The sequence below is a fragment of the Deinococcus peraridilitoris DSM 19664 genome (genome assembly GCF_000317835.1).
GTDB lineage: Bacteria > Deinococcota > Deinococci > Deinococcales > Deinococcaceae > Deinococcus_A > Deinococcus_A peraridilitoris.
The window spans coordinates 455,786-508,986 of record NC_019793.1 but is presented as its reverse complement, the minus strand read 5'-3'; the positions used below and the strand labels follow the sequence as shown (position 1 = coordinate 508,986).

The window sequence follows — 53,201 nt, the reverse complement described above, 5'->3', positions numbered from 1 at the left end:
GATCCGCACGTCGTGGCACTCCTCCGCGGCCGTAAGGTTCAACCCAGCCGCCCCAGCACCGAGTACTTCACCAAGCTGACGTACGCCGATCTCGGCAGGAGCGTCAAGAAAGCCACCGAGTTCGCCGGGCACCGCTACGACCAGAACAAGGAGAATATCGGCGCGGCGATTCTGGAGCACGGCACCACCATGGTGCTGCGTCTCGCCCAGATGATCCACGAAGGCAAACCCGTCAGGGAACTCGAAGCGACCTACGAAGAAGCCCGCTCAGTCGCGCAGGGTAACTACGAAGCCAGCGTCCTCGAGGAGACCACCGTGCGTGTGCCGGCGTACGTGGAGCAGGAAACGCTGGAACTGCGCACCGCCATGGACATGGCCCTAGCTGGAGTGGAGGCCGTGCAGGCAGAAGCAAGGGAACTCGAACGGCAGTTGCAGGCCGCCAGTGCCCAGCTGGTCCGGGAACGGGAAGCGCACGAACAGGAACTCGCCCGGTTGCGCGACACGCTTGCCCGGGAGCGCCAGACGTTCATCGCCCGGGAACGCTCCTTCAACGAAGAACGACGTCAGATGCAGCACGACCTCGGCACCCTGCGCGGGGTCGTGGCCAGCCTGAATCAGGAACTCGAAACGCTCACCGCGCCCACGGAGGCCAGCATGTCCGAACAGCCCAAGTCTTCCGATAGCAACCTCGCTCCTCAGACGGCCCTGGAGCGCATGAGCTGGCACGCCTATCAACAGCGTGAGCGCGGCATGAGCCCCAGCCTCTGGGAGTGGCGTCAGTTCGTCTCGGACCACGCGGCGTACTGCCGACTGCACCTGCAGGAACAAGCCAGCAGCCGCGCCGCTTGAGTCTTCGCTTCCCTTTATGGGTGCGTTTTTGAAAGGAGCACTATGCGGAACTCTTTCTGGCAACGCATCGACCGAACCGAAGCGCGTGCCTTCCGTCAAGCGATAAACGGCCAGAGGACCTGGCGCAGCTACTCCCTGGTATTGACAACGATTCGCGTTCTGCTCAAGGACCGATAAGAAGGCCACTCGGGGCAGCCTGACCCGCTGCCCCTGCTTTCCACTCCAAACATGAGTTTCTTCACACAAGGAGCTGAACGAAATGGAACTCCTCTTCATCCTGGCCCTGCTGTTCATCGTCCTCCTCAGCCTCGCCGTCAGCGCCGACACACGCGCCCGCAAAGCCGAACGCCTCGCCCAGCAGCACGCCGCGCGCCTCAGCCACCTCGAACGCCACATCCTGCCCAAGGGTGACCACTGGAGGAACGGCCGATGACCACCCAAACTGTGCCGCCTTACGTCCGTGCTGCCACCCGGGAATTCTGCGCCGGCACGAACCACACCACCCCGCACGCCGTCATCGACCACGGACACAAAACCCTGCGTGAGTGGTGCGAACTGCTCGACCGCCACCGCAACGCTCCCCGTCCATCTTCCCGTCCGGAGAGCCCCGAGGAACGCGTCACCCGGCAGATTCGCGCAATCCTCGAAGACGGATTCCCGCACAGCCGCACGGCGATGGCGGAACGCCTGAAGATCAACCGGACCAGCCAGTTGTTCCGTGCGGTGCTGGAACAACTGGTGAATGACGGCAGCGTCATCATGACCCGCGCAGGCGGCATGTACTTCTACACGAGGGCCTGCTGATGCCCGTCAACGGCTGCCTGAAAGGCAAGGAAGGCGAACGCGAAGTGGCGCGCGCCCTCACAGCCCTGGGTCATCCTGCCGAGCGCGGCCAGCAGCACGCCGGAGGTCAGGACAGCCCCGACGTGAAGTGCCCGAGCCTCAACCGCTTCCACCTCGAGGTGAAGTTCACCAAGACCTGCCAGCTGTTCAGCACCAAGCGCCTGGCGGAGTGGGACGCGCAGGCCAAGCGGGACGCCGGGCCGCAACAGGTGCCGGTCGTGGTGCACCGCTGGAATGGCCAGACGACCTGGTGGTGCCGTGTGCTCCGGCCGGGCCGGGAGCCAGTGCTCCTGTCGCTCGAGAGCTTTGTGCGTGAAGCCGATCAGTGGGGGAGAGCATGACAACAGGAGATCTCGCTTTTCAGAACAGCACCCTGGAGTTTCAGCTCCAGCGGATGCTGGGCAGCCCAGATACTCGCCCCTTCGAGAGGTATGGCGACGTCACGCTGAGCGTCCAGGCGCACAGCAGGGCTTACTGTCAGCCTCAGCAGTCCGGTCTGCCGCTGGAGGAATACGAGAGCGTCGAGGTCGTCATCATGATCGCTGACATCTGGTCGAAGCCTCGGCACCTGGGACTGCCTGAGCTTGACGATCTCTGGGAATCCAGCGCATTCCCGGTCGGCCCGTTCATCTCATTTGAGGTGGTCGAGCGACTGCGTGCAGCGGCGCGAGCTTGGGAAGGGCAGCCGTGACGGCCGTGAACCTGGTGCTGCCCCTCGAAGCGAGAGACCCGCGTGAGTTGGAGCGGCAGCTGGAGGCGATCTTCCTGCCTCGCCCTCAGTCCACCTGCCGGCATTGCGGCGGTGTGCTGAGCGAGGAGCAGTTCGGGCACTTCAAGTGCCATCCGTGCGCGGCGCGGAGGGGCCGGTGACGCCCGAACCGTGGGAGCTGCCCGAGGAGCAGTTCTGGGCGGAGCTCGATGGTGCAGTGCTCGCTGATGAGATGAAGCCGCGCACCATCGGCGAGGAGTGGCGTTTGTTCCTGAGGCTCTGGGGTGACGCTCAAGCCGAAACGATACGGCACATGGCCGAGGCGTTCGCGTCGATGGGTAAGATCGCACGCGCAGCCAGCGCCTGCCTTGACCGCCTTCGTGTTCTCGCCGACGAAGAACCACCCGCTCCTCGCGCCGGCTACGTCCACCCGAAGGCGGCGATGCTGGCCCGGCCTGCTCACCTCTCCCTGCGTCAGCAGCAGCGCACCCTCTCCCGCCGTCCCATCTACATTCCTCGGAGGCTGATGTAATGACCCTCACCCTGCCAGAACGCCTTTCCGCTCGCCTATACGCTGAGTTCTGGTACCGGGCCCTGCGCACCTGGGACGTGCGTGAAGTGAAGACACCCAGCGCCTACTCTCTCAGCACGAGCTACCACTACGAGCGCGAATTCGACACGCTCGGCCAGTGCGGCCCGGAGCGCGTCACGTACCTCAGGACGCCGATCGGGGAGTATACCGAGCGGGAGGTGGGGCGTCAGATCAGCTTGATGGTGCGGTACGGCACCCCGGAGACAGTGCAGCTGGGGCGCATGCTCGAGCGAATTCGGGGGGACGTCGCGCCGCAATCCCTCGTGCGTGAGGGTGGACGGTGGATCACGCCGACCGAGCGCGCAGTGCGGTACGGCGTGGCGGTGCTGACGCTGGCCGTGCGGCTGCGCGACGGCAGTGCGGAGAGCGCGTTGAACATCTTACAAAATGAGCTTGCAGTAAAGGCGGGATGAAGCTACCATTTAACTAGAGTTCAGAATTGTCCCGATCGAAACAACAAGGCACCCGCGCGGGTGCCTTTCGCTTTGGAGGTCCCGTGAGCAAACGCAAAGACAAAAAGCGCGCTGCACGGGCCCGCCTCCACGGCCCCCGCAAAGCCCGCCCCGCCAGCGAGACTGCCAGCCGCACCAAAGCCAAGCTCTCCCTCGAGCAGGAAGCCCACCATCTCGGCTTCCACCCGATCACCGACGACACCCCGCATTACCTGCCCTGGCGACCCGTGCGCCCCTGAAGGAGGTGACCATGACCAACACGCCGAAACTCGACGCACTCAACCCCCGACACAAGAAGTTCGTCCTCGCCTACTGCGAGACCCTCAACGACAGCGAAGCGGCCCGCGCGGCCGGCTACGCCGATCGGCGTGAAGGCTGGCGCCTCCGCCAACGCGAAGACATCGGCGCGGCCATCAGCGAGATCCTCGAAGACTTCGTGATGGGCAAAACCGAACTGCTCGCCCGCCTCAGCCGCGACGCGCGCGCCGACATGCGTGACTTCACCCACGTCAGCCCCGTCAGCCGGGAATTCTGGACGCCCGCCCGCACCCACCCCGAGGTGCGCGAACTGGCCGCCAGCAGGAAGCTCCACGTCGACGATCTCGACGATTACGACCTCGAAGGGCACTTCGGGGCCGAACGCGTCGCGCACACGGCAGACGGCGTGCGCCTGATTCGGGAGCACGTCATCGAAAGCGAAGTCGTCATCGACTGGCAGAAAATCGAGGAGCGCGGGCAGCTCAGCGTCATCAAGAAGCTCAAGAAAGCCAAGGACGGCAGCGTCGAATTCGAGCTGGTCGACGCCGTGCGCGCCAAGGAACTGATCGGCCGTCACCACAAGCTCTTCACTGACAAAGTCGAGCACTCCGGTGATGTCGGCCTGGTCATCGGCATCGACGTGATTCCCCCGGAAGGCGTGAGGGATGACGCATGACCTCACCAGCGTCAGGAACGGCCGACTGCAGATCAACCTCCACACCGGCCAATGGAAAGCCTGGCAGTCGCAGCGCCGGTTCATCCTGGTCCTCGCCGGCACGCAGGGCGGCAAGACCAGCTTCGGACCACTCTGGCTCTACCGGGAAGTGCAGCGGCGCGGCCCCGGTGACTACCTGGTGGTCGCGCCGTCCTTCCCGCTTCTCGAGCTCAAGCTCAGGCCGGAATTCATGCGTCTCTTCGATCGGCAGCTGCGCCTCGGGGCGTACACCGGCAGCCCCACCAAAAAGTTCGTCTTCAGCGAAAGCGGCGCGCGCAAGACCTTCGGGGACCGCTACGACCCGGACATCCCCACCCAGATCTTCTTCGGGCACGCGCAAGACCCCGACAGCCTGGAGTCCGCCACGGCCAAAGCCGCCTGGCTCGACGAAGCCGGGCAGAAGAAGTTCAAGCGCGGGTCGTGGGAAGCCATCTTGCGCCGACTCTCCATTCACATGGGCCGGGTGCTCGTCACGACCACCCCGTACGGTGCGTTCGGCTGGCTGAAGACCGAACTGCACGACCGCGCCAAGCACGGCGACCCCACCGTGGAACTCGTGAACTTCGAGAGCCGCATGAACCCCAGCTTCCCGATGGCCGAATGGGAACGGGCGAAGGCCACGCTGCCCGAGTGGAAGTTCAACCTGATGTACCGCGGGCTCCTCTCCCGCCCGGCCGGGATGATCTACGACGTCTTCGACGAAGAGAAGCACGTCGTGGAACCCTTCGAGATTCCCCGCGACTGGCCGCGCTACCTCGGGCTCGATTTCGGGGGGGTCAACACGGCCGGCACCAAATGGGCGAAAGACCCCAAGAGTGGCCTGCTGTACTGCTACGCCGAGTACCTCGCCGGAGGCCGCACCGCCCAAGAGCACGCCACCGAACTGAAGAAAGGCGAACCGGTCTTCGCGAAGGTCGCCGGGGGCAGCAAGAGCGAAGGCCAGTGGCGCCAGGAATTCACCAGCGCGGGCCTGCGGGTCCTCGAGCCTGCCGTGCCTGAGGTTGAGGTGGGCATCGACCGGGTGTACGGCGGCCTCAAGCAGGACCTCATTCGGGTGTTCGACACCTGCACCGGCACGATCGAGCAGCTGAACAGTTACGCCCGCGTGACCGGCGAGGACGGCGAACCCACCGAAGAAATCGAAGATAAAAGCGCCTACCACTACCTGGACAGCTGGCGTTACATCCTCAGCTTGCTGCTCGGCAAGCAACGCGGCGGCGTCATCACGCTCTGAAGGGAGGTGAGCACATGGACCCAAGCATCCTCGCACAGCTGATCAAGAACGAAATCGAGCAGATCGCCAGCGTCCGCGCCAGTGAGCAGCAGACTCGGGACGCCATCAGCAGTCGTGGCCTCGACGTGATCATCACGGAACTCTTCCCGGGTGTCGACAGTGAATTCGTGAAGAGCAACGCGGACCTCAGCAACGAGCTTCGCGCCGGCGTCGGCCGCTACGGTACCGCGCTCGCACGAGGAGAGTGGAGCTGGGAGTGGAGCGGCGAAGGCGACGCGCCGGAAGAAGGCACCCCGCAGGCCTTGCTGGCCCCCATCGCCCGGGACTTGATTCGTGATGGCTGCACGGACAGCCTGAGCAGCGGCAAGTTCGCTTTCTTCACCTACCGGGACGATCGTGGCGTGATCAGCATCAGCGCCCTCACCGGGTTCCTATGGCCGATCTTCAAGGACGGCGACAGCAACATCGTCGAAGCGCTCGTGCAAGTCATCACCCTGAAGCGCGCGAGTGGCGTGAAGTTCGAAGTGCGCCGCTACACCCCCGGGCTGCTTGAGGTGTTCACCGAACTGGATGACTGGACGAAGTTCGCCACGGCAGCCAAGACGGACTACCCGCAGCCGCACGCGCGGGACCACCTCCCGGTGGCCTTCCGGATCGTCGCGCGGGACGCGAACCGGCAGCCTGAAGGACTCGCGCAGGTTGCCATGAGCGCCTTCCGGGCGTACGTCAAAGCGACAGTGATGAAGAACTTCATCGCCGAGACTGGTGGATTCGAGGAGCGTGTCGTGAAGAGCAACCAGCTCTTTGACCTCGCTCAAAACAACCCGAAGCACCCGATGCTCGCCAACCTCAAGAAGGTCGGGCCGCGCCAGTTGCGCCTGGTTGAGACGGATGGCACGTACGAACGCCTTGACCCGGTGCCCCTCTCTGATTACCGGGAGAATGCCCGGGACGCCAAGGAGGGCGTGCTGAGCGCGCTGAACATCCCCAGTACGGACGGCGCGAATCTCACGGGCATCGCTTTGCAGGAGAAGCGCGAAGCGTACACCGAGACTGTCTCCGCGTTGGCTGCCTCGATCGCTGACGCGCTGACTGAAGCGGTCACGCTCGCCGCGGCGCTCGATCCTCGCCTTGTGCGGCCCGGCTGGCGCGTCACCCTCATGCCCCGCTTCACGCAAGACGTGCAGACGGAGCGCACCTTCGTTGTGGAGGCCTACAGCAAGGGCGCCCTGCCCAAGAGCGCGGCCCTCTCCGGCCTGCAGTCCCTTGGCGTGACGTACATCACGGACGACATGATTCAGCGCGCCAAGGACGCCGAGGAGAGCGACACGCTGCCCGACCTCACGCTGCCAGCAGGCGTACCCCCACCGGCGGGTGACGCGTGACGCCGGACGAGTTCATCCGGTCCGTCCGGCAGGCCTACCAACGGCTCGACTGGACCCAGCTCGAAGCGCTGCTGCAGATGGCCCTGGAGTCCGGTGATCCGGCTGTGCGCGCCGCGTACTACGAGACGCTCCGGACCACGCTGGAAGCGATGATCGTCGCCGCGCTCACTCCACCCGAGAGCAGTCCGTACTTTCGCGCACGGGTAGCGCTCGCCGTGAAGCAATTCAACGACGCCACCGCGTTCGCCGTGCTGCCCGAAGACGCCCTCGACGTCGCGCGGGTGAGTGACGTGCGCTTCCAGGCGTTCTGGCAGAACGAAACCCTCCGCTTCCGGCAGGAAGCCCAGAGCGTACTGATCCAGGTGCTCGAGCGCGGCACGCCCCACCGGCAGGCCGTGAAGCTCCTCAAGGACCGCGCGAGCGTCAGCACCAGCCGCGCCAAAGCAATCGTCCGCACCGAACTCGCGCACGCGTACAACGCCGGCGCGGCCCGCAGTGCTGACAAGGCCCTGGCAGACGGCGCGGACCTCGTGAAAATCTGGCGCGCCACCCTCAGCAACCCGCAACGACGCCGGGAAAATCACCAGCGCCTCAACGGCCAGACGCGTGAGATCCGCGAACCCTTCAGCAATGGCTTGATGTTCCCACACGGGCCCATGCGGGACGGGAGCCTCGCGCCCGCCTCGGAAGTCATCAACTGCACCTGCCTGGTGACGTACAGGCGAAGGGAGAACGCATGAGCAACGAAGCCACCGCCCGCTTCCTCGAGGCCATCGCGCAGCGCATCCGCGCGGGCGACATCCAGGTGGACGGCATGCACATCATCCGTGGCGGTACGGCCGAAGTCGACGTGCGCACTGGCTGGCCGATTACCCTGCCGGACGGGACTACGACCCTGACCCTGCGCACCAGCCCGAAAGAGTAACCCCATCTCAACGACAGACCGCACGCCACTCCGGGTGCGGTTTCTTCGTGGCCGTACGGGCGGGCCCTAAACGCCTGGCTACGGGGCACGCGACCCCACAACGCGGAGGAGACCCATGTTCAAAGACGCATTGACCGCCCGCCTGATGAAGCTCCACTTCAACGCGCCCCCCGAAGACGGGACGCCAGGTGAGGGAGGCGGGACAACGCCCGCCACAGAAACCGGCACGCCCCCGGCAGAGGGTGGAAAGACGTTTACCCAGGAGGAACTGGACCGCATCATCAACCAGCGCCTCGGACGGGAACGCAAGACGTGGGAAACGCAGGTCGAAGAGGAACGCAAAAAGGCCACCATGACCGCCGAGGAGAAGCTCAAGGCTGACCTCGAAGCCGAACGGCTGAAAACCAAAGCCGCAGAGGACCGCGTCACGGCCGCCGAACGACGCGCCGCTTTGACGGGCAAGGTCGTGAATGCCGACGCCGCGCTGAAACTCATGGATCCCGACAAGCACCTCGATGCCGAAGGGAACCTCAACGTCGACGCGCTGCTCAAAGACCACCCGTACCTCGCGCCTACCACGCAATCCGCCGGTGCGACCGCCCCGAATGGTGGCGGCGGCACCCAACAGACCGGCAAGGTCGACTTCTCCACCATGAGCGACAAGGAATTCGCCGAGTACCAGGCCCGCGTCGCGCGTGGTGAACGCATCATCGTCCCCTAAGGAGGGATAACGCATGACCCAGAGCACCAACACCGCCGGCCTCTCCGTCCAGATGAAGACCTACTACGACCGCACGCTGCTCGTACGTGCCCTGCCGCTGCTGGTGCACGCGCAGTTCGGTCAGACCCGCCCGCTCAGCAAGCGCAACGGTAAAACCATCGAATTCCGCCGTTTCGCCAGTCTGGCGGCCAACGTCACCCCCCTCACCGAAGGTGCCACGCCCGCCGGTGGCAACCTCACCAGCAGCGCCATCACCGCCACGGTGAATCAGTACGGTGACTTCATCGAAGGCAGCGACCTACTCGACCTGACCGCCATCGATCCGATCCTCACCGAAACCGCGCAGCTGCTCGGTGAGCAGGCGGGCCTCAGCACCGACCAGGTCGTGCGTGAAATCCTGCATGCCGGCACCACCGTGCAGTACGCCAACGGCCGCACCAGCCGTGGCACCATCACCACCGGTGACAACCTGACCGTCACCGAAGTGCGCAAGGCCGTGCGGACCCTCAAGAACAACAAGGCCCGCACCCTGCCGGACGGCACGTACGTCGCGATCGTCGCGCCGAACACCACCTACACCCTGCAGAGTGACCCCGAATGGCGCGAAGCCGCCAAGTACGCGGGCAGCACCCAGCTGTTCAACGGCGAGATCGGGCAGATTTACGGTGTGCGCTTCGTGGAAACCACCGAAGCGAAAGTCTTCGCGGCTGAAGGTGCAGACCCCGACGGCACGGGCGCCCTGGGCCCCATCGACGTGTACAGCACCCTGGTGCTGGGTGCCGACGCGTACGGCATCATCCCCCTCGAAGGGCAGAACCTGGAGTTTATCTTCAAGCCCGTTGGCAGCGCCGGCAGTGCCGATCCGCTCAACCAGCGCTGGACGAGCGGCTGGAAGCTGGCCTTCACCGCCAAGATCCTGAATGACCTGTTCATGCTCCGCATCGAACACGCCGTCGCGAACTGATCGCCGTAACCACCCTTGAGCCTCAGCACGACGCCTGAGGCTCGACCTTTTGCCCACAGGAGGGCCCCATGGCTGAGAAGAAAACCCAACCCGCCACCGACGCGCAGATGAGGGAAGTCACCCTGACCACCGCGCAAGTGCTCGCCAAGCAGGAGAAGCGCAAGGTCAAGTTGCACCAGACGACCGGCGCTGAACCTCGCCTGCCGGACGAGACGGTGTGCATCAACGGCCACATCTACCAGATCAAGCGTGGCGAGAGCGTCGAAGTGCCCGAGAGCGTTTACGAAGTCCTCGAGCAGGCCGGGCGAGTCTGAAGTGAAGCAGAACCTCAAGCGCTTCGATTACGCGCACTTCAGCGTCGCGACCCTCAAGGACGGCGTGCAGTTCAACGGCGAGGGCGCCACGCCCGAAGAAGCCGTGGCGCGCGCAACCGAACGTCTCGACGCGCACGAAGCCCAGCAGCGTGAAGCACAACAGCGTGAAGCCCAGCGTGCAGCTGCAGCGCAGGAGGAGGTGACCGATGGCAACAACCCTGACGAAGCAACCGAGTAGCGTGACCGGCCTCAACCCCGCGTACACCGCGGCGGACGCCACGGGCGTGAACATCCCCAACGATGGCCGCACTGCCCTGCACGTGAAGAACGCCAGCGCGGGCGCGATTACCGTCACGATGCGCGCCACGACCAATTACTTCGACGGCGTGAAGCGTGACATTCAGATCGCCATTCCTGCCGGCGGGGAACGCCTCATCAAGCCAGCCGAGGCGAATTACTTCGCGGACGGCAGTGGCCTGACGTTGTTCGACTTCTCCGCCGTGGCCAGCGTGACCGTCGCGGCACTCAGCTTGTGAGGTGAGGCATGGCAACCAACCCGAAGGACCGGGCAGCCTGCCTGAAGCTCACGCAGCGCGTTGTCGGGGATTCTGCGGGCTGGGACGCTTCACAATGGGGCGATCAGCTGGACGAGGACGCCGTCACGCGTGGCAGTGACACCTACTGGCGACCGTACGCGACAGCCCTCGCTTACCTGAGCCGCCCGGACCGTCTGAAGAGCCGCAGTGAAGGAGAGGTCAGCGAGACCTTCGTGGATCCTGCTGCTTCCCTGGCTTTCCTGGAAGGCAAGAGCGGCGAATGGGACGCGGGTCTGCCCGACGATCCGAACACCGCCGAAGTCGAGAACGAGCTGGATTTGCGTGTCACCTTTACCGGGTATCGCTGATGTTCAGTGCGTTTCGCAAGACGGAGCGGCACGTCAGCGTGCAGGAACTGCAGGTCACGCGTGACGCGGTGTCTCAAGAGGAAGTCGAGACGTACGTCACGACCGATTCTTTCAAGGCGCGCGTGCAGCCCCTCTCCATCGAAACCGCCGAGAAAGCGGGCCTGACGGGCACGGTGGGTCGCTGGGTCGTGTTCCATCCGCCTGGCCGCATCATCCCCATGGGTGCGCGCCTCCGGTGGGACGGGGAGGACTTCAGAACGCTGAAGTTCGAACCCTGGCCGACCTTCCCTCTGGTCATCGTCGAGGAGTTGCCGTGAGCGTCAACAGCAGCATGCGCCACCTCACCGTCATGGTCGAAGCGCGCATCGCGGGCATCGCGCAGGAACTGCGGGATGACGTGGTCGTGCAGCTCAGCAGCCCCGGCAGTGGCCGCAGGTACGGCACGCACCAGGCCAGCGCCCCCGGCGAGAGCCCCGCTGCGGACCAGAACCGCCTGCGTGGCAGCTTCGCGGCCGTGCGGTACGGCCCGGCCTTCTGGCGGGTCGGCACGAACTACGACCAGGCGAACGGCAACAAAGCCATTCCCGTGGCGCTCGAGTTCGGGACGCGCAACATGGCCCCTCGTCCGTACTTCCGACCCGCCGTCGAGAAGCTCAAACGGAGGCGCAGACGATGACCGTCCCGATCATCCTTGCTCGGGCGGCACTGTTCGCCCACCTCGCGCCGCTGAACGTCCCCGTGAAGTTCGCCGGTGAAACCCTCCCCACCTCAGGCGCGCACGTGGTGATCACGATCATCGCTGATACGCCCGAAGAGACCCTGGACGCCGAGGAGCACAGCAGCACTTTGCGTGTGCAGCTCGACTTCTGGACCACCGAGAGCAGCCTCAAGGCCGCGCAGCTCGCCCAAATGGCGAAGGGCATCCTTCACCAGCATGGCTGGGAGCGCACCGGGGCAAGCGTCCCCCTCGGGAAAGATGGCGACTGGCATCGCGTCAGTCATGACTACCGCACCCTCATCCAAGGAGAATAACCATGGCCAGCAAAGCACGCAAAAGCCGCGGCAACAGCCACCTGTACACCAACTTCACCGGCGCGAGCGCCATCGTCGAGGGCGACCGCATCTCTGAAGTCAAAACCAGCGGGCTGGACACCAGCACTGGTACCATCGACGCCACCAACTGGGACTCGGGCGATTGGCAGGAAGTCATCCCCGACATCAACAGCGGCACGATCCCCATGACCGGCAACCTGGTGCTCGACAACGCCAAGGTGCCGCTGATCATCGCTGCGAACGGCAAGGAGCCCGTCAAGTACTTCCTGGTGTTCGGTGACAAGCCCGCTGCCGGTGCGAAGAACCTGGTCGTGAGTGGCCTCGCGCGCATCATGAACCTCAAGCTTACGCCGGGCGACATGCACGAGATTAGCTACGACTACGTGCTCGACGGCACCCCCACCTTCGAGTACAACGTCACGGCCTTCCCGGTCTAAAGCTGATGCTCCTGACGCCCAAAACGAGAGGGGAGGGCAACAAGCCTTCCTTTCTCGCTTTCGGCGTGACGCTCACCCCAGAAGGCGTGGAGTGCCCCGTGCTGCTCGTGCAGGGCAAAATCCGCGCGGGACGGGTGCGCGTGCGCCTTTTTGAAGACGAGAACGATAAAGGGACAGCCCTCACCGTGGTATTGCCGAGCAACCTCGGCGAAGGCCTCCACGAGAACATCATTTTGGAGCTGGCATGAAAAAGACCACCGCTCAATCCGCCGTGACAGGCCTCAGCGCCGCCCTTGGCCGTCAACGCGACACCCTCACCCTGCTGAACTGGAAAGGCGAGGAACTGAACGTCATCGTCGCCAAAGCGTCCCTCAACGAACTGGTTGACTTCCAGGAACGCATGGGTGGCCTCACCGGTGAAGTCAGCAAGGAGCAGGCGCTCGAGCTGCAGACCCTGCTGGTGAACGTCCTGGCGGACCGCACGGTTGGCGTGACCCGTGAGCACGTGCAGGAATGGGCGCGCTTCCTGGAGGTGGACGAAATGACGACGGTCCTCACGACCATCGTCACTGGCCAGGTGCCGGACCCAAACGCCCACCGGCCCCAGCTGAACCCGACTGGGGTCTGATTTTCGCCCTGCTGGGGCATTACTACGGCTGGGCCAGTCCGCGCGAGATTGGACGCTTGAACCTCGACCAGGTGCGCATGTACCTCGCGCCCCTACCGATCTTCGAACGGCGGCGGCACGCGAGTAACGCGACCATCGCGTGGATCCTCTCGAACCAGTGGGCGAAAGAAGTCAAGGGCACTCCTGAGGACTTCATGCCCGCCTTCGCGCAGCTCGAAGACGCCATTGGCGGGCACTATCCCCCGGACGTGGCGCGCGCCATCCAGATTGCCCTCAGGCGCAAGCTGATCACGCAAGACGGCCTTGATCATCTCGACAGTGACGCCGTGAAGGCTTCACTGAATGCCCTCAGAAAGGAGGCCCTATGACCACAGGTGGTGGAACAGGCGGGAGTGCTGGCAGCGGAACGCTGCTGGAAACCCTCTACGTGAACGTGCAGGCAAACCTCGGGCAGCTCCGCTCGCAACTGCAGCTGGCCGTGAGCAGCTCCGTGGACGCCTCCCGTCAGATCGCCGGCGCCATGGCGGGCATCAGCGCCGCCTTCGTGGGGGTCGGCGCGTACGCCGTGAAGCTCGCCGCTGACCTGGAGCAGGCGGAGATCGCCTTCACCACCCTGCTCGGTTCAGGCGAGAAGGCGAAGGCCTTCCTCAAAGAACTCAGCGACTTCGCGGCGCGCACTCCCTTCGAGCTGCCCGGCCTGCAAGCTGCCGCGCGGAAACTTCTCGCCTTCGGTTTCGAAGCGAAGCAGGTCATCCCGATGCTCACCGCCATCGGTGACGCCGTCGGTGCTCTCGGTGGCGGTGAAGCGGAGATCAGCCGCGTCACCATGGCCCTCGGGCAGATGATGGCCAAAGGCAAAGTCAGCGCTGAGGAAATGATGCAGCTGGCCGAGCTGGGCATTCCCGCGTGGGACATGCTCGCCAAAGCCATCGGCAAGAGCGTGCCTGAGGCGATGAAGCTGGCGGAGAAGGGCGCCATCTCCGCCAGCCAAGCGATTCCAGGCATCCTTGAGCAGATGAATACCCGCTTCGCCGGGTCGATGGAGAAGCAAAGCAAGACCCTCAACGGTTTGTGGAGCACCCTCAAGGACAACCTCACTCAAACCCTCACGAGCATCGGCACCAAGATCGTTGAGACCTTTGACCTGCACGCCGTCATCACTGGAATGACGAACGGCATGCAGCGCATCAAAGAAGCCATTGAAGGCGCGGACCTGCGCCGGCTGTTCGACGAGCACAAGGAGAAGATCGAAGCGGTCGCGTGGGCGGTGGGTGGCGTACTGCTCCCCGCCGTGCTGTCGCTCGCTGCCGGGTTCGCCGCCACGCTGGTGACGATCCTGCCGTGGATTGCGGCAGGCCTGGCGCTCAAGGTCGCCTTCGAGGAAGCCCAGAAACAGACTGAGGGCCTCCAGATCGCAACCAAGGACACGGGGCCGACCTTCGTCAACATGGGCACGGTGCTCAAAGGCTTCGTGCAGCTCATCCAGGGCGTCATTCAGAGTTTCGTGGCGATGGCCGCGCACATCGGGAAGTCCCTCGGGTACATGTCCGTCATCGCTCAGGATTACCTGGGAGGACTGGCGAGGGGTCTCAAAGCCCTCGCGCGCGGTGACTTTCAGGGCATGGTGGACGCCTCGAAGGACATGCGCGACTCCGTCTCCCGAAATATGAACCTGCTTCAGGATGACCTGGTCGGGGTGTGGGAGAACCCGAACAAGAATGTCGTGGGTGGTTTCAAAACCATGATGGCTGGCATCAAGGGTGAGGCCGACACGGGTGTCCAGAACGTGGTGTCGTCTGTCTCCAACGGTGCCGAGACCTTCAAAAAGATCATGGCCGACCTGACCGCCAGCCTTCCGGCAGGATCGTTCAAGCCTGCCAGCATCTCCACCGTGTTCCCCAAAGGCGGGGCGGCAGCAGCAACTTCGCAGGCCGACAAGCCCGAGACGACCGCGCAGCGCACCAAGAAGATCAAGGACGTGCTGGGCGACCTCAGGCGCGAGTACGAAGCAGGTCGCCTGACGGCTGCGCAGTACGCGACTGCCCTGCATCTGGTCGAAAGCCAGAACCAGAAGGCCGCGAACAGCGTCAAGAGAGGCACCGATGCCTGGCGGGCCTACATGGACGTCGTGGGCGGAGCACGCCGTGAGCTCGAGCAACTGGCTGGGCAGGCAAAGGCGACCTCTGATCGAGCCAAGGCTGAAGCTGCCCGGCGCAAGCGCGAAGCAGAGCAAGCGGCGCGTGAAGCCGCCCAGGCAGCAGAGCAAGCGGCCCGTGAAGCGGAGCAGCGCCGCCGGGGCGTGCGGGACGGTACGGAAGCCTACGAGGAACTCGGCCGTGCCATCAACAGGACCGCGAAGGCTGGTGAGTTCTCCGGCGACAAGCGCGACGGCTTTCTGAAGCAGCTGCGCGAGTTGCGCGAAAGCATGGGCGACAAGGGCCTCAACACCGACCCTTCCATCAAGGCGCTGGACGCATTGATCGGCAGGCTGGTGCACACAGCAGCGGCCACCAGCCGTCTGGTGGTCAAGCAACGCGAAGCGCGTGAATTCCAGGAGCAGCTGCGTGAGGGTTACGACGCCGGGCAGACTGCCCTGGGTGAAGTGGAACGTGGTGCGATCGACGTCGCGGATGCCTTCGGACGCCTGCCGACCGCACAGCGCCCCGTCAAGCTGGAGTTCGAAGAGCTGATCGGCCTGATGCCCGACACGAACGAAGGCCTCGATGCCTTCGTGCAGGCCATGATGGACCTCGAACGCGCTGGGAACATCACCAAGGGCACCCTGGACCGCCTGATCGGCAGTGTTGGGGAACTCAAGACGCTGCTGGACGGCTCGATCGACCGGAGTCTCGCCGAGTTCGGTGGGATGGCGACGGACGTGAACACCGGCCAGGGTGTTTTCCAGAGTGAGAACGAGATCCGTGGCATCGGCGTGAAAGGCACGGGTGGAGCGGCAGACGCCGCCAAGGGGGCCATCGCGGCGGGTGCGGCCGAGCTCTTGCGGGCCGGTTTCGCCAAACTGGAGCAGAGCGACCTGTTCGACCAGCTGGCGCGACTCACCGCGGATGGCCTGGCGGACAGTCCGCTGGCCGTGCTGATTGGCGACGTACTGGCTGACAAGATCAAAGCGGCGAGTGCTGCTTCGAAGGCTGAGGCGAAGCTCGCCGGTGAGCAGGCCGCGCAGGTGTACGGGGAAGGCTGGACCGCTTACAGCAGCGAGCTCGCCGCCGCCGTCGAAGACACCCTGGCGGAGGTCTTCAGCGGCACGGATGACGAACAACTCACCAAGGCGCTCGAACTGCTACTCGACCCGGGAGCCTTCGCGAAGCTCGGGGACGATGGCCGTGCGGCGTTCATGGACGCGTTCAACAAGCTCGCCACCGAAGACGCCCTGGTGTTGCTTCCTGAGGAAACGATTGCCGCCTTCATCAACCGCCTGGTCGAAGGTGGGGATCAGGGCAGCGACGTGCTCGTGAAGTTGCGTGGAGCCCTGTTGGCCATTGGTGAAGCTCTGCAAGGCACGGCCCAGGACGTCGAAACTGTCTCGGACGCCTCGAGCGACTGGGACGCCAACCTGCGCCGCATCGACTTCCAGGAATGGGCGGATGGGCTGCACAAGCTCTCGGACGAACACCTGCAACTGCAGCTCGAAGGTGCGAAGAGCGCCAAGAACGTCGACCGCTTCAATGCCCTGCTGGCTGAAATGAAACGCCGGGCAGAGGAAGCGAAAGGTGCCCTCGGGCGCCTGTTCGAGAAGTTCTCACCGCTGATCGGAGCGGTCGGGGCATTCGCCGGCGCTTTGGGCGCGACGGACCTGCAGGCCAACGTCGATGGCTTCGTGACGCTCCTCGGGAAGGGCCTCGACATCGCCAAGGACTTCGCGAGTGGCAACATCATCGGGGGCATCACCAAGATCATCAGCGGCCTGGCCGACGCCATCATGGGATTCCGCAAAGCCTACGCTGAAGCCGCCCGCCTGCAAGAGCAATTCCGGGAGTCCCTCTCGGGATCGTTCCTCAACGCGGACGATTACGGCAAGACCAGCGTCCGTTCGCGGGGCTTCTTCGCCGATTTCTTCGGTGGCGGTCCTGAAGTGGTGCAGGAAATCAACAAGGTCGGCCTGGCCTTCGCGAAGACCATCAGTGATGGCTTCACCAAAGGCATCAAGGAAGGCCTCAAGGAAGCCATCGTGAAGAATGACGTGAGTCTCTTCGCGAGCACCCTCAAGCTCAGCGTGGGAGACGCCGTCCTGAACGGCATCATTGACGCTTTCATGCAGGGTGAGCTGCTGAAGAACATCATCGGCCCGGCCATCAAGAAGTACACCGACGCCTTGCAGACGCCCGACCCGAATGATGACGTGGCTGCCCTGAACGGCGTGCTGAGCGCGGCAGATACCGCAGCGGCGTTGGGCGAGAAGTTCGTGACAGGTCTCGCCCCTGTCCGTCAGATGCTGGTCGATAAGGGATTCATCAAACCACCTGAAGGGACCGAGAGCATCACGGGCAACCGGGAGTTGTTCGGGAGGGTGCCGGACCTGGGGCTTGGCAGCATCAGCACGCCCACTCTCGAGGCGTTCGACACCCTGGGGAACCAGATCGTGCCGGCCTTTGGCCGGCACGTCGATCGCTTCGGGGAAATCATCAATACCCCAATCCGTGTGGTTCTGGATGGGGGAGCCCAAGGCAGCATCACTGGAGCATTCCGGTGAGGTTGCTTCTGCTCCTCCTCGTTCTCGTGGGGTGCGGCATTCACGCCGCACCTCCTTCATTTGACGCGCGGGCGTGGCTCCTCACGCCCAGAAAGGAGGCTGACGTGCGCTGGAGACTCCGAATTTACAGTCCGAGCGGAGCGTATCGGTACGACCGCACCCTCGACACCGCTCAGGTCACGCAGGCCGGGCTCACCATGACCCTCGAACCGTACGGGAACTGCCTGGAAGCGACCTTCAGCGCCAAGGCGGCCTCGCTGGGCATCGGGGACCGGGACATCGTGCAGATCCAGACGCGCCCAAGTGACCCGAACGTTACGGATGACACCGTGCTGTGGACCTCACGTTTCGCGGGCATCGCGGTGCTGACCGGCGCGAAGAACTCGCCCGAAGCGACCGGCTTCAAGCTCGTCGGCATGAAAAAACGCCTGGAGGAAGTCGACGTGCAGACTGCGCAGTACCCGCAGCAGAGCGTCCACACGACCATCAGCCAGGTCATCGCGCACCTCACGAACGGACGCCTGCCCGCGCAGATGAACAACCTCACCCAAGTGCCCGACCCAGCCATCACCGCTGGCGTGCTCCACCCGAACTACCAGACTGGCCGGGAAGTGCTCGACAAGCTCGTGAGCCTCGTGCCCGGCTGGAAAGGCTGGGGATACAACGCGGACTTCCAGCTGGTCGTGGACACCGGAAGCGGCACCATCAACATCGACGAAGCCGTCGTGGGTACGCGCGTCAAATGGACCGAAAGCGGCAGTGAGGAACTCATCACCGCCGTGCGGTGGCTGATCGGGAACCGCCCGAAGGTGCTGTACGCCTACACCGGCATGGGCGCCTATGATGTCCTGCCTGCAGGGATCGTCAGCAGCAGTACCACACTGAGCAGCGCGTACGGGTACGCCGTGAAAGTCCTCGCGCTCACCACCCCGCGTGATTACCTCAAGCCGATCGGGACGCCCGTGCATGCTTCTGCCGCCAATCCGGGAGGCAGCGTCAGCAGCATCGAGAACCTCGCGGATGACAACCCCAGCACGGTCGCTGGAATCAACTTCGGTGACTATTCCGTCGGCAGCACGCAGACCGTCGAAATCCGCTGGGACATCAGCAAGTCGAGTGCACTCGACTTGCTGGGCTTCGAACTGCAGAACGTGCAAGGCGCGACGTACGTGAATGTCGGCGTGATCATGTACCAGGCAAGCGACACCACGCAATTCCTGGACTTCTACCCCAGTCCGACCGAATTCAAGAATGGTCTCTTGCTGTTTGGCGGGCCCGACATTCGCGCGCTGATGGAAGCCAATTCGCTGTACGACAGTTGCCGCATCACCCTCAGTGTCACGGGCCCCACGAACGGCAGTGCGTCAATCGGAACTGCCCGGCCCCTGCTGGTGGACCGCGTGACGCTCGAACGCCTCGCCAGCCTGTATTACCGCGAACCAAGCATGGACCCCGCAGTTATCCGGACCACTGGATTTGGTCCGCTTGGTGCGACAGCGATCATTCAACGCCGCGCCCTTGACGGCAGCTTGATCGAAACCATCGAACGACCGGTGGAGAAAATCGAGTACCGTATCACCGCACAGGAATACGGTGACACCTACACGCACACCGGCCAGCGTGACTCGCCCGAAGCCAGTGCGCTGCGCGCGGTCATCGAGCAGCGCGACAACGCAGCAACATTGACCGCCGTGAGGTACGGGCCATGAGCGGACTCTACGCCGGATTCGAATTCGAGCTTCCAGGAGTCACTGAACGTTACCCCTTACCGCTCACCTTCCAACCTACCGGAGGTGTCGGGTACAACCTCAGTTCGCAACTCGAACGGGCGCCAGGCAGCACCAGGTGGTTCTCGACCGGGGATGGCCTGCCGATTCCGGAGCCCTTCGTGTTAAGCGGCATCATTTCAGCGGCCAGCGAGTACCACGCCACCCTCGTGCTGAGGGAGTTGCTGGACGCGCAGAAGCGCGCGGTGAAGCTCTGGCGCGGCGGGATTCGTTACCGCGAACTGATCGCGCAAACCTACCCTTACGGTCAGCTCACTCCCGCATCGAAAAATTCCCGGCATTGGAACGTCACCCTGACGCTCCTGCCGACCGGGCCGGACTGGATTCCTGGCGCGACCCAAGCCCTCGGTGACGCTCCTCTCGGCGCGTTCCCGCTCGGTGAAGGCTACGACGGCACTGAGAAACTCCCCATCTAAGGAGGCCTTATGGCAGAAACGAATTTCAAAGACGTGGCCCTCGCGATACGGGACGCCATCATGCAGGTGCTCAACCTGCCCACCCGGGGCAACAAGACCGACTGGCCCGAGCGGTACGAAGCCGCCTTCACCGCGCTCGGTGAAGGCGTCGTCACCCTCGCAGAAGTCAAAGCCGACCTCGACCCCGTGACGGGCCTCGTGAAAGACGAACTGCTGCCCGCCCAACTGACGAAAGAAGAAGTGTGGGACGCCAGCGTGTTCTACAAAGCCGGACGGCGCGTGTTCCTCAACAACGCCATCTTCGAAGCCCTGCAGGACAACCAGGGACAAAGCCCCAGCGTGGCCGTGCCACCCGTCGCCACCATCAACTGGAAAGTCGTGTGGTACGTGGAAGGCGGCGGTGGGCTCGACAGCACCGGCACCACCGAAACCGTCGTTGCCACCGCGCACCGCACCACCGCCTTCGCGGCGTACAGCTCGTACGATGACATCACGTACGACGTGATCGACACCGGCGGCACCCTGCTGGTGAACAACAGCACCGGCAGCGTCTTCACTGCCGACGTGACCAGCCAGTTCAAATTCGAAGTCAGCGTGCCCTGGGAAGCGCTCCAAGTCGGTGATGTGATCAAAGCAGCGTTGTTCGTGCAAGGCAGCGCGGACCCGAACCCAGTGCTGCGCAGCGAAATTGAGAACATCACCGTGCAGGCCGCTGGGAATTACACGAGCGCCAAGACCGTCATCGCGCAACTCACGGCCGGTGACAAAGCCTTGATTTACGTGTCGAGCAACCCTGGCCGGAACATCACGGGCGGCGCGAACTTCAATTTGAAGATCACGAAGATCACGCCGACCGGGCAGACGCTCGAAGAACGCGTGGACGCGGCGGTCACCAACGCGAACACGGCGGCTGACCAGGCGTACAGTGCAGCGGCGGATACCGCGCAGTATGTGTCGGAAACCACCGCTGACCCACCCTTAGGGCCGGAAGGTGCGATTGGCAGTAAACGCCTGGTGGATGGGAGCCTGCAACGCCTGGTGGTCGTGGGCGGAGTGTGGGTCAACTCCGGCCCGGCGTTGCTCAGCACGCAATCCCAGCATGTCATTACCGCCGCACGGTTCGGATTCGCTTCGACCGGCACCGCCGCGCAGAACGACAGCGCCATCACGAACGCGCTGGCCGCTGTCGCCAGTGGAGGCGTGGTGGATTTCCCCCCTGGGGTCTTCACGGTGAGTGCGGTGCAGACCATCACGAAACCCGTCACGCTGCGCGGGAACGGCACGCGCCTGGTCGCAGACAGTGAAGCCAACCATAAGCGCTTCGACGTTCAGACGAATGACGTGACCATCGAAGGATTCACGCTCGACGGTGCGTACGTCAGCGCGACACGCGGATTCGTGGGCGGTGTGATTACCGTGCAGGGCACGTCATCCAGAACGGTCATTCGCGGCAACCGCATCCGCAATGCACGCGGGATAGGGGTGTACGTACTGGCCGGTGTGCGTGACACCAAAATCACGCACAACACCATCGAAGGCACCTACCACGGTGTTTTTCAGGAACCGACCGCCGTGGACGCGGTGCCCATCGGCACTTTGATTCAGGGAAACACCATTCGGGACGTGCGCGGGCTTGACGTGTGCGGTATCAAACTGAAGGGTGGACTGGCGAAAGGTGGGCGTCACCGCATCATCGGGAATGACGTGCGCGGCGTGACAGCCCTCGGGGATAGCGGCGGGGGCTTGCAGCTCGGCATCGAGCTGCAGGGCGGGGCCGCTACCGCCGTGGGGCAGGATGAGTGCGCGATTTCCAGCAACACCGTAGAGGGATTCGGGTGGGGCATCAGCGTGGACGGTTCGCATGGTGCGAGCGTCAGCGGGAACACCGTGCGCGGCTGTCTGCTGCTGGGGCTGGAAGTCGCGGGGGCGATGCGGGTCAGCGTGACGGGGAACAGCGTGAACGGGCGGGACGCCTCCGGAACCCTCGTGATGGATGTGGGCATCAGCATGTCCAACCTCTACAACGGAGCGCGCACCCAGGGGCACAGCGTGACCGGCAACACCGTGGACGGGTTCACTGAAGCCGGAATCAAGATGCAGCAAAGCGAACACTGGGTCGTGGCAGGGAATACCATCAAGCACGGCCCAGTCGGGGGGAACGGCATCAACCCCATCAAGTCGGATTACTTCACCATTCTCGGGAACACCATCGAAGGACAGAGCGACACGGCGGTGGGACTGTTTCTGGATGGCGTGGAGAGCATCAACGCGGCCAGCATCATTGGGAATAACTTCAGCGGCACCCTGCAAAAGCCGTTTGATTTGTACACCAGTGCGACAGGGCAGACCATTCAGAATGTCACGGTCACGGGGAATTCCCTGAAGGCGACCTTGAGTACCGGCTTTACCCTGACAGGACCGGGCACCTTCGCCAAAATCAGCTTGGTGGGGAATGTCGGAAGCGCGAGCATGGAAGGCCATTGGGTGGATTACGTGCAGCGCGTGGGAGTGCTGGAAGGGACGTTTCCGCCAAACAATAACCAGACTTCAGGTGAGGGCTCGATTTACCTCGATAACTTCAACGCGGGGGAGGGGCGCTTGTGGGTGAAGGTCACGGGTGGCATCGGGAATACCGGCTGGGTGAATGTGCGTCAGGTGGCGAACACCACGACGTTTGGATTGGTGAAACAGGCGGCTGCGATGGCAGATGTGGCGGCAGCTCCAACCCAAGCGGAATTCAACGCGCTTTTGCAGCGCCTGCGTAACGCGGGCTTGATGGCAACCTGATACCTACTCAAAATATGACCGCTGGTCAGGGCAATTAGACTCAAGCAGGAGGCGCGATGACAGTCGCAGAACTTATCGAAAAATTGAAGGCGTACCCGCAAGATATGCGGGTACTGGTGCCATCTGTTGACGGTCGGACGCTTGGCTTTGAGCCGGAGTTGGACGTGGCGAACATCGTGGAGGATCTAGGCGACAGGGCCTGGTTCTCCCAACTCCAGCCGGGCCCACCCATACTGTTGATCGGAGGAGGATAACTCAGAAGCTGAAGCCTTTTGTCGGGTCAATCACCTCGATTTCGAGCAAGGTGCTTGTGTTGATGCTCGGTTCCATGGCAAGCCACTCCCGCACGCTGGCTACCATATCCGTCGCGAATTTTCGGACATCAAGCTGCAATTTACTGTCCCTCTGATTCATGTGAACCGAGGATGGGGGCGGGGACACGACGAACTGAAACGTGTCTAGCGCTCGGTTCGGTTCGATTTTGCCGCGCGGCGTTTGCTCTGAGCCTTCATGGAGGAACGCGCACCTCAAGGCGTAACAGTCGGAGCCTGACAGGAAAACATGAGGTGTGCGCGAAGGCCCCACTCCACTCGTGTACTTCGGTTGGACGTACTGGTCGAACCACTCGATATAGCGGGTGCTACTCTTCTCATTCGGTCGGTAGTATTTGCCGCAAATGTCAGGCAGGGCGAGCGCCAGACCGAGCGCGGCATACCAGTTTTCTTCGCGTACAGCTTTTTCCACTGCTTCAGTCAGGTGTTCCATACAGCTCCGATGCGGCGGGCAGCTTGACTTGAAGCGTTACACTGAGTCGTCACACGCAGTGGTTCGCTTCGGCGGCCCGCCAGCAGGGAGCACTTTTCCGAGTGCTCCCTGCTGGGTTTAGGGTAGCAGTCCACTTTGGACCCGCCTGATACTTTCTGCACCTCGCCGTACTACACACAAACAACATCAAACCAGGCACTCCGTGAGGGGTGCCTCTTTCATTCCGCCTTGGCGGTTGGAGCATCATGATCAAATTTCCCGCCGCCATCGAGGCGACATTCACCACCCTCGGTGTCCTCATCGGTATCAGCACCAGCTTCCTCACCACCCACCTCTTCGGTGAGTGGACACCCCCACTCCAGCAGCTGTTCCTGCTCAGCGTTATCGACTTCGGTACCGGCTGGGGCGCCTCCGCTTACGAAGGCAAGAAGAACCTCGGACCGGGGCTGTCAAGCAGCCGCGGGTACCGGGGCGTCGTGAAGAAAGTCGGCATCTTCGCGCTGATTGCCGTCGGGCACCTGACTGACCAGGCACTCGGGCAGGGCCCGGTGCTGCGCAACGGCGTGGCGTACTGGTTCATCGCCATCGAACTGCTGAGCATCACCGAGAACGCCGGACGAATGGGCCTCCCGGTCCCGCCCGTCCTGACGGCCGTCATCGCCGTCCTCAAAGGTCGGGGCGGCGAGGCGCCCGCCACAAAGGAGGCCGCATGACGGACTTTGAACGCGCCCTCAGATTCACGCTCCGCTGGGAAGGCGGGAAGGTCGACGATCCCTTTGACCGGGGTGGCCGCACGAATTGCGGCATCACCCAGGGCACCTTCAACGCCTGGTGCAAAGCTCAGGGCCGACCACCCCGGGATGTCTGGAGCATCACACCCGCCGAAGTCGCCGCCATCTACCGACAACGGTACTGGAACCGCGTGACGGCCGGGCGGGTGTGGCCCTTGAACGCCGTGTGTTTCGACATCGCCGTGAACCACGGACCAGGAAACCTCGGGTACATGCTCAAGCAAGCCAAAGCGCAAGTGCCGATGGGCACACCGAACATGCAGACCGAAATCGCGCGGGAGTTACTGGTTGCTCGGGGCGCCTTTTACCGCGCGATCGTCCGGCACAACCCGACGCAGCTGCGCTTCATGCGTGGCTGGACGAACCGCCTGAATGACTTGCGCCGTTTCGTGGCGCTCGAGGAGATCACATGACCTACAAACCCTTGGGAGTAATGCTGGCGCTGGCGTTCCTCGCTTCCTGCGTCACCCAGGCGCAGGGGGCCCTGATTCCCTGCGTGAGTGTCACCAGCAGCGGCCTGAAGCGTGAATTTCCCCCCACGCTCGCCATTGACGGCAAGGCCAACACCTGGTTCTCCGCGAACGTTGCGCCTCAAAGTCTCACGTGCGACCTGGGCAGTGTGCAGGACGTCGACAGTATTGACCTGGTGCTGTACCGCGGAGCGGAACGCAACACCGCCTTGAAAGTCGACCTGGCGGGGAGCACCTCGGGCCCATGGGTGACGGTCGTGAGTCGCCGGACGGTCACGCCCCTCCGACCCGCGCGAGACAAGGAGGGGTACCAGACGCTCACCTGGGCACGGCAAAGCGCCCGCTACATCCGCGTGACCGGGTACGGCAACAGCGAAAACAGCGCGGTGGCAATCAACGAACTGCGCGTGTACGCCCCGCTCAACCTGATCGGCACCAGCCTGCCGGATGATGCGACCGGCACGACCACCTCCCCGGTCAGTGGTGAAGTGGTCGTGCAACCCTCCGGTGACCTGCTGCCGCCACCGGATCAAGTGGCGTACTTCGTGGATTGCGCCGGCAGTGACTCTCTCGATGGACGTGATCCGACGCGGGCCTGGCGGACCCTGGCCAACGTCAGCACGCTCAGCCTGAATCCCGGTGAGGGACTCTACTTCAAGCGGGGTTGCAGCTGGGATGGGCAGTTCGCCGCGAAATGGAATGGCACGTCCACCAGCAACATCACCATCGGTGCGTACGGTGACACGTCGCTGGGAATGCCGAAATTCCGCATGACCAGCGGTGAGAGTACCATCAACGTCACCGGCTCCTACCAGCAGGTGCGTGGTCTGAGCGTCACCGTGGCGTCTTCGCACGTCCCTCCGGTGCCTTCGGACGCGGTGAAATGCAAAACCACACCGGCAGGCTGGCGCGTCGGGATTCGCGTGGCGGGCAGCAACAACACCATCGAAGGAAATTACCTCACGGGTCTGACAGTGGGCATCCAGACCACGGACGGGGAAGGCAAGGGGCGCTTCAACAAAATCCTGCGCAACACCCTGGAGAAGATGAGCATCGCCAGTCAGAACACCCCGGACAACGGCGATAACGATTCCGGCTTCTTCGCGATCCTGCTGAACAGTGATGACAACGAAGTCGCCTGGAACACCACCAGTGCGAACTTCGGATGCAGTGAGGATTACCTCATCGAAGGGGCCAGCATTGAAATCTTCCGGGGGAGCAACAACTGGATTCATCACAACAAAGCGCTGAACGAAGCGACCTTCAGTGAGTTGGGTGGATCGACGGATAACCGTAGTGATTACAACAAGTACCAGTACAACCTGTTCGTCGGTGCGGACGTGGGTGCGGAGTTGCTGGTGGTGCGTGGCGCGGAGAGTGGATGGGGCGCGAACTTCGGTACGGAGTTCCACAACAACACCGCGTATTACGTGAATGTCGGTATCGCGTGCTTTGCCGGTTGTGACTCGACGATCCTCAGCGCGCACGGGAACATCATCGAAGGTCGCTCGAATCCTTCGAAGAGTGAATTCTACGGGCAAGGTGCGGATGAGGGGCATAACGTCATCTGGCGCACGGGGGGCGGGCCGAGCTTCAACAACGGGACGACCGCGCGGGCCAGCACCACCGTGCTGGCTGATCCGAAGTTCGTTGGGCCGCTGAAGGCCAGCACGACCGGTGATTACCGCTTGCAGGCGGACTCTCCGGCCCTCAACCGTTCGATTCTGCAGTACCTGACGGTGACGATTGCTGGTGTGCCGTACAGCGTCACGGTGGATTTGGCGAATTTTACGCTGCCGAGCAGCAATATCGACGCGGGCGCTTTCGAGCGTCAATAACCTGGAAGCTCAACTTTTCGTTGAGTACCTGTCGTGAGTCAGGTACTCCTTTTCTTTCCTGTCAGGAGGACCGCATGACCGTCGCCGATCAACTCAAGAAGTTCTTTAGTGAAGAAGCCCTCGCCGCCGCCAAGAAGTACGTCCGTGAACAAATGGCCCTGGGTGCCACCGGCACCGCTGCCGCAGAGAAAGCCACGGAGAACCTGGTGGAGTTCATCGAGAAGCTGGATGACGCGGTGGTGTTCATCCCTCGCTTCGGGCCACTCGTGAAGCTCGCCATGGACACTCCGCTGGTGGACGCTCAGCAGCGTCAGCTGGCCGCGGCGTTGATCGAGTTCGCCTACCAGCTGCTGAAAGACGAGCCTGTGGGAGTGGGGCCGGTCGTGAACGCACCTGAACTGCAGAGTGGAGTGGTGGAATGAAGCGTGTTTGGTTGCTCGGACTGCTGATGTTGGGAGCCTGCGCGCCCAGCACGAGTACCTCAGGTCCGCAGTTCAGCCCGGAGGACACGGCGGCCCTGGAGTTGGGCAAAGGTGACGCTGCGAGTCTTTCACGGGGATTTTCAGGGCGAGGTGAACCCGCGTTGCGTTTCTCGGCAGTTGGGCAGGACGTGACGCTGGGTCAGTGGAAGTTGAGTGGTTCCCGGTTGCGTTTGAATGACGCGCGTTGCGTTGTGAATGGCCCGGAGGTGCTGTGTGATTTCAGTCGGGTGCTCGTTCCGGCCGGGAAGTCGTTCGTGTTGGAGATGACGGGTGAGCACGTGGATGTGTTCGCTCGGTACCGTCTGCCTGATGGTGCGTTGCGCGCGAAGTTTTTGACGCCTCCTGCGCCTGACTTCCGGTGATGTGCGGGTACGGTTGGGCTGTGCTCGTGCGGTAACACTTTTGCCCCGCTCCTGGCTTCGGCTGGGAGCGGGGCATTTTTTGTTGTCTGCGAAATTATCAGGCGTTTGCGTTAAGAAAACGGCGTGTAGGGCGATAACGTTTTAACTACAGGCGAAATAGAATAAAGGTGCTCAGGCGCTGTTCGAGCAGCCCTGAGCGTGGAGCCGGTACTAGCGGCCCAAGGGTCATTTTATGGCCCTTGGTCACGCCACATCCAGACCGGCTCACGGGAGACACCGTGAGCGAATCTTTTGTTTGGACGGACCTGTCGAAGAAGAAGCGAGCCAAAGTGGCCCTCCGCGCCCTCGATGAGCGCGACTACCCCACCCTCTGCAGCCTCGTGCAGCATCACCAGCTGCACTACGGCCGCTCAGCCTCGCAGACCAGCCCTCGCACGTTCTTGCAGTACCGTGGCGCCCTGCGCAAATTCCTGCGGTTCACGGAACGCATGAGCACCAGGCGGCTACTTGAAGGTGACCCGGATTTAGGAGCGGCCTTCCTCGGGCATTTGCACCGGGACCTGAAGCCCGGCAGCGTCAACAATGCCCGCTCCGGCGTGCGGGCCCTGTACCGCGCCTTGCGCTGGGCAGGCGCGACGCAGAGCGATCCGTTCGCGGACATTCCACCCGTGCGGGACAACGTGCCGGCTCACCTGAAACGAGAGGCGTACTCGAACGAGGACGTGGAGAAGCTGCTGGCCGTCGCGGATCCGATGGAACGCGTGATGGTGCTGATGGCCGCCCAAGCTGGCCTGCGCATTCACGAGGTGGTGAAGCTGCAGTGGTCGGACATCGACCTGGAGGCGCGCGAGGTGATGGTGATTGGCAAGGGCCGCAAAGCCGCGAAGGTGCACCTCAGCGCGGCGCTGGTGTCAGCCCTGGAGGCGTTGCCGACGCGTGAGGGTCGGGTGTTGCGTTGGCGTCAGGAGCGCACCTTGCGCGATCACCTGAAGCGACTGTGCGAGAAAGGGCAGGTGCGGTATTCGAAGCGGCAGTTTCACGGTCTGAGGCACCACTGCGCGACCAGACTGCATGACGAGACGGGTGATCTGATGCTCACTGCAGCCCATCTCAGGCACAGCAGCACGCAGACGACCGAGACGTACGCGAAGGGCGACCGGCGCAAGATCGCAGCCGTGGTGAACCACTGGGGTGAAGCAGCTGCGAGCTGAGGTGCTGGAACAGAAACCCAGTGGAACCACGAGAGCCGCCCATCGGGGCGGCTCTCTGTTAGATCTGATATTAGTTCTCGGCCTGCAGGTTCGCTGCAGCTGCGCGAGCTCGAAGGGCGGCGAGGCGGTCTTTCTCGCGTTGTTCCAGTTCACGGGCGCGATTATTCTCGCGGCTGTTCACGTAGAGGCGTTTGCGGTCCACGCGGCTGCGGGGCTCGTACGTCATGTCGATCGGGGCGTCGTAGACCTTAGTGGGTTCCGGCTTCGTTGCCGTGATGTTGCCGAGTTGTTCTTGAACGACTGCTCTTGCTCGACTTCTCGCCCTTCCGTTTTGACGCGGCATATTTAACCTTAACAAATACTTCATTTCTTGGATGAGGGTCCTCGTTTGAACTAAGTAGGGCGGTTAGCCCAGTGGCTCGAAGCGACCGTCCATGAACTCTGCCTCTGGGCGCACCCACACTTCAGCCTTCAGGCAGTGTCGGTACACCACCACGGGGGTTTCATCGTGTTCAAGGCGGCCACGCGCGATTTCCTCGTAAATGCCGCCTGTCTTTTTGTGACGCCAAAGCGGATGGGGGCCGTGTCCTTTCATCGTTGTTTTCCTTTTAGGGGGCGGTCACAGCATGACGCAGTGGGCATGAATCCTCGGCAGCGGCTCGTCCCGATACCACCATGTAGTCAGGTAAGAGCGCCTGCGCTTCGTTCCGGCGATGCGCCGGTACACGATGACTTCTCTTGGTGGACCGACGCGCACGATTCCCGCTTCGGCGAGGTCGGTGACGACCTGTGCATCTTGGGGCATGGCTTGTAGGAGCGCGATAAGTTCAGCAACTGTCATATACCTCTCCTTAGCGGGCGAACAGTTCGTCAGGGTCTGGAAAGGCCCCAAACAGCGCCGAGTCCCCCAGCGCCTCGGCGTACCGCGCCATGACGCGGTGCAGCACCTTGTACGAAGACCACAAGCCATACCGCGTGCTCTCGCTCCCTCCGTAACGGTCGAAGTGTTGCTTTGCATCAATGATGAATTGCAGAGCTAAGGTCAAGTCAACGCCATCAAAGTCGGTTTCAGGCACCTTGAGTGTCAGGGTTAGCTCTGGTCGAGTCACAACTTCAGTCTGACTCATACTCCCCTTACCCGCTCGTCTTTAGGCGTTTCTGACTTATACAGTTCGAGCATTTCTCGATGCCATTCACGCTCAAGCTGCTCTTCGCGGCGTTTTTCACGATTGGCCTTTTTGCGTTCTCGTCGCTGGGCCACCTTGTCATTTGGATGCACGGTACTACCTCTCCTACTCAGTCGTCGGTGTGCGGGTACGCGGCGTTCCACGCCTCAAACTCATCGCGGGCTTTTTGAAGACGCTGCATCGCTTGGTCCTGCATACGATTCCAAATAGGCTCAGCGCCGTGCTCCGTGCGCAATTTATCGGTGTCGAGCACCTGCCGCGCTGCCTCGCTAAGTTCCTGAATCAGTGTGTTCATGCGTGTCATTCGTGACATGTCGTACTTCCTCTCTTAGAGTGCGTTTCGACCCTGCTGCCAAGCAGTCGCACGCATAAAGTTTTGAATCTGACGGAAGGTCATCGGCTGCGGGTCGTACGCCGTCACGTGAATGATTTCCTCGTGTACCTGGCCTTTGAGATGCGGCTTCACGTGGACTTTTCGGCGCACCTTCTGCCCATGCTGTTCGGCCAGTTCGCGCGTGAGAAACCGACGTTCATTCACGAGGTAGAACCCGTCATCTCGAATCGAGAGAAACCAAAGCCACTCGCCGATTTCTTCGTCTGGGGTCTTTTGCTTGCGCCGGGCTCGCGGCATCGTCGTTCCGTTCTTATTGGCTGTAGAGCGGCCCATCAGAGGGCACAGGAGTTGTGTAGTACAGCACCCGCACGCCGTCCGCATTGAACGGCTCGCTGCTACCCAGCATCGTGTACACGCGCTCTGCGACCTCTGGGATGTAGCTCAGGGACTCCTCGCCTTCCAAGTTGCTGTAAACGGTCGTAGGAACGTCTCGAATGATGGTGATGCGGCCATCCTGGGCAGTGTGGAAGAACGGGCGTCGGACAAGTTTGAGGTCTGAATGGTCCATCAAATACCCCCTACAGTCCGTCGATTCCGAGCGCACTACGGGCAATCTCGCGTGGTGTGGTGAGGTGGTCGTCGTGCGGGCCGGTGTACTCGGGCGTGGTGTCCGTGCCGCAGATAGCCAGCAGGGAAGCCTCAAGGCTACTGATTCGCCGGGCCTGCTCGATGACCAGGCGGGCGAGGTCAGGCGCGCTTGCCAGCAGTCGAACGTCACCATGATCAGCGGCTAGAGAGGCCACCACAGTGCAATTCTCATTCTGAATCTCGTAGTACTCGGCGTATTCCTCGACGGTTCCGTGGTCGCCATAGGAGAGGCCACTGGGGCGGTCGTAGCTCCACGGGCCCGGCGTGGCATTCTCCAGCAGCTCGCGGGCCATTGCTGGCGTCATTGCTTGCTTGTTTTCCTGCTGAGTCATAGCGAACTCCGTTTCTTGTCGTCTGGGACGCGAGAATTTTGTTTGATTGATTGCCGCCTTGACGCTGATTGAATGGGACACATTGGGGCGATGAATGGGGCGAATTGGGGCGATTAATGGGGCAGACAGCGTTATGTGCCCCATTCGGCGTATAGACCTTAAAGTCAGGCGCGAAGGTCGAGCGCTTCGACGGTGTTATTCAGCAGCCGCTCGAACTCAGCGCTGAACCCAAAGCGCTCAGCGTTCATGCGGATGGACTTGTAGATGTCGCCATCCGCATGACGCTTGCACGCTGCCGCCCAGTCGCACAGCATCTCCAGCACGTCAATCAGGTTCATGTCCTTGATGCCGTTCTCGTGGTACTCCGGGTGGTGCCGGTTGTGCTGGTAGTGGTGCGTGAGGGCTTCTCCCATCTCTGCGAGGCTGGCTTTGTACTCTGCTGAGCCGTACGTCAGTTCTCGCAGTCGTGGCGTGACCCGGTTGAAGACTTCGACTTCGGGGCTGAGGAGTTTGCTGCGGTCGTGTTCTTCGCTGCGGTAGAGGAGTTCGTGCGTGGCGCGCATGAGGTAGGCGCGGACTTGGTTGATGTGTTCGTGCGTGTCGGGTCGTGAATCGTAGGTCATGGTGTCCTTTCGCTGTTGTTGTCCTGTAGTAGGGCGGTGTGGGCAGCTATGATTCGCTGCCCGATAACTTGCGCGACTTTGGGCGAGACGGCGTTACCGATGGTCCTAAGTCGGTCCACTCGGCGGGAAGCAACATCATCCATTCCACGAAGGACGGTGTGAGCCTCTTGCGCTCGGTGTTGAGCCTCACCCAGTCCGTCAAGGTCACTCCGATGCTGGCCGTAGACCCTGGGCGGCGTTTGACGGTGCAGTTCCGCGTATCCTTCGCGTCCACTGCCACGGGGGTAGGCAACAATGAACACGCGGTCACGGATGTGCGGGGCACCGACGGCTGCAGCCGGTATGCAGTCCCACTCCGCGTCATACCCGAGCGCGGCCAAGTCCCGGAGAACTCTTCCAAAGAACCGTCCAGCTTCGCTTGATAAAAGCCCTGGTACGTTTTCAGCCACGACCCATTGAGGCTCAAGCTCGCCAATGATTCGGGCGTACTCACCCCAGAGGTCGCGTTCGTCGTCACTCGCGAGCCGCTTGCCGGCGCTGCTGTGGGGTTGGCAGGGGAATCCTCCACAGAGGACATCAGGTCGGGGAACAGTGGCGGCGGTGATGTCTCGTACATCGGTGAACCTCGGGACGTTCGGCCAGTGCTTTTCCAGCACCGCGCGGGCGAAGGGGTCGATTTCGCATTGCCAGATGGTCCGCATCCCGGCCCATTCCAGGCCGAGTTCCAGACCTCCGATGCCTGAAAAGAGCGAGCCTACGGTGAGTGTCATTCGTTCCTCCGGTGGGTCGATAAGGTTACTTATTGAGCGGTGTGTCGATTCGGCGCGCACTCCCGTCGAACACAGGTTCGCTTCTGACTTCGACGTACACGCGGTACGCGACATCTGGAGTGCCGTCTTCCCAAATGAGAAGGTCGAACGAGTTCGGGTACTCGAAGCGGTCGAAATTCTTGGCCGCGAAGTCCTCAGCGACCATCTGGGCGCAGAGCTTGTCAAGCGGGCCGTACACGGCGTACTCGTGGGTTTCGGCCTCTGCGATGATGGCTGGCATGTGGTTCTCTGGGGAGAAGTAGTTGTCCATGTTGCCGACGCGGAATGTACGTGTGTTCATTTCTTCTCCAGCGCTCTACAAGAGGGAGTAGCGGCCTAATTACTTGACTTACAGTATACTATACCTGAGGTGAAGTATACATGACGTACAGTAGCCGCGTGCTCAGAGTCCGCCTGCGCGAACTCCTCCACGACAACGACGTGTCCGCCTACCGTCTCGCGCAGGAGGTCAAAACCATCAAACCCGCCCAGCTCTACGCCATCGTCCGTGGAGACCGCTTACCCAGCCTCGACACGGTCGATGACATCCTCAACGCTCTCGCGAGGATCACCAAAAAAACTTTTACGCCCAACGATGTACTGGAGTATGAACCCGACTGACCAGAGCCTCAGGCCGGCAAGTCAGACACCCCGCACCATGGAGACCGGCACGATCACGCCCGCCACCTCCACGCCGATCACCTCGAACACCACCAGCGGATCCGGATCCGTCAGAGTACGGCGCAGCTGCTTCGCGTTGTACATCCACCAGGCGAACGCCCGGCCATGCTGACGCACATGCAAACGAACAGGGTAGGGAAGGTCATCAAGCTGCAGCACGGGTGCTCCTAAGCACCCTCTTTAATCCTCAAACTGGACAGCCGTCTTCGAGGGGCTGACGCAGGCTTTCGAGCGCTTTGCGCGAAAATTCCGGGAACTCGTCGAGAAACAGCACGCCCCGGTGGGCGAGGCTGACCTCACCAGGTTTGGGCACACTGCCTCCGCCAATCAGCCCGGCGTCGGAAACCGTCGAGTGTGGTGCCCGGTAGGGAGGCTCACTGCGCAGGTTGTGGCGGCTGGTCAGCAGGCCGGCTGCGCTGTGAATGCGCATCACTTCCAGTGCCTCGGCACGGCTGAGGGGAGGCAGCAGCGACGCCGCCCGCCGTGCCAGCATGGTCTTTCCACTGCCCGGTGAGCCGATCAGCAGCAGGTTGTGTCCGCCTGCCAGCGCAATTTCGAGGGCCCGTTTGGCTTGCGCCTGCCCTTTGATGTCGCTGAGACACACCCTGCAATCGGTGGAGGGAGGAGGCAGCACCGCCTGCGTCGGCGCGATGGGCGCTGTTCCCAGCAGGTGACTCAGGGCTTCGAGCAGCGTGCCCGCCCCGAACACCTGTGTCCCCTCGATCAGGGCTGCTTCTGAAGCGTTGCCGAGCGGCACCAGCACCTGCGCCCCCAGGCTGTCGGCTTTGATCGCCAGGTTGACGGCGCCAGGAATTGTCCGCAAACTGCCGTCCAGTGCCAGCTCCCCCGCTGTCAGCAGGTGGTGCAGCGCCTGCGGGGGCAGGTGGCCACTGGCGGCCAGCAGGCCCAGGGCGATGGGCAGATCGAACACCGGGCCTTCCTTGCGCAGGTCTGCCGGGGCCAGGTTCACGGTGATGCGCGCTGCCGGAAACGGCAGACCGCTGTTGCGAATGGCGGCCCGTACCCGTTCACGCGCTTCGCTGACGGCCTGGTCGGGCAGTCCCACTACGTTGAAAGCCGGCAGACCGGGAGAGACATCGACCTCGACCGTGACGGGCAGGGCGTCCACGCCCACCAGGGCGACACTGGTTGCAGTTGCCAGCATCAGGGCACGTCCAGGGGGAGGGAGGCAACGAACGGATCGGTGGGGGAGGCAGGCATGGTCGTCATGCTAGAGCGGAAAAAAATCGCGGGCGGCGAATATTCGCCGCCCGCCTGCTGGATGCGTTGAGAACGCGAATTCAGGACGCCTTGACCCGACGGCGAAGCAGCTCTACCGCGACCGACAGTCCGGACACCACGATGACACCGAGAATGATCGCCAGGATGTATTTGTCGAGCACTTCCGGCGGAAAGAGCCGCCCGAGGTAATAGCCGGCGGCCGGCACGGTGGTGCACCAGATCAGGGCGCCGATCACGTTGTACAGCGTGAACAGGCGGAAATCCATGCGCCCGGCTCCCGCCATGGTGGGCACGAACGTCCGGACGATGGGCACAAAGCGCGAAATGATCAGGGTCAGGGCGCCGTAACGCTCGAAATAGCCGCGGGTTTTCTCGACGTATTCGGGTTTGAAGATGCGGCTGTCCTGCCGTGAAAACACAGCGGGACCGAAGCGGTGCCCGATGTAGTAACCGACCGAGTTGCCGATGACCGCGCCCAGAAAGCAGGAGAGGATGACGCCGAACAGCGTGACGTCACCGCGGGCAGCGAAGATACCTGCCGTCAGGAGCAACGTGTCCCCGGGAAGGAAAAAGCCGATCAACAGACCCGTTTCAGCAAAAACGATGCCAAAGAGTCCTACATACGAAAAGGTTTTGATCAAATAACTTGGGTCAATATACTCACCGAAATTCATATCGTCTCATTCTACCGGGGAAATCATGGGGGGGCGGCTGCCTCTGCGCTTGATGAGGATCTGGCGCGACCCTGATGTGCAGGTCTACACTCAGCAGCCCGGAAGGACACAAGGAAGCGCCCGCAAATTGCGGGCGCTTCCTTGTGTCCTCATGTGTCCTTCAGGCCTGAGGACGCTTTTCGATCTCCGGAACGCTGTCGCTGGGGGCGATGACCGTCTGGGTGACGGGCGCTTCGGTGCTGGCCACCGACTTGGGATCGTCGCGGAAGCTCGACTCCAGTTCTTCCTTGATGCCCGAGGTGCTGCGCCGGAATTCACGAATGCCCTGACCGAGACTCTTGCCCATTTCGGGCAACTTCTTGGGTCCAAAAACAACCAGGGCGATGAGCAGGATCACGATAATTTCTGCGGGTCCGAGACCAAACATAACAACCTCCGGAGAACTGACGGGCGTGACGGGACAGAAGGACGGGTGGCTTGCGAATGCCTCAGTCTACTGGGGTTATATGCGGGCAAACGTCACTTTGGATGCCTCTGGAGTCGTCCGCTACCGGAAAGCCCGCAACGTACCGTTCATGAAGGCAACATAAAGCGTCCCATCATGCACCAGTGGCGTGGCCTGCACGCCGTGCTCGAAGCGGGCCGACCACAGCACCTCGCCGGTACGCGCCGAGAGAGCCTCGACCTCGCCGGCCTCGCTGGCAACGTACAGCGTGCCCGCCGCCAGCACCGGGCTGGCCGTGACGCGGCCCTGCAGCTTGCGGGTCCACACCTCATCGGCGCCGCGCAAGGTCAGCGCGTGCACAGTGCCGTCCCAGGTGGCCAGGTAGACACGTTGCGTGTCGGCTGCCGGAGACGCCCACATCTCGTGTTCGAGGTCATAGATCCAGAGCAGTGGCTCCTCGGCCAGGGTGGGCCGCCCTTGCTGCAGGGTCAGGTGCAGTGCGTGCGCCTCGCCGTTCCACGCGGGCACGATCAAGGCTGCTTCGCGCGGGCCGAGGTGGGCCAGGGCCGGGGTGGCGTGGACCGTGCTCAGCTGCACCTTCCACAGCACGCTGCCCAGGCTGGCGTCAACGGCATGAATCCAGCCTTCCTCGTCGGCCACAAAGGCCGTGCCGGCCCAGATCACCGGACTGGCGGCGATGGGCGCACCCGCACGGTATGCCCACTGCAGATCACCCCGTTCGCGGCCCACGCAATGCAGGTGACCGTCGCGCGAGGTGACGAGGTAATGGGCCTGCCACAACGTGGGGGCTCCGGTGATCTCCGCACGGGTCTTGTGCCGCCAGCGCTCCTCGCCCCCTTCCAGCGTGACGCGGCGCAAACTGCCGTCCCAGGAGCCATACACGGCGTGGTCCTCTTCGACGGTCGCGGGCGCCGTGACCTCGTCCGCGGCGCTCAGGTCAGCGTAGCGCCGACCCGAACGGTCCACCAGCGAAAGGCGGCTGCGTCGGGTGCCCACCGCAATCACCGGACCCCCCGCCGTCACGGCTGCAGGCCAGGTAACCTCGCCGCCCAGAGTGACGCTCCAGCGTTCGCGCAGGGAGGCGGGGTCGCGAGGCCCTCCCTGGTACTCGCCTGCACGCCCCCAACCACCTCGAAACTGCCCCCCGGAGGACCGTCGTCCTTCGTCATCACGTGCGAGGCGGAGCAGTTCGGCGAGGTGCGCGCCGCTTTCGGGGCGCACCTCGGGGCGTTTTTCCAGCAGTTGCAGCAGGGTGTGAGACAAGGCCAGAGGTACGGCCGGGTTGACTTCGTGAGGGGGTGTCGGGCGTTCGTAGACGTGCTGGTACAGCACGGCCTGATCGCTTTCACCGTCGAAAGGAGGTCGCCCGGTGGCCACCCGGTACAACACCGCGCCGAGGGCGTAGAGGTCGCTGTGTGGACCGACGAAGCCTCCCTTGGCCTGTTCGGGCGCCATGTACTGCGGGGTACCCAGCGTGTAGCCGGCGCGGGTCAGGTCCCGGGTGCCTTCGGAGAGGTACACGAGGCCGAAGTCCATGACCCGGGGAATGCCGTCCTCGCCCAGCAGGATGTTGTGCGGGGTCAGGTCGCGGTGAATCACGCCTTTGGCGTGCACGAAGTCGAGGGTCCGCGCGACGAACGTGGCCGCTTCGAAGAACTGCTGCAGCGTCTGGGGCGCGCCGTCGAGGGGTCCGAGCACGCTGAGGGGTCCGCCCAGCAACAACTGCATGGTGAAAAACAGTTGGCCTTGCCCATCACGGCCCAAATCGTGAATGGCCACCACGCCAGGATGCGATACGCGCGCGAGCGTCCGGATTTCACGCTCGAAACGTCGCCGGTCATTTTCCAGCACGTGCGCGTGCAGGAGCTTCACCGCGACATCGCGGGCCAGGGCAGTGTCGGTCGCGCGGTAGACCTTCGCACTGCCGCCCTCACCGATCAGTTCGCCGAGCACGTAGCGTCCGGTCAGCAGGGCCGGGCCGGGCGAAGACTCCATGCGTTCAGTGTAGTGCTTTGGTGTCCGCGTACTTGTCGGTAAGTCGGGGAGGCGATGAGTGCGGACGGGAGAGAGGCCCACGAACTCGCGGGCCTCTCTGGCCAGTACGTCTCACTCGTCCTTGACACTTTCGTCTTCGAGCAGCGCCCGGTAGTCGTCGAGCTGCTCACCTTCGCCCAGCTCACGGGCAATTTTCTCGATGGCCAGCCGAACGACCTCACTCTTGGAAATCAGGCGCTCGGGGCTGGAGAGCTCGTAGGCGGTTTTCGTGAGCAGGGCGTCCTGCTCATCGGAAATCACCACCTGCAAGCGTTTGCGGTCCTTTTTCGGCATCGCCTGCTCCCAAGGATCATGACCAGGGTCATGAACTATAGACAACGCATGAGGCGCTTGGCCGTCATGGTATGAATCGTCTGACACTCTGCAAGCAGCTGAAGGAGCAGCCTTCGGTTGTTGCGGAGCAAATCCAGCCTAGCACGTTAGATGAGTACCCTCAACACGAAACGCTTAAAAAGCTATAGACGCACCTGAGCAACATGTGTAAGATGCTGGCAGACAACGAATTGTTGCCGATTTCACCGATAAAAACCGACTGTTTCAGTCGTTCGGAAAGGACCTTGATGCTCCACGCCAGCCCCCTGCACATCATCGGTGGAAGACCCCTCACCGGAGAGCTCGAAATTCAGCCCAGCAAGAACGCGGCCTTGCCCATCATCGTCGCAAGCCTGCTGAGCAAGGAGCCGGTGACGTTGCACGGCATTCCGCGTCTCAGTGACATTTATACGATCCTGGAGATCGTGTCTCACCTCGGCACCCGCTGCGCCTGGATCGGGCCGAACTCGGTCGTGCTGCACACGCCGGAATTGACGAGCATCGAAACTCCCTACGCTTTGGTCAGCAAGATGCGGGCGTCGTTTATCGTGATGGGAGCTTTGATCGCCCGGGCGGGGGAGGCCAAGGTCAGTATGCCCGGCGGCTGTGCGTTCGGTCACCGTCCGGTTGATCAGCACGTCAAGGCCTTTCGCGCGCTGGGTGTCGAGCTCGAAGAAGAAGGCGGATCCTTTCACGCTCGCCGCGCCGGTGCCCTGAGCGGCAGCTTCGTGTTCGACATGCTGACGGTGGGTGCCACGCAGAACGCCATTCTGGCCGCCGTGCTGGGCGAAGATCAGGTTCAGCTTGACAACGCTTCGATCGACACCGACGTGGTCGACATGGTCAATTTCCTGAATTCGCTGGGCGCCGACATTCGCGGAGCGGGCACCAACACCATCACCGTTCACGGCGTCCGCGAACTTCGTGGCGGCGAATACCGTGTCATTCCCGACCGCATCGAAGCCGGTACCTTCCTGATCGCCGCAGCGGCAACCCGCTCCAGGCTGACCCTCACCAACGTCAATACCCCGCACCTGCGCGCCATCAGCTCCAAGCTGAGCGAAATGGGCGTGGTGATTCTGGAAAACGGTGACTCGCTTCTTGTCGACGCCACCCGTGAACTGCGGCCTGCCCACGTGACAGCCCTGGAGTTTCCCGGTTTCCCGACGGACCTGCAACCGCAGATGAGCGCACTGCTCGCAACCGTGCCTGGCACCAGCGTCGTGACGGACAAGATCTACCCGGACCGCCTCACACACGTGGTCGAACTCAACCGCATGGGTGCGGACATCGTCGTGAGCGAGCACACCCAGGTGATTCAGGGAGCCACGCTGCACGGCGCGCCCGTTCGGGCAGCCGATATTCGGGCGGGTGCCGCACTGTTCATTGCCGCGCTGGCCGCCGAGGGTGAAACGGTCATCGACGGCATGCAGTACATCAACCGTGGCTACGAGCGTCTGGCCGAGCGTCTGCGTGGTGTGGGCGCCCAGGCCTACCAGGGCGAGCCACTGCTGGCCGCCGCGATGGACTGAACGGGCACGCGCCCAAAAAGAGGCGGGAAGGGCGACTTGCCCTTCCCGCCTCTTTTGGCGTGTGTCCCTGCTGGGCCGAAGCGCAACGGCGGTGCTAGACTGCCCGCATGCTTTCGGGCAATCTGGCTGACTTCGCACTTCTCGGCGTGATGCAAATGCTGCTCAGCAGCAACCGCACAGGCTGTCTGCACCTCGAACACGCGCGCGGTGGCGACATCTGGATCGAAAACGGAGAGGTCGTACACGCGACTGCCCTCGGTAAGACAGGTGACGAGGCCATCAGCCTGATTTCCAGTCTGGCCGATGGCCGATTTGTCTTCGAACAGAATGTGACGACGCCCGAGCGCACCATCAGGCTGCGCCGCGAGATGCTGCTCGGACGCATGATGCAAGAAGGCGACGCCTGGGCCGAACTGCTGCGGGCCTTTCCGGACTGGTCCCGTCCGCTGCGCTTCACCGGCGGCTGGAGCGATCAGACCCGCGTTACGCGTCGCCAGTACCTCGCGCTCTCCGGCATCGGCAAGGGCCACCTGGCCGCCATCGTGAGCGACAGCGATCTGCCACCCCGAGAACTGCTGGAACTGCTCTTGCCGTTCTGGCAGGCTGGAAAAATCGAGTACGCCGCCTGAACCTGGCGGGCGGCGGGCGGTGAGCAACAGCAAGGACGGGCCACTGGCCCGTCCTTGCTGTCTGGGTTTATTTGTCCTGTGTGGTTCCGTTCGGGGTTTCCCCTTCGGGTTGGCCGCTGGGGGCCGCTTGCGGCGTGGCCGCATCTGGCGTCTGGTTGCCTTCCTCGGCTGCGGGCGGCTTGATCGTATTCTGCGCGGCGCGCTTCTCGACGGCCTTGATGACCGTTTCCAGCCGGTTCTCGACCTTGACCTTCTTGAGGTGCTGCTTCACGAACTCCTGACCCAGCGCGGCGCGCTTTTGAGTCAGTACCTGCTCGCGCAGCTGACCTTCGACTGCGCTGAAGGGCTGGCTGCTGGCCTTGACGAGGTCGGTCACGTAGATCACGCTGAAACGTCCATTCGCCTCGACCACATCGCTGACGCTGCCGTCACCGGCGGGAGCGAGACGGCCCGAGTCAAACACGGCTTTGGAGGCCACTTCGCCCAGCTTGCCGTCACCGGCCGTGACCTCGCCGAGTTCGTTGACCGTTCCGCCAGCCTTGGCGGCGGCCTGGGTGAAATCACCGGCGCTCTTCACGAACGATTCGCGGAAGGCCAATGCTTTCTGGCGGTCCTTGAAGCTGGCTTCGTTGACATTGGCGCGCGCTGGCGTGGACAACTGCGCTTTTTGCTGCTCGTACGCCTGGCGCACTTCGGCGTCGGTCACCTTGGCGTCCCGTCCACCGTAGGCCTGCAAACCGGCGAGCAGTTCCTGACGGCTGCCGGTCAGGGGCAGCTTGAGTTCCTTGACGATCGACTCGGCGCCGTAGCTTTCGATGATGGTCGTGAGGACCTGCGGCTTGAAGAAACCGTTGACGAGGGTCGCGGCCTGGTCGCCGCCCTGCTGGATGAACTGACCGAACTGCGGGTTGCTCAGCATCGCCGAGAGCACTTCGGAGTACTGCACCTTCTGGTCGCCGACCGTGGCCACCACCGGGTTGTAGTAATCCCAGCTCTTGTCGATGACCTGCACGTCGGCTTTGGCTTCGAGTCCCTCGAGCCAGCGTTCGACAGCAGCATTTTTCTTCTGGTTCTCGACGGCCTTGAGGGCTTCGTTTTTCGCTTCGGCGAAAGGCTTGGTGCCCGGCGCGACGAATTGTTCCACCTTGACGATGTAGTACTTGTCGCCCGACTTGACCACGTCGGTCACACCGCCCGAGGTCAACTTGAACGCGGCTTCCGAGGCCTCGTTGGGCAGGGCTACGCGTCCCACCGGACGAATTCTGCCGTTCTCCACGGCGCCCAGTGCACCACCGCGCTCCTTGTTCTCCAGGCTGTTTTCGGAAGCCAGCTTGGCGAAATCCGCACCGCCCTTGATCTGAGACAGCAGCTCTGCCGCCTTCTTCTGATCACTGACCACGATGGCGCGGGCCGAGATACGCTCCTCGGAGCGGAAGTTACCTGGGTTCAGGTCGTAGTACAGCTTCGCTTCGGCTTCGGTCGCCTTGGGCGCCTGGTCCTGAATGGCCTTGGCCTTCTTCTCGATGGCCAGTCGTGAGCGCAGCTGCTCGCGGAAGCTGGAGTCGGTGTAGCCCAGCGCGGACAGGCGCTCGGTCCAGTCGCTGTTCTTGGTGAGGTTGTTCTGGGTCCGGATTTCCTGTACCTGACTGTTGACTTCCTGACGCGGAACGTTCACGTCTCCCGCAGCTTCAGAGAGCAGCACTTCGCGCACTTTCTGATCGACGATGACGGTCTTGAAATCCTCGCCGAGTGCGCCGTCACGGGCCATGGACAGCACCTGATTGCCTTGCCGGACCCGTTCGAGTTCCTCGACCGTGACGGTCACGCCGTTGACTTTCAGGGCGGGTGTGCCGCGCTGTGCGCCCAAACTCAGGCCGGACATGCCGGGTCCGGTGAACTGCACCACCATACCGGCGACGAGCAGTAGGGCCAAAACGCCCAACAGGACGCGTACGAGAAGCTTCTGGTTCACTTGACTTCCTCCTCAGGAGCGTGCTAGTCTTGCCCCGCTTTGCGCCCGTAGCTCAGCTGGATAGAGCGTTGGCCTCCGGAGCTAAAGGTCACAGGTTCGAATCCTGTCGGGCGCGCCACAAAAACACCACCCAGCGGGTGGTGTTTTTTCTCTCGCTCACAACCGCACGCAGGGATTCTAGCACGCTGTCTCAAGGCGAGATGAAGCGCTCTTGAGCTTCACGAGAACGCAGAATTTGTTACTTTTCACTCGCCCGGTGGCCTGGCGGCCCGTTCATGTTCGTTTCGCGGTTCCATTCGTCAAGATGACCTCAGGAGGACTGTATGCCCGACTTTTCCGACGCACTGCGCGCCCTGCCTCATTCGGTGGACGGCGCTCCCTCCAGGGAAGGCCCGTATGGAGTGTTGGGGCTGGGTGAGGGCGCCCTGCCCGCCGAGCTGCTGCTCTCGCTCATCGAGCGGCGTCTCACCAGCAGTGGGACGCAGTTCGTGCTGGCCTCGGCGGATTGGGAAGTGGCCGCCGACGATTACGCCAACATCGCCGAGGCGAGCGGTGCCACCCTGGTCCGCCTGGGTGAAGCTGACATCCAGAAACTCGATGGTCTGGTGCCCCGCAGCGTGCTGTCTACGTACGCGTATGCCCAGCGGGTGGCGTACGCCTGCGGGCAAGGCGAGGCTGCCCAGGAAGCAGACCGTCTTATGGCCTCACTGGCCGAACGTTGCGTGCCAGAGGTAGGGGAGGGTAACCCGGCGCGTGAACTCGCCTGGAGCCTGTGGAACCGCACACCACTGTTGCTGGCCCCCCAGGGCGAAGGCTTTCTCACCTGGGCCTGGCAGGTGTTGCTCGCGCGCATCGGCAAGAGCCTGTCGCTGCCCGTCGAGCACGATCCCCTGTACGTATTGACGGGCGCCTTCGAAGCGAGGCACGAGCATGGGGATGGTCGTGTGGCGCTGCTCCTGGGCGAAGAAGACCAGGAACTTGGTTTGGCGCGCGAGGTGCTCGAAAGCCGCGTCGACGAGGTGATCGCGGTGCCTTACCCCGAGGGGTCGGGCGGGTACGCGGGCAGCCTCGCCCTGTGGTACTTCGGTGCCTGGGTGGGGTATTACCTCGCCGAGCGCTACGGCCAGAAGCCTGAAGACTCCAAGCCGCTGCGTGAGGTTTTGGCCAGCCTCGATCAACCAGTGGACAAAGAGCTGAACTGATACGAACCGGAGTGCATTTCGGAGCAGCTGAGAGCGATACCCAGGTGGTCCTCTATGAACCCAACCTCGTTGCTGAGTCCGCTCACTGTCTGGGGCCATGACTGCTTCGCGTCGCTCAGCCGTCAACGCAACTCGGTAAGAGGAGGCGGGGCGAGCCGAGCGGAGTGCTGCCTGGCTTGCCGTACGAAGCTTCAGGGCATGAGCTTCAGGGCATGATGGCCCCATGCTCCTCGGCGGGCTTCACCTCATAGCGTCAGCGCCGGGTGTCCTTGCCAAGTCACCGGACAACAGCCGGGCGAGCAGCCAACCTTGAAACGCCCGAGTGTCCGACGAATCGACTTCTGCGACTTCCGCAGGCGGCTCCGTCCACGGGCCATGCCACTCCTGGGCCGACCAGGCAAACATGATCAGGGCGCGCTGCCGGAGCAGGTTCGGCAGCGCCTGTTCCACGTTGCCCTGCACTCCGCACACTTCCTGGTAACCGGCCAGCAGAAAGGGAAGCAGCGCCGCGCACCGCCCGGCGCTGCATTCCAGCAACGGCCGCGCCAGATCGGCCGCCAGTCGGTCCCAGTTGGGCTCGTCGAAGTCGATGATGGTGATCTGCGCTCCATCCCAAAAGGCGTTTCCGGCGCGCATGTCGCCGTGCGTAACTCCAAAAGGTTCTTGTGGTGCTGACTGTGCCCAAGCGGAAAGCTCGGCGTACAGTGGCAACAGACGCGGCTCGGAGCGTGCGAGTGCCTCCTCGATTTCGCTCGTCCACATGCCCGAAAATCGCTTGATCAGCGCGTCAGGGGGAGGCGCGAAATCACGTGAAGCGCAGTGCAGCGCTCCTATCGCACGCCCCCAGGCCGTAACCTCAGCCGGGTCCAGCTGCCCGGGATGAAGCCTCCTGCCAGGTGCTTCACGGACCAGAGTGGCGTACCAGCGGCCCTGGTCCGACGGGCGCGACTCGAACCACTCGCCGTTGACCGACCGGAATGGCTCGCACACGGGGGCGCCCCGGCTGAACACGTGCGCGAGGTAACTCGTGGCGCCCCGGACTTTGGCTTCGCCGAAGTGTGCCTCGTGGCCGCACCTGAGGTACACGGTCGTCCCTTCGCGCTCGCCGCGCCAGACCACGTTGATACCCGAGTTCACGAGGTGCAGCGAGGAGCGTGTTACCCCGAAGAGTCGCGCGAAGTCATGAAGCAGCGGACGCGAAAGGTCGACCATCAACCAGTCGTCGATGTGCGCTCAACCAGATCGCGAAGACGGTCGATCAAAGGCCTCAGTCGCTCACGTTTCAGCTTGAGCGCCGTGCGATTCACCACAAAGCGGGCGCTGGAATGCATGATCGTCTCGATTTCCTCCAGGTTGTTGGCCTGCAAGGTCGAGCCGGTCTGAACGATGTCCACCACAGCGTCCGCAAGGCCAGTGAGGGCGGCCAGTTCAATGTTTCCGCTCAGCTTGACCACTTCGGCCGCGAGGCCCCGGTCACGCAGGAACTGCGCTGTCAGGCGTTCGTACTTCGACGCCACCCTCAGAATAGGCGAGGTCGCGCCGCGCTCACGAATCAGGGACAGGCGGCAGGGTGCGAAGCCCAGATCGAGCGGTTCGTACACGTCGCGTCCGGCTTCCATCAGGACGTCCTTACCGACCATACCGGCGTCGGCGACACCCAGATCCACGTACGTCGGTACGTCCGAATTGCGCAGTTCGAGCAGCACGACCTCACCGTCTTCCTGAACAAAACGGTGGCGCAGCGCACGGCTTTTCTCGGGCAAATGCACCCTCAGCCCGGCGCGCGCGAGCAGGTCCACGCCCTGTTCGAACAGGCGTCCTTTGGGGAGGGCCAAGGTCAGAATCGAGGCGGACGGCGAATCCGCGCGCTTCACGTCGGTGCCGTTCATGTCAGCGCCCCGAGGTCCTGCAGCTTTTCTCCCTGCGCGACATGGGTGATGCCGCGCGACTGCGCGTAACGGGTGAGTTCCACGATGTCGTCCGTCCAGGCCAGCTCAGCGCTGAGGCCCTGAGCATGTGCCCAGCGCAGAGAAGCGAAATCGAGGGCCAGCACTGCTTCGTGGCCTTGCGGAGGTGCGCCCAGCGCCAGGGTCAGGCGCTCGAGTCCCAGCGCGAAGCCGGCGCCGGGAATCCCGGTGTCGTAGCGTCCACCGCCCAGCAGTGGCTGCGACATTCCCGCGCTGTAGGCGCGAAAGGTGAAGCCGGTGTAGTACTCGTAGCGGCGCGACATGCCCAGGTCAAAGAGCAGCGGCGAGCCATACAGTGCGGTGATGTCCTCCAGCCGCTGCACCACCCCGCTTGCCCGCGTGCCCAGCGGAAGCGCGCGCGCTTCGGCCAGCACTTCCGGACCGCCGTACAGTTCCGGCAGGGTTTCGAGCACCTGCGCCGCATCGCGGTCCAAGGCGTGGCGCGCAAGCAGGCTGCGCACCTCGGGCATGGCCTTGCGGTCGATGGCCGCGTGCAGGGCGCCCCGGTCCGCTTCGGGCAAACCGCAGTCTTCCATCACGGCATCGACAAAGCCTGGGTGGCCGATCTCCAGTTTTGCTTGCACACCCACCCGAGCGAGGCCGCTGCGTGCCAGTTCCAGCAGCTCGGCGTCCGCGCGCGCGCTTGTGATCCCCACCAGCTCCACGCCGATCTGCGTGAACTCGCGCAGGCGTCCGGGTTCGCTGGTCTGATGGCGCAGCCACAGTTTGCCGCCGTATTGCAGGCGCAGCGGATACGGATGGTCAGGAAAGCGGGTCCGGACGAGCCTGCCCACCGCAGTCGTGAATTCGCTGCGCAGCGACAGCACCGCGCCTTCGCGGTCGATCAGCTTGAAGGCCCGCGCTTCCTGCGGATGGGCAGGGTCGTGCAGTTCCAGGGCGGGAACGCTGACGCCCTGGTATCCCCAGGCGTGGAAATGCAGCTGCAACTCACGGACCAGCGCCTGACGCCACGCCCATTCGGGAGGCAGCACGTCGCGCGTGCCTTCGGGAATGATCATCGGCGGGCTCCGCATGGCCGTGCCCTGTGCGTCCTGTGCACCTTGTTCAACTGTGCCCTGTTCAATGACCGCTGAGCGCTGTCCTTCATGCCCTTCTCCTTATAGCGTTTTGCCCCTGACCGGACTCGCGGGCGGTTTCGACTGTGTAAAGCAGGTGGCTGACCGGCCCGCTTTTGTCCTCCACGCTCCTTTGGTCCGGCTCTGCCGAAGTCGGACTGTCCGGAGCGGACAGCCGCCCAAACGGGACTCACGATACTGTGCTTTTGGCTTCATGACAGGACCTCGCGCTTTTGGCTTCATGACAGGACCTCGCGCTGCCCGGATACCCGAGAGGCCAATTCGGCGGTGTGCGGCGCCACCGAACGCCGCCGGTCATGACCGCTCTATACTCTCTCCATGTTCCGTGCGCCGCGTGCCTGTCTGCTGCTGCTCGGCCTGGCCATGTTGGGCAGTTGTGCCCGGCAGACCGACGCCTTTCAGCCTCGCATCATCATCACCGAGCCGGCTGCGGGCTCTGTTTCACGTCAGAACAGCACGGTCGTACGCGGTTACGCCATGGACGACCGCGCGATTGCCCAGATCCGCGTGAACGGCCAGCCTCTTACCCTGCGCGAAGGCAGCCGCAAGATCGTACCGTTCGCGTTCCGGACCTCGACCACCTCGAACCGTGCCGATTACAGCATCGAAGCCGTCGACGAGGGTGGCCTGTCCACCAAGATTGCGCTGCCGCTGCGTTATGATCCCAATCCGCCCAAACTGGAAATCACCAAGTTCGAGCGGGAAGGGGAGACACTGCGCGTTTCCGGTGTGGCCACCGACGACGTCAAGGTCACGTCGATCAGCGTTGACGGCAGCAAGCTGGGCCTTGGCGCGTCCCGGCGCGTCCCGTTCTTCGCGGAGTCGACCGGAAAATTCATGGACATCGTGGTGACCGACGCGGCAGGAAACAAAGTCTCCCGGCGCGTACAGTAAGGCCTGCGGCGCTGTCAAGGCCACGGCAGCAAAATTTCAGTGGGAAACTGCGTGCCTCTACCCGTTTTTCACTGCCAGGTTCAGCCTCGCAGGCCGTCCCGGCGCAGCTCCTGCTCCATCTGTTGGGTGGTGGTTCTCTCGGTGAAATCGTTGGCCCAGATCACCGCGCCTCCGCCGAGCAGGGTCAGCAGCAGGAGACGGGCGCGCACTCCCTTACGGGCGCGTTGCCACCGGTCTGCGGTTTCGTCGATGCCTCGTGTGGTCATATTTCCAGTGTTTCGAAGCAGACGTGAAAAAGCTCGGGTTTGCCGCAAGCTGGCTTGAATATTGAATGAACTTGTAACTCCGCCCGTGCCCAACGGCATCAAACTTCAAGCTGTCGCAGCATCGGGCCACCTTGGAGCAGCCATCAGGGCGACGCCCTGGGAATGGCGGTGACAGCCTTGGACCTGGCCGTCAAGGTGTGTCGCATTTGGAGCAAGCGCTTATGCCCCATCAGGTGCCAATTCCGACAGTCTGATCGCAACCTGATTCGGAGCTCACACAGCAGCCCATCCTTCTTGAAACGAATCTCACTGGATTTTCAGAAATCTGACGGGGAAGGGGCCAAATACACATGAAGATGAGGCGGCAGTGCGTTTTAATCTTAATCGAAGGCTTAGATTCGCAACATTACTCATAAACCAGTGTCCTGGATAAATTCTGCATAAAGGGGTTGTGAGATTCCTCAATTGTCATTGAGCTTGGTACCCGACAGTTTTGTGACTTCAAGTGCCAGCCGGTGAGAAAAGCTGGTCCACCAGCTCCAGGAGCGTGGCAGCCTCGCCCCACACGGCCCGCGTGAACGCCCGTATCAACCTCGACCAGCCAGCTGCCAGCATCCCCACCGCCGCGCGGCCATGGACCAGCACCCGCCGTGCCTCCCCGGCGCCCAGCAACGCACACCACACCAATGCCAACGTCAGCAACCCGATCAGCCGTGACACGTGCGCCGCCCGCGTCATGTGCGACGATTCCAGCCGGAAACCCCTGGACTTCATCGAAGCAAAAAGTGACTCCACTGCCCACCTTGCGGCATAGCAGTCCAGCAGCCGCTCGGCTCGTAACGTCCCGATCACCACCACCCGCTCACCCTCAGCGCTCACGGCCACGGCGACGTTCACGAAGGTACCCATCACCTCCACCTCGTGCGCAATCACCCCGCGCTCGTGCGCCTTCAGGTCAGGCAACCACTCGCACGCCGGCAAACCATCGACGTTGGTATCTGCTCGGATGCGCAAGCAGAACGGCACGCGGTGCCCGGTCAGGAACGCCAACCAGTCTGCACCGATGAATTCACGGTCAGCGATCAACAAGCGAATCTGGTGGGGTTTCAGGAGTTCGAGTGCCTGCCTGAGCAACTCCGCGCGGATGCTCTGGTTGCTGCTTCCACCATGGTCGAGCGTCTCCCACAAGAGTGGGATCGCGACGCCGCGCCAGCGAACGGCGAGCACCAGCAGGTTGACGTCCTGCATCCCAAGTTTCCAGTTCGTTCGGTCGAGAATGAAGATGCGCTTGCCGTCCGGGAGGGCTTGGAGGACGAAGCGGGCAACATCGAGTGGGCACAGCGGGTGCTGCTGGAAGAACCGTTCAATCCGCCGGATCACCGAGGAGGTTTTGGCTTGGCCGGGGAAACGCGTGGCGAGCTTGGCATGCCGGGTGTCCTGCGCGGTGATCAGGGCGAAGAGTATCAGGACGAGCAGGTCGAGCTGGTTCTTGCGGTAAGCGGGGAAGTATGCCCGCAGGCGGGATTGGAAGGCATCGAAGGCAGGCTGGGACGCGTTTCTTTATGCCTCACTCGCTCCTGAGAACCTTGCACTCAAAACTGTCGGGTACCAAGGTCATTGAGGACCCGTCGAACCTAGACTGACCTCAACTTCGATAGACAAAGCGACGCTTCATACCTCAGGACAGAATGAAGCGAAGCGGGGGAGGAAGTTGAAGCGACGATTGATTGCTCGTTCGATTTACAGATTTGCCGTCAAAACACTTACCCCTGATACAGGAGAAATAATATGAACATCAAACTTGCTGGACTTGCCCTGACTGCCGTTCTCGCCCTCGCCGCCTGCGGACAGACCACTCCTCCTCCTACCGATGGTGGCACCGACGGTGGCACCGACGGTGGCAGTGGTGCGACGACCGGAGCAGTAACTGTCAGCGGACTGCCGACTGGTGCGACTGCACAGGTCGTGGACGCTCAGGGAATGGTTGTAGCCGACCAGTCGCAGCTGGCTCCCGGCGAATACTTCGTGGTGGTACGCAGTGGAACGCACTTGAACGTTGCAACTAAGCAGTCCACTACGGTGACTGCTGGTCAAACCACTGAGGTCACCGCTCCTACTATGACCAAGGCAAAGGCAGTATCTGGCCCCTCTGGTTTCTACTTTGAAGGTCTGAGCGGCACCAAGCCGAGCGTCAAGGTCAATACCCAGCAGACCCTGGTCATCTTTTTGAAGCCCAGCACTACTGCTTCAACTGCTGACTTCACTGCTTACGCAGAATTCCCGGGTGACAAGATGTTCACCTTTGCGAGCGGAACTGCGAAAGTTGGTACGGGCGCTGCGGCAGCCGTGATTTTTGATCCGGTGACTAAAGTTGCGGCGTCGCCAGCAGTAACGGTGGCGGCGGATGCAGAGCTGGTCATGACCTTGAAGTTCACTCCTACAATGACTGGTGACTTCTGTGTGGCAGTGCCTAACCTGTCGCCTGTCGGCACCAACATGAATCAGACGGCCTGCTTGGCCGTCACCGAGTAACTCCTGCAGGTTTGAAATAAATAAAGCGGCTGCCGATCTTTCGGTAGCCGCTTTATTTATTTCAGTTACACCTGAAATACACCCACCCGCAACTCCTCTTGCACCGGATTCTGCGCGCACGCTTCCAAGGCCCGGATCAATCGCTCCCGAGTTTCGTCCGGCGCGATGATCTCGTCCACCCATAGCCTTGCCGCCGCGTATTTCGGGTCGAGTTCGTGATCGTACTTGGCCTTGATCTGGGCGTACAGTTCCTGCAGTTCCTCGTCGTCCGGTTCGTGCCCGGCGCGCTTGAGGGCCGCGAGCTGGATGTCGAGCAGGGTCTTGGCGGCGGCGTTACCGCTCATGACCGCGTACTTGGCGCTCGGCCACGCGAAGATAAAACGGGGCGCGTAGGCCTTGCCGTTCATGGCGTAATTGCCCGCGCCGTAACTGCCCCCGGTGATAATGGTGATTTTCGGAACGACGCTGTTGCTCACGGCGTTCACCATCTTAGCGCCGCGCCGGATGATGCCTTCCTGCTCGCTGTCCCGGCCGACCATGAAGCCGGTCACATCTGAGAGGAACACCAGCGGGACGCCCGCCTGATTGGCATCGAGAATGAAGCGGGCGGCTTTGTCCGCTGCGTCGGCATAGATGACCCCGCCGACCTCGATGCGGCTGCTCAGGCCCGGTATTCCGCCACTTTTGAGCTTCTTTTTGATGACCGTGCGCTGATTGGCCACAAAGGCAACCGGGAAGCCTCCGACCCGCCCGAAACCGCACACGATGGTCTGACCGTAGTCGGCCTTGAATTCGTTGAATGGGCTGGTGCCGTCCTGGGGCGCGTCGACCAGCCGCAGGATCAGCTCACGCACGTCGTAAGGCTTGCTGCCGTCAAAGCTGACAAGTTCCGTCACGGCGCCTTGTGACGCCGTCGGGCCAGCTTCTCGTCGCCGTCGGGCCCAGGGAGCGACCTCACCTTGAGCGTACATTCCTGCCAGACCGCGCACGCGCTTCAGGGCGTCCTCATCGGTTTTTTCCTTGTAGTCGACGGTCCCGGCAATCTCGGCGTGCATGCTGGCGCCTCCCAGCTCTTCGCTGCCCACCACCTGTCCGATGGCTGCCTTGACAAGCGCGGGCCCGGCCAGATAAAGCCCTGAGCCTTCCGTCATGATCAGGGTGTCGCACATGACCGGCAGGTACGCGCCACCTGCAACGCAGTTGCCCATGATGGCGGCAATTTGCGGCACGCCCAGCGCACTCAGGCGGGCATTCAGGTAAAACACCCGCCCGAAGTCGTCCTGGTCAGGGAAAATTTCGTCCTGCATCGGCAGGTACACCCCGGCCGAATCGACGAGGTACACCACCGGCAGCCGGTTTTCCAGGGCTATGGTCTGCGCCCGGATGACCTTTTTGGCGGTGATCGGGAAGAATGCGCCAGCTTTGACGGTCGCGTCATTGGCGACGATCATCCACGGACGGCCCTCGATGGTGCCGATGCCGGTGACGGTGCCTCCACTGGGACAACCGCCCGCTTCCTGGTACATCTCCCAGCCTGCGAAGGTCATCAGTTCGTTGAAGAATGCACCTTCATCCACCAGTTGTGCGATGCGCTCGCGCGCGGTCAGGCGGCCCTTGTCATGCTGGCGTTGTGCCGCTTTGCTGCCACCACCCGCCCGAACGCGGGCGAGATCGGCCTTGAGCTGGTCAAGCGCGTCCTGCCACGCGCTGGTCGTCTGGGTCATGCCAGGAGTCTAACAAAGGTTTGTTTGTTTTGTCCTGGCTTGGCCGGGGTAGAGCTGTCAGTGATCAGATAGGCTCGCGTATCTGTCGGCACACGCAAGCTTCAGGATACTTTTACCAAAATTGCAGCCTCGCTGCTGAATACCTGCGACGGGACAGGAAACCAATCGGAACGGCGCGAAACATTTGCTTGCGTGGGCTATACTCAGCTTACTTATGGCAAGCGATGCCAAGAACCGCCCCGTATATGTTATTTCGGTCGCGGCGGAACTGGTGGACATGCACCCACAGACCTTGCGGCTGTACGAGCGCAAGGGCCTGATCCGGCCCGGACGCTCCAGCGGCAAGACGAGGCTCTACAGCGAGCGCGACATCGAGCATCTGCGTGAAATCCGCCGTTTGACCCAGGAACTCGGCGTCAACCTCGCCGGTGTCGAGGAGGTCATGCGCCTGCAATACGAGCTCGATGACCTGCAAGACCAGTTCGAAGGCGAAATCGAGCGCCTGGAAAGCGAGCTGCAAGACCGCATTCATCAGGAGCGCGCCCTGCCGAGCGGAGACCCGGCGTCACTCGACCCCATCGACCGCCCCGTGTATGTCATTTCGATTGCGGCGCAGCTGGTGGACATGCACCCACAGACCTTGCGGCTGTACGAGCGCAAGGGCCTGATCCGGCCCGGACGCTCCAGCGGCAAGACGAGGCTCTACAGCGAGCGCGACATCGAGCATCTGCGTGAAATCCGCCGTTTGACCCAGGAACTCGGCGTCAACCTCGCCGGTGTCGAGGAAATCATGCGCCTGCGCCACGAACTCGACGGGGCGCGCTACCACATGGAAGGCGCCATCGAGCGAATTCAGCACGATCTGACCGACCGCATGACCCAGTGGCGGGCCCTTCCGGTCGGTGAAACCGAGCCAGGCCAGGACGATGGGACCGAAGACGCGGCATTGGAGTTGCCCATCCGGCCCGGCCCGGCGCGGTCACGCGGCGGGCAGTGACTCAGGCGCCGACCGAGGTGGAGCGAACCGGCGCGGAGGTCGCTGTTTTACGACGTGACAAGACGCGACGCTGTTTTGCCGCCCTGCTCGCACCGGGAAGCGAACAGGGACGATCGAGATGAGCGCCGCCCTGTGGGTCATGGGCGATATTCACGGTGAGCATGACCGCTTCTGTGCATTGCTGCGGCGCGGGGGCCTGCTGGACGAACACGACCGCTGGTTGGGCGCGGACGCCTGCCTGGTGTGTCTGGGTGACTACGTCGACCGTGGCAGGCAAGGCGTCCGGGTGATCGAGCGGCTGATGAGCCTGGAGCAGCAGGCCCGGCAGTCCGGCGGGCAGCTCCTCAGCCTGCTGGGCAACCACGAGGTGATGCTGCTGGCCGCGCGCCGCTTCGGTGAGTCCTGGCGTGACGCCAAGGGGCG

Annotated in this window: 72 protein-coding genes and 1 tRNA gene (2 of these 73 running past the window's edge); 47 read left to right on the top strand and 26 right to left on the bottom strand. The window is 62.8% G+C overall.

Features of this window, described 5'->3' with window-relative positions; translation table 11 throughout:
• From DEIPE_RS02425 to DEIPE_RS02280, 31 genes are all read left to right on the top strand, one after another.
• Positions 1-849, top strand: partial view of a hypothetical protein gene (locus DEIPE_RS02425; protein ID WP_015234400.1) — the 3' portion only. The gene continues 21 nt to the left of window position 1, outside the view; 849 of the gene's 870 nt are visible here — the last part of the coding sequence; its start codon lies beyond the left edge, outside the window; it ends in the stop codon at positions 847-849.
• 259 nt (positions 850-1,108) lie between these two features.
• Positions 1,109-1,282 (top strand): hypothetical protein, encoded by a 174-nt coding sequence (locus tag DEIPE_RS24425; protein WP_015234398.1) that lies wholly within the window; start codon positions 1,109-1,111, stop codon positions 1,280-1,282.
• A complete protein-coding gene (locus tag DEIPE_RS02420; protein WP_015234397.1) occupies positions 1,279-1,653 on the top strand; it encodes a hypothetical protein in 375 nt (124 codons plus the stop codon). Before DEIPE_RS24425 ends, DEIPE_RS02420 begins: the two co-directional genes overlap by 4 nt.
• On the top strand, positions 1,653-2,033 hold the full coding sequence (locus DEIPE_RS02415; RefSeq protein WP_015234396.1) for a hypothetical protein: 381 nt from the start codon (positions 1,653-1,655) through the stop codon (positions 2,031-2,033). Before DEIPE_RS02420 ends, DEIPE_RS02415 begins: the two co-directional genes overlap by 1 nt.
• On the top strand, positions 2,030-2,383 hold the full coding sequence (locus DEIPE_RS02410; RefSeq protein ID WP_015234395.1) for a hypothetical protein: 354 nt from the start codon (positions 2,030-2,032) through the stop codon (positions 2,381-2,383). Before DEIPE_RS02415 ends, DEIPE_RS02410 begins: the two co-directional genes overlap by 4 nt.
• Positions 2,380-2,562, top strand: coding sequence for a hypothetical protein (locus tag DEIPE_RS02405; protein WP_015234394.1), 183 nt, complete (start codon positions 2,380-2,382; stop codon positions 2,560-2,562). The genes DEIPE_RS02410 and DEIPE_RS02405 overlap by 4 nt, the downstream gene beginning before the upstream one ends.
• Complete coding sequence (locus DEIPE_RS02400; protein ID WP_015234393.1) at positions 2,559-2,933, top strand: hypothetical protein; 375 nt, start codon at positions 2,559-2,561, stop codon at positions 2,931-2,933. The genes DEIPE_RS02405 and DEIPE_RS02400 overlap by 4 nt, the downstream gene beginning before the upstream one ends.
• On the top strand, positions 2,933-3,406 hold the full coding sequence (locus DEIPE_RS02395) for a hypothetical protein (protein WP_015234392.1): 474 nt from the start codon (positions 2,933-2,935) through the stop codon (positions 3,404-3,406). Before DEIPE_RS02400 ends, DEIPE_RS02395 begins: the two co-directional genes overlap by 1 nt.
• An 83-nt stretch (positions 3,407-3,489) precedes the next feature.
• Positions 3,490-3,684, top strand: a complete 195-nt coding sequence (locus tag DEIPE_RS02390) for a hypothetical protein (protein WP_015234391.1) — start codon at positions 3,490-3,492, stop codon at positions 3,682-3,684.
• Between the two features lie 11 nt (positions 3,685-3,695).
• Positions 3,696-4,379: a terminase small subunit gene (locus tag DEIPE_RS02385; protein ID WP_015234390.1), complete on the top strand. Its 684-nt coding sequence runs from the start codon at positions 3,696-3,698 to the stop codon at positions 4,377-4,379.
• Positions 4,369-5,652 (top strand): Terminase-like family, encoded by a 1,284-nt coding sequence (locus tag DEIPE_RS02380; protein WP_015234389.1) that lies wholly within the window; start codon positions 4,369-4,371, stop codon positions 5,650-5,652. Before DEIPE_RS02385 ends, DEIPE_RS02380 begins: the two co-directional genes overlap by 11 nt.
• Positions 5,653-5,666: 14 nt before the next feature.
• Complete coding sequence (locus DEIPE_RS02375; protein ID WP_015234388.1) at positions 5,667-7,037, top strand: hypothetical protein; 1,371 nt, start codon at positions 5,667-5,669, stop codon at positions 7,035-7,037.
• Positions 7,034-7,777, top strand: coding sequence for a phage minor head protein (locus DEIPE_RS02370; RefSeq protein WP_015234387.1), 744 nt, complete (start codon positions 7,034-7,036; stop codon positions 7,775-7,777). The genes DEIPE_RS02375 and DEIPE_RS02370 overlap by 4 nt, the downstream gene beginning before the upstream one ends.
• The gene (locus DEIPE_RS02365) at positions 7,774-7,962 is read left to right on the top strand and encodes a hypothetical protein (RefSeq protein ID WP_015234386.1); all 189 of its coding nucleotides are present in this window, start codon (positions 7,774-7,776) and stop codon (positions 7,960-7,962) included. The genes DEIPE_RS02370 and DEIPE_RS02365 overlap by 4 nt, the downstream gene beginning before the upstream one ends.
• A 115-nt stretch (positions 7,963-8,077) precedes the next feature.
• Positions 8,078-8,683, top strand: a complete 606-nt coding sequence (locus tag DEIPE_RS21910) for a capsid assembly scaffolding protein Gp46 family protein (protein WP_015234385.1) — start codon at positions 8,078-8,080, stop codon at positions 8,681-8,683.
• 13 nt (positions 8,684-8,696) lie between these two features.
• A complete protein-coding gene (locus DEIPE_RS02355; RefSeq protein ID WP_015234384.1) occupies positions 8,697-9,647 on the top strand; it encodes a N4-gp56 family major capsid protein in 951 nt (316 codons plus the stop codon).
• Positions 9,648-9,715: 68 nt separating this feature from the next.
• Positions 9,716-9,961: a hypothetical protein gene (locus DEIPE_RS02350; RefSeq protein ID WP_015234383.1), complete on the top strand. Its 246-nt coding sequence runs from the start codon at positions 9,716-9,718 to the stop codon at positions 9,959-9,961.
• Between the two features lies 1 nt (position 9,962).
• Positions 9,963-10,199, top strand: coding sequence for a hypothetical protein (locus tag DEIPE_RS02345; RefSeq protein ID WP_015234382.1), 237 nt, complete (start codon positions 9,963-9,965; stop codon positions 10,197-10,199).
• Positions 10,168-10,497 carry a hypothetical protein gene (locus DEIPE_RS02340; RefSeq protein WP_015234381.1) on the top strand — a complete coding sequence of 110 codons (330 nt, stop codon included), beginning with the start codon at positions 10,168-10,170 and terminating at the stop codon, positions 10,495-10,497. Before DEIPE_RS02345 ends, DEIPE_RS02340 begins: the two co-directional genes overlap by 32 nt.
• Before the next feature lie 8 nt (positions 10,498-10,505).
• Positions 10,506-10,865 carry a hypothetical protein gene (locus DEIPE_RS02335; RefSeq protein WP_015234380.1) on the top strand — a complete coding sequence of 120 codons (360 nt, stop codon included), beginning with the start codon at positions 10,506-10,508 and terminating at the stop codon, positions 10,863-10,865.
• Positions 10,865-11,182, top strand: a complete 318-nt coding sequence (locus DEIPE_RS02330) for a hypothetical protein (RefSeq protein ID WP_015234379.1) — start codon at positions 10,865-10,867, stop codon at positions 11,180-11,182. The genes DEIPE_RS02335 and DEIPE_RS02330 overlap by 1 nt, the downstream gene beginning before the upstream one ends.
• On the top strand, positions 11,179-11,541 hold the full coding sequence (locus DEIPE_RS02325) for a hypothetical protein (RefSeq protein WP_015234378.1): 363 nt from the start codon (positions 11,179-11,181) through the stop codon (positions 11,539-11,541). Before DEIPE_RS02330 ends, DEIPE_RS02325 begins: the two co-directional genes overlap by 4 nt.
• Entirely contained in the window at positions 11,538-11,897 is a 360-nt protein-coding gene (gene gp17, locus DEIPE_RS02320; protein ID WP_015234377.1) for a tail completion protein gp17, read from the top strand. The genes DEIPE_RS02325 and gp17 overlap by 4 nt, the downstream gene beginning before the upstream one ends.
• 2 nt (positions 11,898-11,899) lie before the next feature.
• The gene (locus tag DEIPE_RS02315; RefSeq protein WP_015234376.1) at positions 11,900-12,355 is read left to right on the top strand and encodes a hypothetical protein; all 456 of its coding nucleotides are present in this window, start codon (positions 11,900-11,902) and stop codon (positions 12,353-12,355) included.
• 98 nt (positions 12,356-12,453) lie between these two features.
• Positions 12,454-12,603 (top strand): hypothetical protein, encoded by a 150-nt coding sequence (locus tag DEIPE_RS23705; RefSeq protein WP_157448739.1) that lies wholly within the window; start codon positions 12,454-12,456, stop codon positions 12,601-12,603.
• Positions 12,600-12,983 (top strand): hypothetical protein, encoded by a 384-nt coding sequence (locus DEIPE_RS02305; protein ID WP_015234374.1) that lies wholly within the window; start codon positions 12,600-12,602, stop codon positions 12,981-12,983. Before DEIPE_RS23705 ends, DEIPE_RS02305 begins: the two co-directional genes overlap by 4 nt.
• Before the next feature lie 56 nt (positions 12,984-13,039).
• Positions 13,040-13,351 (top strand): hypothetical protein, encoded by a 312-nt coding sequence (locus tag DEIPE_RS02300; protein WP_157448738.1) that lies wholly within the window; start codon positions 13,040-13,042, stop codon positions 13,349-13,351.
• Positions 13,348-17,694: a tape measure protein gene (locus tag DEIPE_RS02295; RefSeq protein ID WP_015234372.1), complete on the top strand. Its 4,347-nt coding sequence runs from the start codon at positions 13,348-13,350 to the stop codon at positions 17,692-17,694. The genes DEIPE_RS02300 and DEIPE_RS02295 overlap by 4 nt, the downstream gene beginning before the upstream one ends.
• 104 nt (positions 17,695-17,798) lie before the next feature.
• Positions 17,799-19,403, top strand: coding sequence for a hypothetical protein (locus DEIPE_RS02290; protein WP_015234371.1), 1,605 nt, complete (start codon positions 17,799-17,801; stop codon positions 19,401-19,403).
• Positions 19,400-19,897, top strand: a complete 498-nt coding sequence (locus DEIPE_RS02285) for a hypothetical protein (protein ID WP_015234370.1) — start codon at positions 19,400-19,402, stop codon at positions 19,895-19,897. The genes DEIPE_RS02290 and DEIPE_RS02285 overlap by 4 nt, the downstream gene beginning before the upstream one ends.
• Before the next feature lie 9 nt (positions 19,898-19,906).
• Entirely contained in the window at positions 19,907-22,684 is a 2,778-nt protein-coding gene (locus DEIPE_RS02280) for a right-handed parallel beta-helix repeat-containing protein (protein WP_015234369.1), read from the top strand.
• Between the two features lie 255 nt (positions 22,685-22,939).
• Here the strand turns inward: DEIPE_RS02280 and DEIPE_RS02270 are convergent, their stop codons facing one another.
• Positions 22,940-23,449 carry a hypothetical protein gene (locus DEIPE_RS02270; protein WP_015234367.1) on the bottom strand — a complete coding sequence of 170 codons (510 nt, stop codon included), beginning with the start codon at positions 23,447-23,449 and terminating at the stop codon, positions 22,940-22,942.
• A gap of 245 nt (positions 23,450-23,694) precedes the next feature.
• Between DEIPE_RS02270 and DEIPE_RS02265 the strand changes: the two genes are divergently transcribed.
• From DEIPE_RS02265 to DEIPE_RS21900, 6 genes are all read left to right on the top strand, one after another.
• Complete coding sequence (locus tag DEIPE_RS02265) at positions 23,695-24,162, top strand: phage holin family protein (protein WP_015234366.1); 468 nt, start codon at positions 23,695-23,697, stop codon at positions 24,160-24,162.
• Positions 24,159-24,653, top strand: a complete 495-nt coding sequence (locus tag DEIPE_RS21905) for a glycoside hydrolase family 108 protein (RefSeq protein ID WP_015234365.1) — start codon at positions 24,159-24,161, stop codon at positions 24,651-24,653. Before DEIPE_RS02265 ends, DEIPE_RS21905 begins: the two co-directional genes overlap by 4 nt.
• Complete coding sequence (locus DEIPE_RS02255; RefSeq protein ID WP_015234364.1) at positions 24,650-26,548, top strand: discoidin domain-containing protein; 1,899 nt, start codon at positions 24,650-24,652, stop codon at positions 26,546-26,548. The genes DEIPE_RS21905 and DEIPE_RS02255 overlap by 4 nt, the downstream gene beginning before the upstream one ends.
• A 74-nt stretch (positions 26,549-26,622) precedes the next feature.
• A complete protein-coding gene (locus DEIPE_RS02250) occupies positions 26,623-26,970 on the top strand; it encodes a hypothetical protein (RefSeq protein ID WP_015234363.1) in 348 nt (115 codons plus the stop codon).
• A complete protein-coding gene (locus DEIPE_RS02245; RefSeq protein ID WP_015234362.1) occupies positions 26,967-27,392 on the top strand; it encodes a hypothetical protein in 426 nt (141 codons plus the stop codon). Before DEIPE_RS02250 ends, DEIPE_RS02245 begins: the two co-directional genes overlap by 4 nt.
• Before the next feature lie 278 nt (positions 27,393-27,670).
• A complete protein-coding gene (locus DEIPE_RS21900; protein ID WP_015234361.1) occupies positions 27,671-28,603 on the top strand; it encodes a tyrosine-type recombinase/integrase in 933 nt (310 codons plus the stop codon).
• Between the two features lie 70 nt (positions 28,604-28,673).
• On the opposite strand, the gene DEIPE_RS23700 is transcribed toward DEIPE_RS21900, so the two are convergent.
• The 12 genes from DEIPE_RS23700 to DEIPE_RS02190 all read right to left on the bottom strand — a co-directional run bounded on the left by DEIPE_RS23700 (position 28,674) and on the right by DEIPE_RS02190 (position 32,837).
• Positions 28,674-28,829 (bottom strand): hypothetical protein, encoded by a 156-nt coding sequence (locus tag DEIPE_RS23700; protein WP_157448737.1) that lies wholly within the window; start codon positions 28,827-28,829, stop codon positions 28,674-28,676.
• 180 nt (positions 28,830-29,009) lie between these two features.
• Positions 29,010-29,198 (bottom strand): DUF1653 domain-containing protein, encoded by a 189-nt coding sequence (locus DEIPE_RS02235; RefSeq protein ID WP_015234359.1) that lies wholly within the window; start codon positions 29,196-29,198, stop codon positions 29,010-29,012.
• Between the two features lie 24 nt (positions 29,199-29,222).
• Entirely contained in the window at positions 29,223-29,444 is a 222-nt protein-coding gene (locus DEIPE_RS02230; protein ID WP_015234358.1) for a hypothetical protein, read from the bottom strand.
• Positions 29,445-29,454: 10 nt separating this feature from the next.
• A complete protein-coding gene (locus DEIPE_RS02225) occupies positions 29,455-29,730 on the bottom strand; it encodes a hypothetical protein (RefSeq protein ID WP_015234357.1) in 276 nt (91 codons plus the stop codon).
• Positions 29,727-29,882: a hypothetical protein gene (locus DEIPE_RS23695; RefSeq protein WP_015234356.1), complete on the bottom strand. Its 156-nt coding sequence runs from the start codon at positions 29,880-29,882 to the stop codon at positions 29,727-29,729. The genes DEIPE_RS02225 and DEIPE_RS23695 overlap by 4 nt, the downstream gene beginning before the upstream one ends.
• A 17-nt stretch (positions 29,883-29,899) precedes the next feature.
• A complete protein-coding gene (locus tag DEIPE_RS02220; protein WP_041230646.1) occupies positions 29,900-30,085 on the bottom strand; it encodes a hypothetical protein in 186 nt (61 codons plus the stop codon).
• Positions 30,086-30,118: 33 nt separating this feature from the next.
• Positions 30,119-30,457 carry a hypothetical protein gene (locus DEIPE_RS02215; protein WP_157448736.1) on the bottom strand — a complete coding sequence of 113 codons (339 nt, stop codon included), beginning with the start codon at positions 30,455-30,457 and terminating at the stop codon, positions 30,119-30,121.
• The gene (locus DEIPE_RS02210; protein WP_015234354.1) at positions 30,435-30,692 is read right to left on the bottom strand and encodes a hypothetical protein; all 258 of its coding nucleotides are present in this window, start codon (positions 30,690-30,692) and stop codon (positions 30,435-30,437) included. Before DEIPE_RS02210 ends, DEIPE_RS02215 begins: the two co-directional genes overlap by 23 nt.
• 10 nt (positions 30,693-30,702) lie before the next feature.
• Positions 30,703-31,104 (bottom strand): hypothetical protein, encoded by a 402-nt coding sequence (locus DEIPE_RS02205; RefSeq protein WP_015234353.1) that lies wholly within the window; start codon positions 31,102-31,104, stop codon positions 30,703-30,705.
• A 164-nt stretch (positions 31,105-31,268) separates the two neighbouring features.
• Positions 31,269-31,727, bottom strand: a complete 459-nt coding sequence (locus tag DEIPE_RS02200; RefSeq protein WP_015234352.1) for a DUF5662 family protein — start codon at positions 31,725-31,727, stop codon at positions 31,269-31,271.
• Positions 31,724-32,497 (bottom strand): DNA cytosine methyltransferase, encoded by a 774-nt coding sequence (locus tag DEIPE_RS02195; protein WP_015234351.1) that lies wholly within the window; start codon positions 32,495-32,497, stop codon positions 31,724-31,726. Before DEIPE_RS02195 ends, DEIPE_RS02200 begins: the two co-directional genes overlap by 4 nt.
• 25 nt (positions 32,498-32,522) lie before the next feature.
• Positions 32,523-32,837: a hypothetical protein gene (locus tag DEIPE_RS02190; RefSeq protein ID WP_015234350.1), complete on the bottom strand. Its 315-nt coding sequence runs from the start codon at positions 32,835-32,837 to the stop codon at positions 32,523-32,525.
• Between the two features lie 98 nt (positions 32,838-32,935).
• Here DEIPE_RS02190 and DEIPE_RS02185 point away from each other — a divergent pair, with 98 nt between their 5' ends.
• Positions 32,936-33,157 carry a helix-turn-helix domain-containing protein gene (locus DEIPE_RS02185; RefSeq protein ID WP_157448734.1) on the top strand — a complete coding sequence of 74 codons (222 nt, stop codon included), beginning with the start codon at positions 32,936-32,938 and terminating at the stop codon, positions 33,155-33,157.
• Between the two features lie 21 nt (positions 33,158-33,178).
• Here DEIPE_RS02185 and DEIPE_RS02180 read toward each other — a convergent pair whose 3' ends face one another.
• The 6 genes from DEIPE_RS02180 to DEIPE_RS02155 all read right to left on the bottom strand — a co-directional run bounded on the left by DEIPE_RS02180 (position 33,179) and on the right by DEIPE_RS02155 (position 37,927).
• Complete coding sequence (locus DEIPE_RS02180; protein WP_015234348.1) at positions 33,179-33,376, bottom strand: hypothetical protein; 198 nt, start codon at positions 33,374-33,376, stop codon at positions 33,179-33,181.
• A 28-nt stretch (positions 33,377-33,404) separates the two neighbouring features.
• Entirely contained in the window at positions 33,405-34,382 is a 978-nt protein-coding gene (locus tag DEIPE_RS02175) for a YifB family Mg chelatase-like AAA ATPase (RefSeq protein WP_015234347.1), read from the bottom strand.
• A 136-nt stretch (positions 34,383-34,518) separates the two neighbouring features.
• Complete coding sequence (locus tag DEIPE_RS02170; protein ID WP_245557580.1) at positions 34,519-35,100, bottom strand: DedA family protein; 582 nt, start codon at positions 35,098-35,100, stop codon at positions 34,519-34,521.
• A gap of 193 nt (positions 35,101-35,293) precedes the next feature.
• Entirely contained in the window at positions 35,294-35,560 is a 267-nt protein-coding gene (locus DEIPE_RS02165) for a Sec-independent protein translocase subunit TatA/TatB (protein WP_015234345.1), read from the bottom strand.
• A gap of 120 nt (positions 35,561-35,680) precedes the next feature.
• Positions 35,681-37,594, bottom strand: coding sequence for a protein kinase domain-containing protein (locus DEIPE_RS02160; RefSeq protein ID WP_015234344.1), 1,914 nt, complete (start codon positions 37,592-37,594; stop codon positions 35,681-35,683).
• A gap of 111 nt (positions 37,595-37,705) precedes the next feature.
• Positions 37,706-37,927: a hypothetical protein gene (locus DEIPE_RS02155; protein WP_015234343.1), complete on the bottom strand. Its 222-nt coding sequence runs from the start codon at positions 37,925-37,927 to the stop codon at positions 37,706-37,708.
• A 287-nt stretch (positions 37,928-38,214) separates the two neighbouring features.
• Here DEIPE_RS02155 and murA point away from each other — a divergent pair, with 287 nt between their 5' ends.
• On the top strand, positions 38,215-39,498 hold the full coding sequence (gene murA, locus DEIPE_RS02150) for a UDP-N-acetylglucosamine 1-carboxyvinyltransferase (RefSeq protein ID WP_015234342.1): 1,284 nt from the start codon (positions 38,215-38,217) through the stop codon (positions 39,496-39,498).
• A 107-nt stretch (positions 39,499-39,605) separates the two neighbouring features.
• On the top strand, positions 39,606-40,127 hold the full coding sequence (locus tag DEIPE_RS02145) for a DUF4388 domain-containing protein (protein WP_015234341.1): 522 nt from the start codon (positions 39,606-39,608) through the stop codon (positions 40,125-40,127).
• Between the two features lie 67 nt (positions 40,128-40,194).
• On the opposite strand, the gene DEIPE_RS02140 is transcribed toward DEIPE_RS02145, so the two are convergent.
• On the bottom strand, positions 40,195-42,099 hold the full coding sequence (locus tag DEIPE_RS02140; RefSeq protein ID WP_015234340.1) for a peptidylprolyl isomerase: 1,905 nt from the start codon (positions 42,097-42,099) through the stop codon (positions 40,195-40,197).
• Between the two features lie 41 nt (positions 42,100-42,140).
• Here DEIPE_RS02140 and DEIPE_RS02135 point away from each other — a divergent pair.
• Positions 42,141-42,217: transfer RNA gene (locus DEIPE_RS02135), tRNA-Arg, on the top strand.
• A 205-nt stretch (positions 42,218-42,422) separates the two neighbouring features.
• The gene (locus DEIPE_RS02130; RefSeq protein WP_015234339.1) at positions 42,423-43,301 is read left to right on the top strand and encodes an SIS domain-containing protein; all 879 of its coding nucleotides are present in this window, start codon (positions 42,423-42,425) and stop codon (positions 43,299-43,301) included.
• Positions 43,302-43,541: 240 nt separating this feature from the next.
• Here the strand turns inward: DEIPE_RS02130 and DEIPE_RS02125 are convergent, their stop codons facing one another.
• From DEIPE_RS02125 to hisZ, 3 genes are read right to left on the bottom strand one after another with little or no spacing between them, the layout of a single operon-like run.
• A complete protein-coding gene (locus DEIPE_RS02125; protein ID WP_015234338.1) occupies positions 43,542-44,513 on the bottom strand; it encodes a phosphotransferase enzyme family protein in 972 nt (323 codons plus the stop codon).
• Positions 44,513-45,190 (bottom strand): ATP phosphoribosyltransferase, encoded by a 678-nt coding sequence (gene hisG / locus DEIPE_RS02120; RefSeq protein ID WP_015234337.1) that lies wholly within the window; start codon positions 45,188-45,190, stop codon positions 44,513-44,515. The genes DEIPE_RS02125 and hisG overlap by 1 nt, the downstream gene beginning before the upstream one ends.
• Entirely contained in the window at positions 45,187-46,287 is a 1,101-nt protein-coding gene (hisZ, locus tag DEIPE_RS02115; RefSeq protein ID WP_015234336.1) for an ATP phosphoribosyltransferase regulatory subunit, read from the bottom strand. The genes hisG and hisZ overlap by 4 nt, the downstream gene beginning before the upstream one ends.
• Positions 46,288-46,683: 396 nt before the next feature.
• Here hisZ and DEIPE_RS02110 point away from each other — a divergent pair, with 396 nt between their 5' ends.
• Positions 46,684-47,259, top strand: coding sequence for a hypothetical protein (locus DEIPE_RS02110; protein ID WP_015234335.1), 576 nt, complete (start codon positions 46,684-46,686; stop codon positions 47,257-47,259).
• A gap of 80 nt (positions 47,260-47,339) precedes the next feature.
• Here the strand turns inward: DEIPE_RS02110 and DEIPE_RS02105 are convergent, their stop codons facing one another.
• Together DEIPE_RS02105 and DEIPE_RS02100 are read right to left on the bottom strand one after the other, a co-directional pair.
• On the bottom strand, positions 47,340-47,525 hold the full coding sequence (locus tag DEIPE_RS02105) for a hypothetical protein (protein WP_015234334.1): 186 nt from the start codon (positions 47,523-47,525) through the stop codon (positions 47,340-47,342).
• Between the two features lie 501 nt (positions 47,526-48,026).
• Complete coding sequence (locus tag DEIPE_RS02100) at positions 48,027-48,905, bottom strand: IS4 family transposase (RefSeq protein WP_015234669.1); 879 nt, start codon at positions 48,903-48,905, stop codon at positions 48,027-48,029.
• Here DEIPE_RS02100 and DEIPE_RS24795 point away from each other — a divergent pair.
• Both DEIPE_RS24795 and DEIPE_RS02090 read left to right on the top strand, forming a co-directional pair.
• Positions 48,831-49,106, top strand: coding sequence for a hypothetical protein (locus tag DEIPE_RS24795; RefSeq protein ID WP_245557655.1), 276 nt, complete (start codon positions 48,831-48,833; stop codon positions 49,104-49,106). The genes DEIPE_RS02100 and DEIPE_RS24795 overlap by 75 nt on opposite strands.
• Before the next feature lie 207 nt (positions 49,107-49,313).
• Positions 49,314-50,057, top strand: a complete 744-nt coding sequence (locus DEIPE_RS02090; RefSeq protein ID WP_015234333.1) for a hypothetical protein — start codon at positions 49,314-49,316, stop codon at positions 50,055-50,057.
• 65 nt (positions 50,058-50,122) lie between these two features.
• Here DEIPE_RS02090 and DEIPE_RS02085 read toward each other — a convergent pair whose 3' ends face one another.
• Positions 50,123-51,781, bottom strand: coding sequence for an acyl-CoA carboxylase subunit beta (locus DEIPE_RS02085; protein ID WP_015234332.1), 1,659 nt, complete (start codon positions 51,779-51,781; stop codon positions 50,123-50,125).
• Positions 51,782-51,995: 214 nt separating this feature from the next.
• Between DEIPE_RS02085 and hspR the strand changes: the two genes are divergently transcribed.
• Both hspR and DEIPE_RS02075 read left to right on the top strand, forming a co-directional pair.
• Positions 51,996-52,778 carry a heat shock protein transcriptional repressor HspR, fused homodimer type gene (hspR, locus tag DEIPE_RS02080; protein WP_015234331.1) on the top strand — a complete coding sequence of 261 codons (783 nt, stop codon included), beginning with the start codon at positions 51,996-51,998 and terminating at the stop codon, positions 52,776-52,778.
• A 118-nt stretch (positions 52,779-52,896) separates the two neighbouring features.
• On the top strand, positions 52,897-53,201 hold the 5' end (the start) of the coding sequence (locus DEIPE_RS02075; RefSeq protein WP_015234330.1) for a metallophosphoesterase. The gene runs 538 nt beyond the window's last position; the window shows 305 of its 843 coding nt (coding positions 1-305); the start codon lies at positions 52,897-52,899; the stop codon falls past the right edge of the window.

Bases quoted from the DNA above. Each gene is read 5' to 3' on its own strand.
- DEIPE_RS02200 (WP_015234352.1), bottom strand. From the start codon at position 31,727: ATGACCTACGATTCACGACCCGACACGCACGAACACATCAACCAAGTC.
- DEIPE_RS02250 (WP_015234363.1), top strand. From the start codon at position 26,623: ATGACCGTCGCCGATCAACTCAAGAAGTTCTTTAGTGAAGAAGCCCTC.
- DEIPE_RS02175 (WP_015234347.1), bottom strand. From the start codon at position 34,382: ATGCTGGCAACTGCAACCAGTGTCGCCCTGGTGGGCGTGGACGCCCTG.
- DEIPE_RS02330 (WP_015234379.1), top strand. From the start codon at position 10,865: ATGTTCAGTGCGTTTCGCAAGACGGAGCGGCACGTCAGCGTGCAGGAA.
- DEIPE_RS02090 (WP_015234333.1), top strand. From the start codon at position 49,314: ATGAACATCAAACTTGCTGGACTTGCCCTGACTGCCGTTCTCGCCCTC.
- DEIPE_RS02225 (WP_015234357.1), bottom strand. From the start codon at position 29,730: ATGAGTCAGACTGAAGTTGTGACTCGACCAGAGCTAACCCTGACACTC.
- hisZ (WP_015234336.1), bottom strand. From the start codon at position 46,287: ATGATCATTCCCGAAGGCACGCGCGACGTGCTGCCTCCCGAATGGGCG.
- DEIPE_RS02285 (WP_015234370.1), top strand. From the start codon at position 19,400: ATGAGCGGACTCTACGCCGGATTCGAATTCGAGCTTCCAGGAGTCACT.
- DEIPE_RS02365 (WP_015234386.1), top strand. From the start codon at position 7,774: ATGAGCAACGAAGCCACCGCCCGCTTCCTCGAGGCCATCGCGCAGCGC.
- DEIPE_RS02380 (WP_015234389.1), top strand. From the start codon at position 4,369: ATGACGCATGACCTCACCAGCGTCAGGAACGGCCGACTGCAGATCAAC.
- DEIPE_RS02410 (WP_015234395.1), top strand. From the start codon at position 2,030: ATGACAACAGGAGATCTCGCTTTTCAGAACAGCACCCTGGAGTTTCAG.
- DEIPE_RS02415 (WP_015234396.1), top strand. From the start codon at position 1,653: ATGCCCGTCAACGGCTGCCTGAAAGGCAAGGAAGGCGAACGCGAAGTG.
- DEIPE_RS02245 (WP_015234362.1), top strand. From the start codon at position 26,967: ATGAAGCGTGTTTGGTTGCTCGGACTGCTGATGTTGGGAGCCTGCGCG.
- DEIPE_RS02295 (WP_015234372.1), top strand. From the start codon at position 13,348: ATGACCACAGGTGGTGGAACAGGCGGGAGTGCTGGCAGCGGAACGCTG.
- DEIPE_RS02335 (WP_015234380.1), top strand. From the start codon at position 10,506: ATGGCAACCAACCCGAAGGACCGGGCAGCCTGCCTGAAGCTCACGCAG.
- DEIPE_RS02350 (WP_015234383.1), top strand. From the start codon at position 9,716: ATGGCTGAGAAGAAAACCCAACCCGCCACCGACGCGCAGATGAGGGAA.
- DEIPE_RS02155 (WP_015234343.1), bottom strand. From the start codon at position 37,927: ATGCCGAAAAAGGACCGCAAACGCTTGCAGGTGGTGATTTCCGATGAG.
- DEIPE_RS02305 (WP_015234374.1), top strand. From the start codon at position 12,600: ATGAAAAAGACCACCGCTCAATCCGCCGTGACAGGCCTCAGCGCCGCC.
- DEIPE_RS02145 (WP_015234341.1), top strand. From the start codon at position 39,606: ATGCTTTCGGGCAATCTGGCTGACTTCGCACTTCTCGGCGTGATGCAA.
- DEIPE_RS02395 (WP_015234392.1), top strand. From the start codon at position 2,933: ATGACCCTCACCCTGCCAGAACGCCTTTCCGCTCGCCTATACGCTGAG.
- murA (WP_015234342.1), top strand. From the start codon at position 38,215: ATGCTCCACGCCAGCCCCCTGCACATCATCGGTGGAAGACCCCTCACC.
- DEIPE_RS02340 (WP_015234381.1), top strand. From the start codon at position 10,168: ATGGCAACAACCCTGACGAAGCAACCGAGTAGCGTGACCGGCCTCAAC.
- DEIPE_RS02125 (WP_015234338.1), bottom strand. From the start codon at position 44,513: ATGGTCGACCTTTCGCGTCCGCTGCTTCATGACTTCGCGCGACTCTTC.
- DEIPE_RS21910 (WP_015234385.1), top strand. From the start codon at position 8,078: ATGTTCAAAGACGCATTGACCGCCCGCCTGATGAAGCTCCACTTCAAC.
- DEIPE_RS02255 (WP_015234364.1), top strand. From the start codon at position 24,650: ATGACCTACAAACCCTTGGGAGTAATGCTGGCGCTGGCGTTCCTCGCT.
- hisG (WP_015234337.1), bottom strand. From the start codon at position 45,190: ATGAACGGCACCGACGTGAAGCGCGCGGATTCGCCGTCCGCCTCGATT.
- DEIPE_RS02160 (WP_015234344.1), bottom strand. From the start codon at position 37,594: ATGGAGTCTTCGCCCGGCCCGGCCCTGCTGACCGGACGCTACGTGCTC.
- DEIPE_RS02220 (WP_041230646.1), bottom strand. From the start codon at position 30,085: ATGAACACACTGATTCAGGAACTTAGCGAGGCAGCGCGGCAGGTGCTC.
- DEIPE_RS02195 (WP_015234351.1), bottom strand. From the start codon at position 32,497: ATGACACTCACCGTAGGCTCGCTCTTTTCAGGCATCGGAGGTCTGGAA.
- DEIPE_RS02420 (WP_015234397.1), top strand. From the start codon at position 1,279: ATGACCACCCAAACTGTGCCGCCTTACGTCCGTGCTGCCACCCGGGAA.
- DEIPE_RS02130 (WP_015234339.1), top strand. From the start codon at position 42,423: ATGCCCGACTTTTCCGACGCACTGCGCGCCCTGCCTCATTCGGTGGAC.
- DEIPE_RS02165 (WP_015234345.1), bottom strand. From the start codon at position 35,560: ATGTTTGGTCTCGGACCCGCAGAAATTATCGTGATCCTGCTCATCGCC.
- DEIPE_RS02265 (WP_015234366.1), top strand. From the start codon at position 23,695: ATGATCAAATTTCCCGCCGCCATCGAGGCGACATTCACCACCCTCGGT.
- DEIPE_RS02355 (WP_015234384.1), top strand. From the start codon at position 8,697: ATGACCCAGAGCACCAACACCGCCGGCCTCTCCGTCCAGATGAAGACC.
- DEIPE_RS02375 (WP_015234388.1), top strand. From the start codon at position 5,667: ATGGACCCAAGCATCCTCGCACAGCTGATCAAGAACGAAATCGAGCAG.
- DEIPE_RS02215 (WP_157448736.1), bottom strand. From the start codon at position 30,457: ATGGGCCGCTCTACAGCCAATAAGAACGGAACGACGATGCCGCGAGCC.
- DEIPE_RS02315 (WP_015234376.1), top strand. From the start codon at position 11,900: ATGGCCAGCAAAGCACGCAAAAGCCGCGGCAACAGCCACCTGTACACC.
- DEIPE_RS02385 (WP_015234390.1), top strand. From the start codon at position 3,696: ATGACCAACACGCCGAAACTCGACGCACTCAACCCCCGACACAAGAAG.
- DEIPE_RS02280 (WP_015234369.1), top strand. From the start codon at position 19,907: ATGGCAGAAACGAATTTCAAAGACGTGGCCCTCGCGATACGGGACGCC.
- DEIPE_RS24425 (WP_015234398.1), top strand. From the start codon at position 1,109: ATGGAACTCCTCTTCATCCTGGCCCTGCTGTTCATCGTCCTCCTCAGC.
- DEIPE_RS02235 (WP_015234359.1), bottom strand. From the start codon at position 29,198: ATGAAAGGACACGGCCCCCATCCGCTTTGGCGTCACAAAAAGACAGGC.
- DEIPE_RS02110 (WP_015234335.1), top strand. From the start codon at position 46,684: ATGTTCCGTGCGCCGCGTGCCTGTCTGCTGCTGCTCGGCCTGGCCATG.
- DEIPE_RS02270 (WP_015234367.1), bottom strand. From the start codon at position 23,449: ATGGAACACCTGACTGAAGCAGTGGAAAAAGCTGTACGCGAAGAAAAC.
- DEIPE_RS02190 (WP_015234350.1), bottom strand. From the start codon at position 32,837: ATGAACACACGTACATTCCGCGTCGGCAACATGGACAACTACTTCTCC.
- DEIPE_RS23700 (WP_157448737.1), bottom strand. From the start codon at position 28,829: ATGACGTACGAGCCCCGCAGCCGCGTGGACCGCAAACGCCTCTACGTG.
- hspR (WP_015234331.1), top strand. From the start codon at position 51,996: ATGGCAAGCGATGCCAAGAACCGCCCCGTATATGTTATTTCGGTCGCG.
- DEIPE_RS02205 (WP_015234353.1), bottom strand. From the start codon at position 31,104: ATGACTCAGCAGGAAAACAAGCAAGCAATGACGCCAGCAATGGCCCGC.
- DEIPE_RS02230 (WP_015234358.1), bottom strand. From the start codon at position 29,444: ATGACAGTTGCTGAACTTATCGCGCTCCTACAAGCCATGCCCCAAGAT.
- DEIPE_RS02105 (WP_015234334.1), bottom strand. From the start codon at position 47,525: ATGACCACACGAGGCATCGACGAAACCGCAGACCGGTGGCAACGCGCC.
- DEIPE_RS02085 (WP_015234332.1), bottom strand. From the start codon at position 51,781: ATGACCCAGACGACCAGCGCGTGGCAGGACGCGCTTGACCAGCTCAAG.
- DEIPE_RS21905 (WP_015234365.1), top strand. From the start codon at position 24,159: ATGACGGACTTTGAACGCGCCCTCAGATTCACGCTCCGCTGGGAAGGC.
- DEIPE_RS02210 (WP_015234354.1), bottom strand. From the start codon at position 30,692: ATGGACCATTCAGACCTCAAACTTGTCCGACGCCCGTTCTTCCACACT.
- gp17 (WP_015234377.1), top strand. From the start codon at position 11,538: ATGACCGTCCCGATCATCCTTGCTCGGGCGGCACTGTTCGCCCACCTC.